Source organism: Bradyrhizobium sp. UNPF46 (assembly GCF_006658625.1).
Lineage (GTDB): Bacteria > Pseudomonadota > Alphaproteobacteria > Rhizobiales > Xanthobacteraceae > Bradyrhizobium > Bradyrhizobium nitroreducens.
Window position 1 is genome coordinate 1 of record NZ_LFJB01000106.1, and the last position, 48,359, is coordinate 48,359.

50 protein-coding genes, 1 tRNA gene and 2 pseudogenes are annotated in these 48,359 nt (G+C 65.2%); 31 read left to right on the forward strand and 22 right to left on the reverse strand.

Annotated features, from left to right (window positions below; all coding sequences use genetic code 11):
- Positions 1–1,134, forward strand: a 1,134-nt coding sequence (locus UNPF46_RS34220; protein WP_142253013.1) for a hypothetical protein, incomplete at its 5' end; no start/stop codon positions are given.
- A 131-nt stretch (positions 1,135–1,265) separates the two neighbouring features.
- Here UNPF46_RS34220 and UNPF46_RS34225 read toward each other — a convergent pair.
- From UNPF46_RS34225 to UNPF46_RS34235, 3 genes are all read right to left on the reverse strand, one after another.
- On the reverse strand, positions 1,266–1,559 hold the full coding sequence (locus UNPF46_RS34225; RefSeq protein WP_246668803.1) for a hypothetical protein: 294 nt from the start codon (positions 1,557–1,559) through the stop codon (positions 1,266–1,268).
- 260 nt (positions 1,560–1,819) lie between these two features.
- The gene (locus UNPF46_RS34230) at positions 1,820–2,050 is read right to left on the reverse strand and encodes a hypothetical protein (protein ID WP_100176440.1); all 231 of its coding nucleotides are present in this window, start codon (positions 2,048–2,050) and stop codon (positions 1,820–1,822) included.
- Between the two features lie 36 nt (positions 2,051–2,086).
- The gene (locus UNPF46_RS34235) at positions 2,087–2,329 is read right to left on the reverse strand and encodes a hypothetical protein (RefSeq protein ID WP_142253014.1); all 243 of its coding nucleotides are present in this window, start codon (positions 2,327–2,329) and stop codon (positions 2,087–2,089) included.
- A 145-nt stretch (positions 2,330–2,474) separates the two neighbouring features.
- On the opposite strand from UNPF46_RS34235, the gene UNPF46_RS34240 reads away from it, so the two are divergent.
- Together UNPF46_RS34240 and UNPF46_RS34245 are read left to right on the forward strand one after the other, a co-directional pair.
- Positions 2,475–2,903: a DUF5413 family protein gene (locus UNPF46_RS34240; protein ID WP_100176438.1), complete on the forward strand. Its 429-nt coding sequence runs from the start codon at positions 2,475–2,477 to the stop codon at positions 2,901–2,903.
- A gap of 61 nt (positions 2,904–2,964) precedes the next feature.
- Complete coding sequence (locus tag UNPF46_RS34245) at positions 2,965–3,507, forward strand: DUF4112 domain-containing protein (protein WP_142253015.1); 543 nt, start codon at positions 2,965–2,967, stop codon at positions 3,505–3,507.
- A gap of 267 nt (positions 3,508–3,774) precedes the next feature.
- On the opposite strand, the gene UNPF46_RS34250 is transcribed toward UNPF46_RS34245, so the two are convergent.
- The 4 genes from UNPF46_RS34250 to msrA all read right to left on the reverse strand — a co-directional run bounded on the left by UNPF46_RS34250 (position 3,775) and on the right by msrA (position 5,717).
- On the reverse strand, positions 3,775–4,068 hold the full coding sequence (locus tag UNPF46_RS34250) for a hypothetical protein (protein WP_027560969.1): 294 nt from the start codon (positions 4,066–4,068) through the stop codon (positions 3,775–3,777).
- 213 nt (positions 4,069–4,281) lie between these two features.
- A complete protein-coding gene (locus UNPF46_RS34255; RefSeq protein ID WP_100176436.1) occupies positions 4,282–4,446 on the reverse strand; it encodes a DUF3309 family protein in 165 nt (54 codons plus the stop codon).
- A gap of 107 nt (positions 4,447–4,553) precedes the next feature.
- Entirely contained in the window at positions 4,554–4,973 is a 420-nt protein-coding gene (msrB, locus tag UNPF46_RS34260; protein WP_142253016.1) for a peptide-methionine (R)-S-oxide reductase MsrB, read from the reverse strand.
- 39 nt (positions 4,974–5,012) lie between these two features.
- Positions 5,013–5,717, reverse strand: a complete 705-nt coding sequence (msrA, locus tag UNPF46_RS34265) for a peptide-methionine (S)-S-oxide reductase MsrA (protein ID WP_142253017.1) — start codon at positions 5,715–5,717, stop codon at positions 5,013–5,015.
- Between the two features lie 262 nt (positions 5,718–5,979).
- Between msrA and UNPF46_RS34270 the strand changes: the two genes are divergently transcribed.
- Positions 5,980–7,662: a tetratricopeptide repeat protein gene (locus UNPF46_RS34270; RefSeq protein WP_142253018.1), complete on the forward strand. Its 1,683-nt coding sequence runs from the start codon at positions 5,980–5,982 to the stop codon at positions 7,660–7,662.
- A 22-nt stretch (positions 7,663–7,684) separates the two neighbouring features.
- Here the strand turns inward: UNPF46_RS34270 and UNPF46_RS34275 are convergent, their stop codons facing one another.
- Positions 7,685–9,052 (reverse strand): alpha/beta hydrolase family protein, encoded by a 1,368-nt coding sequence (locus tag UNPF46_RS34275; protein WP_210248367.1) that lies wholly within the window; start codon positions 9,050–9,052, stop codon positions 7,685–7,687.
- An 81-nt stretch (positions 9,053–9,133) separates the two neighbouring features.
- Complete coding sequence (locus tag UNPF46_RS34280; protein WP_142253019.1) at positions 9,134–10,249, reverse strand: ATP-dependent DNA helicase; 1,116 nt, start codon at positions 10,247–10,249, stop codon at positions 9,134–9,136.
- Positions 10,250–10,709: 460 nt separating this feature from the next.
- Here UNPF46_RS34280 and UNPF46_RS34285 point away from each other — a divergent pair, with 460 nt between their 5' ends.
- The 10 genes from UNPF46_RS34285 (at position 10,710) to UNPF46_RS34330 (ending at position 19,990) form a co-directional block, all read left to right on the forward strand.
- Complete coding sequence (locus UNPF46_RS34285; protein WP_161497219.1) at positions 10,710–11,057, forward strand: 4Fe-4S dicluster domain-containing protein; 348 nt, start codon at positions 10,710–10,712, stop codon at positions 11,055–11,057.
- Positions 11,050–11,385, forward strand: a complete 336-nt coding sequence (locus UNPF46_RS34290; RefSeq protein WP_100176429.1) for a chaperone NapD — start codon at positions 11,050–11,052, stop codon at positions 11,383–11,385. The genes UNPF46_RS34285 and UNPF46_RS34290 overlap by 8 nt, the downstream gene beginning before the upstream one ends.
- Before the next feature lie 26 nt (positions 11,386–11,411).
- Entirely contained in the window at positions 11,412–13,961 is a 2,550-nt protein-coding gene (napA, locus tag UNPF46_RS34295) for a nitrate reductase catalytic subunit NapA (RefSeq protein ID WP_142253020.1), read from the forward strand.
- 19 nt (positions 13,962–13,980) lie between these two features.
- On the forward strand, positions 13,981–14,745 hold the full coding sequence (napG, locus tag UNPF46_RS34300) for a ferredoxin-type protein NapG (protein WP_100176427.1): 765 nt from the start codon (positions 13,981–13,983) through the stop codon (positions 14,743–14,745).
- Positions 14,742–15,686, forward strand: coding sequence for a quinol dehydrogenase ferredoxin subunit NapH (napH, locus tag UNPF46_RS34305; protein ID WP_142253021.1), 945 nt, complete (start codon positions 14,742–14,744; stop codon positions 15,684–15,686). The genes napG and napH overlap by 4 nt, the downstream gene beginning before the upstream one ends.
- Positions 15,683–16,150, forward strand: a complete 468-nt coding sequence (locus tag UNPF46_RS34310; protein WP_174718857.1) for a nitrate reductase cytochrome c-type subunit — start codon at positions 15,683–15,685, stop codon at positions 16,148–16,150. The genes napH and UNPF46_RS34310 overlap by 4 nt, the downstream gene beginning before the upstream one ends.
- Positions 16,151–16,157: 7 nt before the next feature.
- Positions 16,158–16,874: a NapC/NirT family cytochrome c gene (locus UNPF46_RS34315; RefSeq protein WP_100176425.1), complete on the forward strand. Its 717-nt coding sequence runs from the start codon at positions 16,158–16,160 to the stop codon at positions 16,872–16,874.
- Between the two features lie 5 nt (positions 16,875–16,879).
- Positions 16,880–17,476: a DUF2478 domain-containing protein gene (locus UNPF46_RS34320; protein WP_181770248.1), complete on the forward strand. Its 597-nt coding sequence runs from the start codon at positions 16,880–16,882 to the stop codon at positions 17,474–17,476.
- Between the two features lie 117 nt (positions 17,477–17,593).
- A complete protein-coding gene (locus tag UNPF46_RS34325; RefSeq protein WP_100176423.1) occupies positions 17,594–18,796 on the forward strand; it encodes an LLM class flavin-dependent oxidoreductase in 1,203 nt (400 codons plus the stop codon).
- A gap of 309 nt (positions 18,797–19,105) precedes the next feature.
- The gene (locus UNPF46_RS34330; protein WP_181770249.1) at positions 19,106–19,990 is read left to right on the forward strand and encodes a L,D-transpeptidase; all 885 of its coding nucleotides are present in this window, start codon (positions 19,106–19,108) and stop codon (positions 19,988–19,990) included.
- A gap of 56 nt (positions 19,991–20,046) precedes the next feature.
- On the opposite strand, the gene UNPF46_RS34335 is transcribed toward UNPF46_RS34330, so the two are convergent.
- Positions 20,047–21,132: a DUF2252 family protein gene (locus tag UNPF46_RS34335; RefSeq protein ID WP_142253024.1), complete on the reverse strand. Its 1,086-nt coding sequence runs from the start codon at positions 21,130–21,132 to the stop codon at positions 20,047–20,049.
- Positions 21,133–21,198: 66 nt separating this feature from the next.
- Entirely contained in the window at positions 21,199–23,442 is a 2,244-nt protein-coding gene (locus UNPF46_RS38460) for a phospholipase D-like domain-containing protein (RefSeq protein WP_246668804.1), read from the reverse strand.
- A 318-nt stretch (positions 23,443–23,760) separates the two neighbouring features.
- Between UNPF46_RS38460 and UNPF46_RS34345 the strand changes: the two genes are divergently transcribed.
- The 8 genes and pseudogenes from UNPF46_RS34345 to UNPF46_RS38045 all read left to right on the forward strand — a co-directional run bounded on the left by UNPF46_RS34345 (position 23,761) and on the right by UNPF46_RS38045 (position 30,209).
- The gene (locus UNPF46_RS34345) at positions 23,761–24,924 is read left to right on the forward strand and encodes a cytochrome P450 (protein WP_142253025.1); all 1,164 of its coding nucleotides are present in this window, start codon (positions 23,761–23,763) and stop codon (positions 24,922–24,924) included.
- A gap of 522 nt (positions 24,925–25,446) precedes the next feature.
- Positions 25,447–26,397: a sulfonate ABC transporter substrate-binding protein gene (locus UNPF46_RS34350; protein WP_142253026.1), complete on the forward strand. Its 951-nt coding sequence runs from the start codon at positions 25,447–25,449 to the stop codon at positions 26,395–26,397.
- A gap of 2 nt (positions 26,398–26,399) precedes the next feature.
- Positions 26,400–26,522 (forward strand): hypothetical protein, encoded by a 123-nt coding sequence (locus UNPF46_RS38585; protein ID WP_283811685.1) that lies wholly within the window; start codon positions 26,400–26,402, stop codon positions 26,520–26,522.
- A gap of 16 nt (positions 26,523–26,538) precedes the next feature.
- The gene (gene ssuD / locus UNPF46_RS34355; protein WP_142253027.1) at positions 26,539–27,705 is read left to right on the forward strand and encodes an FMNH2-dependent alkanesulfonate monooxygenase; all 1,167 of its coding nucleotides are present in this window, start codon (positions 26,539–26,541) and stop codon (positions 27,703–27,705) included.
- Positions 27,702–28,508 (forward strand): aliphatic sulfonate ABC transporter permease SsuC, encoded by an 807-nt coding sequence (gene ssuC, locus UNPF46_RS34360; RefSeq protein ID WP_100176415.1) that lies wholly within the window; start codon positions 27,702–27,704, stop codon positions 28,506–28,508. Before ssuD ends, ssuC begins: the two co-directional genes overlap by 4 nt.
- 205 nt (positions 28,509–28,713) lie before the next feature.
- A pseudogene (locus UNPF46_RS34365) lies at positions 28,714–29,349 on the forward strand (ABC transporter ATP-binding protein); the annotation flags it as partial.
- Between the two features lie 33 nt (positions 29,350–29,382).
- On the forward strand, positions 29,383–29,964 hold the full coding sequence (locus tag UNPF46_RS34370; RefSeq protein WP_142253029.1) for a flavin reductase family protein: 582 nt from the start codon (positions 29,383–29,385) through the stop codon (positions 29,962–29,964).
- Between the two features lie 86 nt (positions 29,965–30,050).
- A complete protein-coding gene (locus tag UNPF46_RS38045) occupies positions 30,051–30,209 on the forward strand; it encodes a hypothetical protein (protein WP_164718287.1) in 159 nt (52 codons plus the stop codon).
- A 94-nt stretch (positions 30,210–30,303) separates the two neighbouring features.
- Here the strand turns inward: UNPF46_RS38045 and UNPF46_RS34375 are convergent, their stop codons facing one another.
- Complete coding sequence (locus UNPF46_RS34375; RefSeq protein WP_142253030.1) at positions 30,304–31,452, reverse strand: M20 family metallopeptidase; 1,149 nt, start codon at positions 31,450–31,452, stop codon at positions 30,304–30,306.
- A 362-nt stretch (positions 31,453–31,814) separates the two neighbouring features.
- On the opposite strand from UNPF46_RS34375, the gene UNPF46_RS34380 reads away from it, so the two are divergent.
- The gene (locus tag UNPF46_RS34380) at positions 31,815–32,123 is read left to right on the forward strand and encodes a GIY-YIG nuclease family protein (protein WP_142253031.1); all 309 of its coding nucleotides are present in this window, start codon (positions 31,815–31,817) and stop codon (positions 32,121–32,123) included.
- Positions 32,124–32,294: 171 nt separating this feature from the next.
- Here the strand turns inward: UNPF46_RS34380 and flbD are convergent, their stop codons facing one another.
- From flbD to UNPF46_RS34420, 8 genes are all read right to left on the reverse strand, one after another.
- Entirely contained in the window at positions 32,295–33,680 is a 1,386-nt protein-coding gene (gene flbD / locus UNPF46_RS34385; RefSeq protein WP_142253032.1) for a sigma-54-dependent transcriptional regulator FlbD, read from the reverse strand.
- Positions 33,681–33,734: 54 nt separating this feature from the next.
- Positions 33,735–34,085 carry a flagellar motor switch protein FliN gene (gene fliN / locus UNPF46_RS34390; protein ID WP_100176409.1) on the reverse strand — a complete coding sequence of 117 codons (351 nt, stop codon included), beginning with the start codon at positions 34,083–34,085 and terminating at the stop codon, positions 33,735–33,737.
- Between the two features lie 3 nt (positions 34,086–34,088).
- The gene (locus tag UNPF46_RS34395; RefSeq protein ID WP_100176408.1) at positions 34,089–34,712 is read right to left on the reverse strand and encodes a FliH/SctL family protein; all 624 of its coding nucleotides are present in this window, start codon (positions 34,710–34,712) and stop codon (positions 34,089–34,091) included.
- Complete coding sequence (gene fliG / locus UNPF46_RS34400) at positions 34,712–35,809, reverse strand: flagellar motor switch protein FliG (protein ID WP_100176407.1); 1,098 nt, start codon at positions 35,807–35,809, stop codon at positions 34,712–34,714. The genes UNPF46_RS34395 and fliG overlap by 1 nt, the downstream gene beginning before the upstream one ends.
- An 18-nt stretch (positions 35,810–35,827) precedes the next feature.
- Positions 35,828–37,438: a flagellar basal-body MS-ring/collar protein FliF gene (fliF, locus tag UNPF46_RS34405; RefSeq protein WP_142253033.1), complete on the reverse strand. Its 1,611-nt coding sequence runs from the start codon at positions 37,436–37,438 to the stop codon at positions 35,828–35,830.
- Positions 37,439–37,620: 182 nt separating this feature from the next.
- Complete coding sequence (gene sciP, locus UNPF46_RS34410; RefSeq protein ID WP_002714638.1) at positions 37,621–37,896, reverse strand: CtrA inhibitor SciP; 276 nt, start codon at positions 37,894–37,896, stop codon at positions 37,621–37,623.
- 425 nt (positions 37,897–38,321) lie between these two features.
- Positions 38,322–39,029 carry a flagellar hook assembly protein FlgD gene (locus UNPF46_RS34415; RefSeq protein WP_142253034.1) on the reverse strand — a complete coding sequence of 236 codons (708 nt, stop codon included), beginning with the start codon at positions 39,027–39,029 and terminating at the stop codon, positions 38,322–38,324.
- 13 nt (positions 39,030–39,042) lie between these two features.
- Complete coding sequence (locus UNPF46_RS34420) at positions 39,043–40,671, reverse strand: flagellar hook-length control protein FliK (protein WP_142253035.1); 1,629 nt, start codon at positions 40,669–40,671, stop codon at positions 39,043–39,045.
- 350 nt (positions 40,672–41,021) lie between these two features.
- On the opposite strand from UNPF46_RS34420, the gene mnmA reads away from it, so the two are divergent.
- From mnmA to UNPF46_RS34450, 4 genes are all read left to right on the forward strand, one after another.
- A complete protein-coding gene (gene mnmA, locus UNPF46_RS34425; RefSeq protein ID WP_100176403.1) occupies positions 41,022–42,203 on the forward strand; it encodes a tRNA 2-thiouridine(34) synthase MnmA in 1,182 nt (393 codons plus the stop codon).
- 249 nt (positions 42,204–42,452) lie between these two features.
- Entirely contained in the window at positions 42,453–43,091 is a 639-nt protein-coding gene (locus UNPF46_RS34435) for a class I SAM-dependent methyltransferase (protein ID WP_142253036.1), read from the forward strand.
- 46 nt (positions 43,092–43,137) lie between these two features.
- The gene (locus UNPF46_RS34440; protein WP_100176401.1) at positions 43,138–43,491 is read left to right on the forward strand and encodes a hypothetical protein; all 354 of its coding nucleotides are present in this window, start codon (positions 43,138–43,140) and stop codon (positions 43,489–43,491) included.
- Between the two features lie 372 nt (positions 43,492–43,863).
- Positions 43,864–43,940: transfer RNA gene (locus tag UNPF46_RS34450), tRNA-Met, on the forward strand.
- A 66-nt stretch (positions 43,941–44,006) separates the two neighbouring features.
- Here the strand turns inward: UNPF46_RS34450 and UNPF46_RS34455 are convergent.
- Complete coding sequence (locus tag UNPF46_RS34455; protein ID WP_100176400.1) at positions 44,007–44,234, reverse strand: hypothetical protein; 228 nt, start codon at positions 44,232–44,234, stop codon at positions 44,007–44,009.
- 34 nt (positions 44,235–44,268) lie between these two features.
- Positions 44,269–44,454 (reverse strand): hypothetical protein, encoded by a 186-nt coding sequence (locus UNPF46_RS34460; RefSeq protein ID WP_100176399.1) that lies wholly within the window; start codon positions 44,452–44,454, stop codon positions 44,269–44,271.
- Between the two features lie 568 nt (positions 44,455–45,022).
- Between UNPF46_RS34460 and UNPF46_RS34470 the strand changes: the two genes are divergently transcribed.
- From UNPF46_RS34470 to UNPF46_RS34485, 4 genes and pseudogenes are all read left to right on the forward strand, one after another.
- A complete protein-coding gene (locus UNPF46_RS34470) occupies positions 45,023–45,202 on the forward strand; it encodes a hypothetical protein (protein ID WP_142253037.1) in 180 nt (59 codons plus the stop codon).
- Positions 45,203–45,902: 700 nt separating this feature from the next.
- On the forward strand, positions 45,903–46,184 hold the full coding sequence (locus tag UNPF46_RS34475; protein WP_142253038.1) for a DUF2934 domain-containing protein: 282 nt from the start codon (positions 45,903–45,905) through the stop codon (positions 46,182–46,184).
- A 920-nt stretch (positions 46,185–47,104) separates the two neighbouring features.
- A complete protein-coding gene (locus tag UNPF46_RS34480; protein ID WP_142253039.1) occupies positions 47,105–47,929 on the forward strand; it encodes an AfsR/SARP family transcriptional regulator in 825 nt (274 codons plus the stop codon).
- An 86-nt stretch (positions 47,930–48,015) separates the two neighbouring features.
- A pseudogene (locus UNPF46_RS34485) lies at positions 48,016–48,359 on the forward strand (hypothetical protein); the annotation flags it as partial.

Genomic DNA, 48,359 nt, shown 5'->3' on the forward strand with positions numbered 1-48,359 from the left:
GCGCCTCCACCGGCGGGGCGCGATCGCGCGGGTGGTCGCCGTCCGCCGGACATCGGACCGCCGCCGGCGCTGCCTCCCGCTCCGGGCGTGCGCGGCTTCCGCGACATCACGGCCGATGCCAACGATCTCGGCGGCGCCGCCGCGCAGGCGAGCCGCGCCGCACGCCGCACCTATGCCAACGTGCCCTCGCCCTCGCCGGAATTCGACCGGCTGGAGCCGAGCCTGGAAAACCGCGTCGCCGAAGGCGAGGCGCCTTATTCCTATGACGAGTCGATCGAGGAGGCCGAGCGCTATGCGCCGCGGCCGGCCTCGGCGCGCCCGCACATCCCGGTGCTCGAGCGCGACGCCAAGAAGGCCAAGCGCGGCCGCTCGGTCTTTCCGTTCAAGAGCGCGATCGCCGTCGGCATCGTGCTGATCCTGGTCGGTGCCGGCATCCTCTGGGGCAAGCCCCTGGTGCAGATCGCGACCAACCTGTTCAAGTCCTCGCCGACCCAGGTGGTCGAGGCGCCGAAGGATGCCTCGCAGCCGCAGACCAAGCCGAAGATCCCCGATCGCGTCGGCCAGCCCTCGGCGAGCGACCAGCCGGTCGCGCCGGTGGCGCAGAAGGTCGTGCTCTACGACGAGGATCCGTCCGATCCGAAGGGCAAGCAATATGTCGGCTCGGTGGTGTGGCGGCTGGAGCCGATCAAGGCCTCGGGCACCCAGAAGGCTGACGTCGCCGTGCGCGCCGACATCGAGATTCCCGACCGCAAGTTCAAGATGACGATGTCGTTCCGCCGCAATACCGACTCCTCGCTGCCGGCGAGCCACACCGCGGAATTGACCTTCATCCTGCCGCCGGATTTCCCGGGCGGCAGCGTCTCCAACGTGCCGGGCATCCTGATGAAGTCGAACGAGCAGGCGCGCGGCACGCCCCTCGCAGGCCTCGCGGTCAAGGTCACCGACGGCTTCTTCCTGGTCGGCCTCTCCAACGTCGACGCCGACCGCACCCGCAACGTCCAGCTCCTGAAGGAGCGCTCCTGGTTCGACGTGCCGCTGGTCTACGCCAACCAGCGCCGCGCCATCATCGCCATCGAGAAGGGCGCCCCGGGCGAGCGTGCCTTCAACGACGCCTTCGCGCAGTGGGGCGATTAGGGCGAGGCGAGCCGTTCTCCGTCATTCCGGGGCGCGCGTAGCGCGAGCCCGGAATCCATTTCACCGCGTCACATGCTGCCCAATGGATTCCGGGTTCGTGCTTCGCACGCCCCGGAATGACGCCGAGTAGCTTACTGCGCCGCTGCTTCCCGCTTGTGCGATGCTGATGCCGCGGCTTCGCGGTCCATCACGGCGCGGCAGCCGGGGCTGACCTGCGCCTTGTTCCGCACCATGCAGGCTCTGACCCGGGGGATGTCGGGGATCTCACTGGAGCACAGCCGCATCGCATCGCCCGTGCACATCTGCTGCGCTTCGGATGAGAAGGCGAGGCCGGGTGAGGTCTGGAGTGCGATGGCGGTGGTTGCGACGGCGAGCAGCGAAGCGGTGGTCTTCAAAGGCGAAGAGATGGTCTGAGTGCGTGTCATGCAGAATGGATCCCCGAGTTCCCGTAGGCTTGAGCCACTTGGTTATTGGGGCGCCGCACGCGACTTGATCTGCCGCATGTCACAGCCTTCACGTCGGGAGTTCAGTCCCGCATGTGGTCGCTCGATTTCTTGATTGTTCGAATCGAAAAGTGCTGCGCCGCCCGAGCGAAGTATGCGCCATTGTCGCGCAGCCGCAATGGTCGGCATGAAGGAAATTGCGGTTGTTGCGTGGACGTCACGCACAACGCCTGCGCACGCGATCAGATCAGTCGATCGGAGGACGCGCCGGCTTGTCCAATGTCGCTCGTGCCGAGCGCGGCGGCGTGTTCCTCGACGGCAGTGACGCCCTTGGCCGTGAGCTCGAACAGGTCGCCGTCCTTCATCACGTAGCCGTCGGCGATCAGTTGCCCCATCTTGCCCTGGCGGTCGTCGGCGAAGGCAACGGATTGACTGATGTCCCGCAGGATCGAGAGTTCTTCGTCGTGCAACATGGCGTCACTCTCCACCTGCGGAAATCGGTGCGGCCCTCACATGCCGTGGCTCTGAAACACCTTGCTGCAAGCGCGCGACAGCTTGGCCCGGTTGGCTTGCAGGCAGCCCTGCACCGCGCCGTCATTGCCGAGGTCCTTGCGACAGAAGCGCGATGCGTCCCGCGAGCAGGCCTGCTGCTCCTGCGGCGAGCCCATGTGGCCTTGTGCAGAAGCGGACGTTTGCGACAGGCCGGTCAGGGCCGCCAGCGTGATCGTCGCCAGAAGAAATTTGCGGGCCATCGGCGGCTCCAATCTGACAGGGGATGAATTCAGGTCCTGCATGAACTCGTCGCCCTGCCACTTGTTCCCCACGGCGGGGCTTGCCCCGCTGTTCAAGGTTCCCGCGGCGCTGCTATAACCTCCGGAGAAGTGTGAGGGTGTTGTGATGAAACGCTATCTGGTGTTTGCGCTGGTTGGCCCGTTCGTCGGCGGGTTCCTGCTGCTGCTGACGACGACCTATCAGTCCGGCTATTGGACCCAGACCAATCTCGGCGAGGTCGGCAAGCTGTTCGCAGTGTTCTTCAAGACCCTGCAATACAGCTATCTGTTCGGCTTGCTGCCCTCGCTGATGATCGGCGCGATCGACGACATCCTGGTCCACATCAGGCGGATCGGCCCCACCTTGCGGATGCTGCTGGTCGGCCTGTTCGCCTTCGTGCTGGCCTCGCTCACCTACAGCTCGCGCGGGCCGGATTCGGGCGCCGTGCAGTTCATCCTGTACGGCCTGGTCGGCTTCGTGCCCGCGGTGATTTCGTCCTGGCTCGTGCATAAATACATCAAGGAGCCGCAAGCGGCGGCGGCGACACCGACCTGAGCGCGCGACGTTCCGGCGCGGCGCAGCAACTTCCGCCGCCCAGGCGCGTTCCCTTGAGGCCATGACCATGTCCGACGACGAAATTATCGCTCCCCGCCGGCCCCGTTCGGGGAACGGTGCGCGCGCGACTGCTTCGGGCGCTGGAACCCGCGGGCCGATCATCGACCAGGACGGCCGCGAAATCCGCCCCGAGACGCTGGAGCAGGGCTTTCGCGAATTCCGGTTCGAGTTCGGCCAGGGCGGCCCGTTCGGCAATCTGACGCGCGAGCAGCGCATCGCGCGTCTCGAGGCGATCGCCAAGCTGCTCGACGTTGCCTTCATCCTGCCCGGGACCAACATCCGCTACGGCATCGACGGGCTGATCGGCCTGATCCCGGTCGTCGGCGACATCATCACCACCGCGATCTCGCTGTGGCTGGTGCGCGAGGCCCGCGCGCTGGGCGCGCCCTGGTACGTCACCGCGCGCATGCTCGGCAATGTCGCGCTCGACGGTGTGGTCGGCATGGTCCCGTTCGCGGGTGACGCCTTCGACGTCATGTTCCGCGCCAACATGCGCAACGTGCGTCTGCTCCGCCGCTGGCTCGACAAGCAGCCAAGGATTTAGCGACTTTTGTCCGACCTCGTTCGTGTCCCGGACAAGGCACGGCGCGCAAGCGCTGCGCCGCAGAGCCGGGACCCAGGAACCAAGGGGAACGTCGATGCGGGGGCCCCGGCTCTGCAGCGCATCGCCGAAGGAGCGCAAGCGCTGCGTCCGGGACACCGGAGCCTTCAGCATATTTCCGTAAGCGAGAGGATAGCCCCCTCAAACACAAAGAGCGCGACGACCTTTCGGCCATCGCGCCCTTTGCGCACATCGAAGGGTTTGCGAAACTTACGCCGCGTCGGCGTCGGTCTCGGCGGCCGGGGCCGGCTTGGGACGGCGGGGCAGCGGGAATGCTTCGCTCTCGTAGAGCGAGCGGATGCCGTTCTGGTCGAAACGCGCTTCCTCGACCTGGAGATAGGCGCCGTTCAGCGAGTCCGTCGGCAACTGCTCCATCGCGAACTGCACGGCCTCGGCCGCGGTGCCGAACCGGCGATAGGTGAAGCCGGCACGCTTCTTCTTGCGGATCGCAGCGGGGAAGAGCTCGGCGGAGGTGTTGAAGTTGAACGGACGCAGTGGACGCATGGTCAAAGACCTCGTGATCTTCTCTGGGGCTTTAAGCGCGTGGGGTTTGGGAGGCAGCTGCCGCAATCGAGCGGGCCCGCCGCACATGTCATTTTCGCCCCCTAATATAAGCTTATCTGACAAAAATGCGACCCCTGCGATGGGAGATGATGAATCCGCGCATGGCAGGTCCGCAGACGAGAAAATCTGAATTATTTCAATTGGTTATTTGGTTCATAATTTGCCAAGAAGCAGCAGGACGACCAGCACCACGAGCACGACGCCGCCGATCCCCATGCCGGAATGGCCCAGGCCATAGCCATAACCGCCTACGCGGCCGGACAGGCCCCCGAGCAGGTAGATGATCACCAGGATGATCAGGATGGTCCCGAGTGACATGGCTTCCTCCCTGGCGGTGCCCAGATGCGATGATCGGCCGCACCGCCAGAGTAGAAAAGCACATCACACGATCGGGTTCCATGCGGGAACCCGATCGTGCGGGGCGATTATTTCGGCTCCAGCTTCAAGGCGGCGGAGTTGATGCAGTAGCGCAGGCCGGTCGGCCCGGGGCCGTCGGGGAAGACATGGCCGAGATGGCCGCTGCATTTCGAGCAGAGCACCTCGGTGCGGATCATGCCGTGGCTGACGTCCCGCTCCTCGTCGATATGGCTCTCGACGGCGGGCTGGGTGAAGCTCGGCCAGCCGCAGCCGGAATCGAATTTGGCGTCCGACTCGAACAGCACATTGCCGCAGCCGGCGCAGACATAGGTGCCGGCGCGGTGGTCGTGCTCATATTCGCCCGAGAAGGGACGCTCGGTCGCCTTCTCGCGCAGCACCGCGTACTGCATCGGCGACAGCTCGCTGCGCCATTGCTCTTCGCTCTTGATGACCTTGTCGTCGGTGGTTTTCGTTTTGGTGTCGGGCATGGGTCTCCCGTTTTTTCAGCGATCTTGGTTTCGGTGGTCTCAGTTGGTGGCCTTGCTGGCACTCACCAGCGTCGGCTTCTCAATGTAGTTATCCGCGAACAGCTTTTTCAGGTTCTCGACCTTCGGCAGGTCGTTGTAGGCGATGTAGGGCTGGTTCGGGTGCAGCGTCAGATAGTCCTGGTGGTAGGCCTCCGCCGGGTAGAACGCCTCCAGCGCGCCGACCTTGGTCACGATCGGCTTGGAGAACACCTTGGCGCCGTTGAGCTGGGCGATATAGGCCTCCGCCACCTTCTTCTGCTCGTCCGAGGTGGTGAAGATCGCAGAGCGATATTGAGGGCCGGTGTCCGGGCCCTGGCGGTTGAGCTGGGTCGGATCGTGCACCACCGAGAAGTAGATCTGGAGGATCTTGCCGTAGGAGATCTTCTTCGGGTCGTACTTGATCTCGACCGACTCGGCGTGGCCGGTCCGGCCGCTCGAGACGGTCTGGTAGTCCGCGGTCGCCTTGGTGCCGCCGGCATAGCCGGAGACCGCGTTGACCACGCCTGCGGTGTGCTGGAAGACGCCCTGCACGCCCCAGAAGCAGCCGCCGGCGACCACGGCGGTCTGGATCCCGCTCGCGGGGGCCGTATCCATCGCGGGGGCGGGAATCACCACCGCCTCTTCCGCAGCTCGTGAAGGCATCGCGAAGGCGAGCCCGAGGGCGGTGGTTGCGGCGAGCAGGGACAACAGGACAGGTCGGCGCATGGCGATCCTCTTTCGAAAGGTCTGACAGTCTACGGCGGCGAGGGCCGGGCGAACAGCCTGCCCGGCCGCGTTTTCGCATCATCCGAGGTACGGACGCAGCCGCCGATTGTTACGACGGCGCGGACACGAGTCCGTGAAATGAGCCGCCCGGGACGGCCCGGCGAGCGCACGCCTTGGCGAGACCGGGAACTCCGCGCTAGATGAACCCGGGCGGTCGACGATCGACTCAAGAACAACTTGCTGGCTGGAGCAGGCTGAGACCATGCTGCGCGTCGTTTCCCTGACCCTCGTCATTCTGGCCGCCGGCATGTCGCGCGCGGCGGCCGATCCGCAGGCCGACGACCTCGCCATCTGCCGCGATCGCCAGGCGGACGCCCAGGCCCGCGCGACCGCCTGCGAAAATCTGCTGAAGGCCGACAAGGTCAGCGGCAAGGACAAGGCGATCGCGCTTTCCGCGCGCGGCAACACGCAGCTCAACAAGCGTGATTACGACCAGGCGATCGAGACCCTGTCCATCGCACTCGATCTCGATCCGGACTACGTCATCGCCCTCAACCTGCGCGGCCTCGCCTATGAGCGCAAGGGCCAGGACGATCTTGCCATGGCGGACTACAATCTCGCCCTCCAGAAGCGGCCGGCCTACGGCGTTCCCTACAACAACCGCGGCGTGATTTATGCGCGCCGCGGCGCGATGCAGAGCGCCATCGACGATTTCACCCAGTCGATCAAATACACGCCGAAATTCCTGCTCGCCTGGACCAATCGCGCCCGCGCGCGCACGCTGCTGAAGGATTTCGACGGCGCGATCGCCGACTTCGCGGAGGCCGAGAAGATCGACCCGTCCGCGCCGCAGATCGCGAGCAATCGCTGCATCACCTATGGCATGATGGGCAAGTTCGACCGGGCCTTTGCCGATTGTAACGGCCTGATCGAGCGGCAGCCGAAAAACGTCTACGCGATCAACAACCGCGCCGATGTCAGCATGATGAAGGGCGACCTCGATGCCGCACTGAAGGATTACAACACGGCGATCCAGATCAACCCGAACAACATCCGCGCGCATTCCGGTCGCGGCCAGATCTACGAGCGCCGGAAGGATCTGGCGCAAGCCCGCGCCGACTATCGTGCCGCGGCCTATTCGCTGACGAATTTCGATGACACCGAGGTCGCACGCGCCCGTGCCATCGCGCAGGAGCGGCTCGCCGCGCTGACGCAGCCGGCGCCGGCCGGGGCCACAGGACGCCGCGTGGCGCTGGCGATCGGCAATGGCGCCTACAGGAACGTCCATGCTCTGCCCAATCCGCCGCGCGATTCCAAGCTGATCGCGAGCGTGCTGCGCGACGTCGGCTTCCAGACCGTGATCTCCGTCAGCGACCTCACCCGCGACAAGTTCTTCGACGCGTTGAAGGCCTTCGCGGAGGAAGCTGAGAAGGCCGACTGGGCCGTGGTCTATTACGCCGGCCACGGCTTCGAGATCGGCGGGGTGAATTATCTCGTTCCCGTCGACGCCAAGCTCGCCGCCGACAAGGACGCCGAAACGCAGGCGGTCGCCCTCGAGCAGGTCATCGCCGCGGTCGGCGCCGCGCGAAAAATGCGTCTTGTGGTGCTCGATGCCTGCCGCGACAATCCGTTCGCGCCGGCCATGCAGCGCACCTTGTCGCTGAAGCTGGTAGACAAGGGCTTTTCCAACATCGAGCCCGGCGCCGGCTTCATGGTGGTCTACGCCGCCAAGCACGGCGAGACCGCGATGGACGGCGACGGCAGCGCCAACAGCCCGTTCGCCACGGCCCTCGCCCGCGAGATCAAGCAGCCTCGCGTCGAGATCCGGAAACTGTTCGACATCATCCGCGACGATGTCTGGGCCGCAACGAAGCACGAGCAGCAGCCGTTCACCTACGGCTCGCCGCCGGGGCGGGAAGACTTCTATTTTGTCGCCGGCAAATGAAGGCCGGCGTTGCGGGGCGCGTTCATATCAGCGAATTGAACCAGTCGAACACGGTCGAATGTCCGTTCAACGCGGAGCTGTCGCCATAGAGGCTCGCCAGGAACGTGACGCGATGGCTTGCGCCGCCAACCGGGACGCCCTCCGCGAAACGTCCGCCGGCTGCGATTGCCGGCTTGACCAGTCGCGGATGCAGCGCTTCGTCAGCCAATCCGTAGTAGAACCGGATCGGGCAATCGTAGTCCCAGAAGGTTGCGCCGTTACGACCGAGCTGGCGCAGCAGCTTGCTGTTGGTGTCATGGGTAAACCGGTCGAAGAACCCGTCGACCAGGAAGTCCGCCGCCGGCGGAACACTTTTTGCGGTGTCACCCTCCAGGCTGTAGTCGGCCCAGTATTTTTCCGCGAACGCCTGATATTGCGGCTTGATGGCTGTCTTGAACAGATCGTTGAGACCGTAATACCGGCGATAGCTTCCGAGCAACACGATCAGGCAGGGCGTGATCCAGGCCGGAGGCATCGGGTAGGACGTGTCCGATGACGGAATGAAGGCTGTCGGGCTGACCCAGTAGCGGAAGCTCTCGGCGAGGTTGTTGAACGGGCTCTGGGCCGCGGTGGCCGTCACCTTGATGCCGCGGCGTTGCATCTCCTGTTTGAGCCATTGCGTGTTCAGTGCGCCTTGCGACCAGCCGTTCAAGAACAGCGCGGATTGGCGGAGACCGAGCGCCTCGAGCTCGACGAGCCCGGCCTTGAGGACATCGAGGCAGCACTGCACGGTGGCGCCCTTCACCGCGTAGGCTTCGCCGCGGCCGTCGCGATAGGGGCCCTTGCCGATGTAGTCGGCGGCGATGACGGCATAGCCATTGCCGGCGAAGCGCTGGACGTTGAACAGCGTCTCCAGCGAGTCGACGTTGTCGCGGAGCTGGTAGGCTTCGTCGCCAAGTCGCAGCAGGTTCGAGGGAACCTGGTCGAACGACAGGATCGTGCCGTGCTGCCAGGACAGCACAGGCAACGCGCCGCGCACGCCCACGGGCACTGCGACGAGCGCGCTGACCTTCACGCGCTCCTTCGTCTCAGGGATCTGCGTCGTCGTGGTGATGCGCCGCAGCTCGACGTCGTAGCGTGCTTCATGCTTCCCGGAGAAGTCCTTGGGCAGGACGTTGTGCTCGTTGAACACGGCATAGAATTGCGCCGCCAGCGCGTTGAGCCGGTGCTTGGAGACCCGCACCGGCTTCTCCGGTCGCGCCTGCGCCGCGCGCAGCGGAGCAGAGCGCGCAAGTCTCGGCGCCGCGATCGATGCGGCGAGCGTGCCGGCCGCGATGCTCGCCGATCTCAGAAACCCGCGGCGGCTCGCACCGAAGGTATCATCGCGGTCATCGAATTCTGATTCAGCCATGGTGGTCCTCCTGACGACGGCGACGATACATCGCAAAGCCTAGCGCCTGGTGAACGCATCGGCGCGGTCCGGATGACGGCATCACACCACGATACTCAACCTTTTCGCCGCTCGCGTGATCCCTGTGTAGAGCCAACGCGCCCTGGATTCCTGAAACGCAAAACTCTCGTCGAACAGCACGACGTCGTCCCATTGCGAGCCCTGCGACTTGTGCACGGTCAGCACGTAGCCGTAGTCGAACTCGTCATAGGGCTTGCGCTGCTCCCAGGCGATCGCTTCGACGCCGCCTTCGAAGCAATCGGCGCGCACCGAAACCTTCGTCACCTTGTGTCCAAAATCCTCGTCCGGCGACAGCCGCATCGAGAGGATGCGCGATTTCGAGCGCGAGGTGTTGCGCGATTTCACGCGCCACAGGCCGCCGTTGAACAGACCCTTCTTGCGGTTGTTGCGCAGGCACACCAGCTTGTCGCCGGCGACCGGAAAGACGTCCTCGATGTTCTGGCGCTGCCGCACCCGCATGTTGTAGGCGCGTCTTGTGTTGTTGCGGCCGACCAGCACCTGGTCGGCGCCCATGACCCTGTCGGGGTCGAGCTCCTTTCGCGACACCACCTCGCTCTCGCCGTAGCGGCCGATGTCGAGCTCGCGGCCTTCGCGCACGTCCATCGACATCCGCACGATCGGATCGTCCTGGGCCTGGCGGTGCACCTCGGTCAGCATCGCGTCGGGTGTGGTGTTGGTGAAGAAGCCGCCGCCCTGGATCGGCGGCAGCTGGGCGGGATCGCCCAGCACCAGCAGCGGGCAGTCGAACGACATCAGGTCGCGGCCGAGCTCGGCGTCGACCATCGAGCATTCGTCGATCACGATCAGCTTCGCCTTGGATGCGGGCGCGTCGTCCCACAATTCGAAGCTCGGCTGCTCCTCGCCGGATTCGCGGGCGCGGTAGATCAGCGAGTGGATGGTGGAGGCCTCGTCGCAGCCCTTGTTGCGCATGACGAGGGCGGCCTTGCCGGTGAAGGCGGCGAACTTCACGTCGCCGTCGACGCCGTCGGCGATGTGCCGGGCCAGCGTCGTCTTGCCGGTCCCGGCGAAGCCGAACAGGCGGAACACCTGCGGTGTGCCGTTGCGGCCGGGTTTTGCTTTGAGCCAGTCGCCGACGGCCTTGAGCGCGGCGTCCTGATGCGGAGTGAATGTCGGCATGTCTGTCTTGAGGGAGGGGCGACGCCCGGCGATTCGCCTCCCTCCAAGGTAACCATTCGACCCCCGCTTTCAAGCCGGATGCAGCAGCGAAGATCAATGCGGCGACGGCCGTCCTGGCCGCCTTGAACCGCTGCCGCGGATCCGTCCCTTGCAAGCGGCCGTCGGCTGGCCGTGGCCCGCTCCTCGGCTTGCGAATCCGCCTGATCACACCGGAGGTGAAGGCGAGGTAAACGCCTGGCCCGGCTCGCGCAATTTCATGCGGCGAACGGCACGCAGGTTAAACGTTGCCTGCGCCTGTTCGGATCGCCGCTTGATCTAGCGCAATGCGATCTGGACAGCACGAACCTATGGTCCGCAGCGGTGACAACGGCGTCGACCGAGGTGTGCCCGATGGGGCGCATTCTTCTGGAAAATTCCTGAACACGGGTCTGCCCGTGGGGATTCGGATATGCCGAGACCAATGTCACGACGCTCACTGTTTTCTGCCGTTCTGCCTTTCGCATCCGGCCGCGACGCGCTTGCGCCGCGCGGGGACGCGCCGCGCCCCGAGCAGGTGGCGACCGTCTCCAGTGCGAGCGCCTGCGTCGAACGACATGGCGTGGTCTGCCGCCGTTGCGTCGAAGCCTGTGAGCATTCCGCCATTCGCATTCTGTCGCGCGAGAAGCTCGGCGCGGTGATCGACGCTGCGGCCTGCACCGGCTGCGGCGACTGCATTCCGGTCTGCCCGGTCGAGGCCATCGCGCTCGCGCCGCGGGACCGGATCGCGCTGGTATCCGAACTTGCAAACCTGGTCGTGCACAATGGCTGATACCACCAACATCTGCGGCGTTGCCGTCTATCTCGCGCCGGGCGCGGCGGGCGATCTGACGAGCCGGATCCTGGCGATGCCCGGCGTCGAGCTGGAGGCCGCAGCCGGCGAGAACCGGCTCGCGCTGACCGTGATCGACACGCCGGCCTCGCTGGCGATCGACCAGATCGCCGCCATGCATCGCCTGCCCGGCGTCGTCAGCGCCTCGCTGATCTTTCACGCGTTCGATACGTCCGACGACGAGAGCGCCGTCGAGACGGGGCCGGCCGCGTGCTGCGGCGGCGACTGCGAGAATTCCGGCGCGCACGCGCGCGCCTCCACAAACTGAGATTCGTTGAGCCGGAGAGACCGACGATGGTTACGAAATCGACAAATGGGACTGAAGCCACGGCGACCCGCCGCGATGCGTTGAAGGCGGCCGCAGCGGTTGCTGCTGCCTCGACCATCGGCGTGACGCTGCCGCAAGCGGCGAGCGCGCAGCCGGGCAAGACGGACGGCATCCGCTGGGACAAGGGCGTCTGCCGCTTCTGCGGCACCGGCTGCGGCGTGATCGTCGGCACCAAGAGCGGCAGGGTCGTGGCGACGCAGGGCGACCCCGATGCCCCCGTCAATCGCGGCCTCAACTGCATCAAGGGCTATTTCCTGTCGAAGATCATGTACGGCGAGGACCGGCTGACGCAGCCGTTGCTGCGCATGAAGAACGGCAAATTCGACAAGAACGGTGACTTCACGCCGATCTCCTGGGACGACGCCTTCAAGATCATGGCCGAGAAATGGAAGGCGGCGCTGAAGGCGGGCGGGCCGTCGACCGTCGGCATGTTCGGCTCGGGCCAGTGGACCATATGGGAAGGCTATGCTGCCGCAAAGCTCTACAAGGCCGGCTTCCGCTCCAACAACCTCGACCCGAACGCGCGCCACTGCATGGCCTCGGCCGTCACCGGCTTCATGCGCACCTTCGGCATCGACGAGCCGATGGGCTGCTACGACGACATCGAGCACGCCGATGCGTTCGTGCTGTGGGGCTCGAACATGGCGGAGATGCACCCGATCCTGTGGTCGCGTCTCACCGATCGCCGCCTGACGCATGAAGGCTGCGAGGTCCACGTGCTCTCCACCTTCGAGCACCGCTCGTTCGAGCTTGCCGACAATCCGCTGGTGTTCACGCCCCAGAGCGACATGGCGATCCTCAACTACATCCAGAACTACATCGTCAACTCCGGCGCGACGAACAAGGACTTCGTCGAGAAGCACGTCGAGTTCGCCTCCACCGTGACCGACATCGGCTACGGACTGCGCCCGACCCACGCCCTCGAAATCAAGGCGGTCAACGCCTCGCACAAGGCCGGCAAGGACGGCGCGCTCGATCCGGCCGGGTTCAAGGACAAGATCGGCTTCGAGGAATACAAGAAGCTGCTCGAGCCCTACACGCTCGACTACGCCCACAAGATGTCGGGCGTGCCGAAGGAGAATCTCGAGCGGCTCGCAAAGCTCTACGCCGATCCCAAGAAGAAGATCGTCTCCTACTGGACAATGGGCTTCAACCAGCATGCGCGCGGCACGTGGGTCAACAACATGATCTACAACGTGCACCTGCTGATGGGGAAAATCTCGGAGCCGGGCAACGGTCCGTTCTCGCTGACCGGCCAGCCCTCGGCCTGCGGCACCGCGCGCGAGGTCGGCACCTTCGCGCATCGCCTGCCGGCCGACCTGCTCGTCACCAACCCGAAGCATCGCGAGACGGCCGAAAAGGTGTGGCAGCTGCCCGAAGGCACCATTCCGGGCAACATCGGCTACCACGCCGTGCTGCAGAACCGGATGCTGAAGGACGGCAAGCTCAACGCCTATTGGGTCCAGTGCAACAACAACATGCAGACGGCCCCGAACATGAACGAGGAGGGCTATCCCGGCTATCGCAATCCGGCGGCCTTCGTCGTGGTCTCCGATCCCTATCCGACCGTGACCACGCTGGCCGCGGACCTCATCCTGCCGACGGCGATGTGGATGGAGAAGGAAGGCGCCTACGGCAATGCCGAGCGGCGCACCCAGTTCTGGCGTCAGCAGGTGAAGGCGCCGGGCGAGGCGCGCTCGGATCTCTGGCAGCTGATGGAGTTCTCCAAGCACTTCAAGATCGAGGAGGTCTGGCCGGAGGAGCTGATCGCCAAGAAGCCCGAAGTGCGCGGCAAGACCCTGTTCGACGTGCTCTATGGCAACGGCGAGGTCAACAAGTTCGCGGTCACCGAATGCCAGAAGGGTTTCGACAATTCGGAGAGCGCGGCGTTCGGCTTCTACGTGCAGAAGGGCCTGTTCGAAGAATACGCCAAGTTCGGCCGCGGCCACGGCCATGACCTCGCGGATTTCGAGCAATATCACCAGGCGCGCGGCCTGCGCTGGCCGGTGGTCAGCAACAAGGAGACGCTCTGGCGCTTCCGCGAGGGCTACGATCCCTACGTCCAGCCGGGCGAGGGAGTGTCGTTCTACGGCAAGCCGGACAAGAAGGCGCGCATCATCTTCTGTCCGTTCGAGCCGGCGGCCGAAACGCCCGACAAGGAGTTCGATCTGTGGCTGTGCACCGGCCGCGTGCTGGAGCACTGGCATTCCGGCTCGATGACGCGCCGCGTGCCCGAGCTGCACCGTGCCGTGCCGGCCGCGACGCTGTTCATGCATCCGGACGACGCGGCCGAGCGCAAGCTGCTGCGCGGACAGCCGGTCAAGATCCAGACGCGCCGCGGCGAAGTGGTCACGCGGGTCGAGACCAAGGGCCGCAACAAGCCGCCGCGCGGCCTCGTCTACTTCCCCTTCTTCGACGAGAGCCAGCTCGCCAATCAGCTCACGCTGGATGCGACCTGTCCGATCTCGAAGGAGACCGACTTCAAGAAGTGCGCCTGCCGCGTGACGTCGGCCTAAACCCGTCGATGGACGAGCCATGTCGGATTCGAGCTCAGGCATCCCGCGCGATCCGCGCCGCCGCAAGGCGCTGCAGGATATGACGCGTTTCGGCGGCGGCGCAGCCGTCGCCGCGACGATGCTGACTGCGTTCGGCGTGTCCTCGCGGGCGAGGCCCGCGCAGACGCTGCGGCCTCCGGGCGCTTTGCCCGAGAAGGACTTCCTGGCGGCCTGCGTCCGCTGCGGTCTCTGCGTGCGCGACTGCCCTTACGACACATTGAGGCTTGCGGACTGGGCGGACGGGCCCGCCGTGGGAACGCCGTTCTACGTCGCTCGCAACGTTCCTTGCGAGATGTGCGACACCATTCCCTGCGTCAAGGCCTGCCCGACCGGCGCGCTCGAGCATGCGCTGACCGACATCGCGAAGGCCAAGATGGGTGTCGCGGTGATCACCAGTCGCGAAACCTGCCTCAACCTGCAGGGCTTGCGCTGCGACGTCTGCTATCGGGTATGTCCGGCCATCGACAAGGCCATCACGCTCGAGGTCTCGCATAACGCGCGCACGACCAAGCACGCGATCTTCGAGCCCGTCGTTCACGCCGAGTATTGCACCGGCTGCGGCAAGTGCGAGAAGTCCTGCGTGCTGACCGATTCGGCGATCAAGGTGCTGCCGATCGAGGTCGCCGCGCTGAAGCAGGACGAGCACTACAAGCGCGGCTGGGAAGAGAAGACCAAGGCAGGCGGAGCCCTCGTCGATGCGCCGCTGAAGCTGCCGGTGCGCAGGCCCGAGGGAGGCACGCCATGACGGCGAATGTCAGACCCTATGTCGAGGCGCGTGCGCAGAAGGGGCTTTGGGCCGCCTCGCGGTTTCTCGTGCTGCGCCGGGCCAGCCAGCTGTTTTTCCTCGCGCTGTTCCTGTCGGGACCGCTTCTGGGCGTCTGGATCGCCAAGGGCACGCTGGCCTCGTCCATGACGCTCGGCACGCTGCCGCTGACCGATCCCTTCGTCTTCCTGCAGTCGCTCGCGGCGCGCCATTGGCCCGAGGGCCTCTCGGCGATCGGCGCGGCCATCGTGCTCGCCGCCTACCTCCTGGTCGGCGGCCGGACCTATTGCTCCTGGGTTTGCCCGATCAATCCGGCGACCGATCTCGCAGCCTGGTTGAGGCGGCGGCTGGGCATCACCTTCACGGCCAAGATCCGCACCGATCTCAGGCTCTATTTCGTCGGTGCGGTGCTCGCGGCATCAGTGCTGTCGGGGTCGATCGCCTGGGAGCTGATCAACCCGGTGACGGCGCTGCATCGCGCGCTGGTATTCGGCCTCTGGTTCGGCGCCGGCGGCACCGCGGCGATCTTCGTGTTCGACCTCCTGGTCGCCAGGCACGGCTGGTGCGGCCATCTCTGTCCCGTCGGTGCGTTCTACGGCCAGGTCGGCAAGGTCGCGCTGCTGCGCGTCACCGCCGACAACCGGGCGGCCTGCAACGACTGCATGGATTGCTTCGCCGTCTGCCCCGAGCCGCACGTCATCAGCCCCGCGCTCAGGGGCGAGCGGAGCGGCGCCACGCCGGTCATCACCGCGGGCGACTGCACGGTCTGCGGAGCCTGTATCGACGTTTGCTCCAAGCAGGTCTTCCATCTCGGTCTGCGCGGCCGCAATGCGGCGCGTCCTGACCCCTCCATGACCGCGCCATCGCCAGCGGCGCGTGTCGTCTCTTCCCAGCCGGCCGTCCTTGAAAGGGACCTCCCATGACGTTTGTTCGACTGATTCCGTTGATTGCGGCGGCGGCCGTGACCGTCGCGCTTGTCATTCCGTTCGCGGTGTCGGGGCCGCTCGCGCAGGAAGCCAGGCAGCCCAAGGCGCTGCGCGAGGCTCCGCTCACCGAAATGTCGGCGCCGCCCGACGTGACCAAGCAGTCGGTGCCGGCCAGCGGATTCGAACGCGCCTATCGTCAGCAGCCGCCGCTGATCCCTCACAAGGTCGATGGCTACCAGATCACCACGGAGAACAACGCGTGCATGGGCTGCCACGACTGGCCCGGCAACACGCGGGTGAACGCGCCGAAGATCTCGGAGACGCATTACGTCGACCGCCAGGGCGTGCGGCTCGATAAGGTCGCCGGCACCCGCTATTTCTGCCAGCAATGCCACGTGCCGCAGGCCGACGCGAAGCCGCTGGTCGGCAACATCTTCCAGAACGCGACGCAGGCGAAGTGAGGTTGACATGCAGGACACCAGCACTTCTGCCGCCGTCGCGGCCGCGCGGCCGGGCCTCCTGAAGCGGCTGTGGCGGTGGTTCTTCTCGCCGACCGCGCGCTATGCCTGGGGACTGATCGTCGTCGTCGGATTCGTCGCCGGCGTCCTGTTCTGGGGCGGCTTCAACTGGGCGATGGAGATGACGAACAACGAGCAGTTCTGCATCTCCTGTCACGAGATGAAGGAAAACGTCTATCTCGAATACCGCAACACGGTGCACTATTCGAACCGCACCGGTGTCCGCGCCAGTTGCCCGGATTGCCACGTGCCGAAGGAGTGGAGCCACAAGGTCGTCCGCAAGATCCAGGCCTCGAACGAGGTGCTGCACAAGATCCTCGGCACCATCGGCACGCCCGAGAAGTTCAACGCGCACCGCATCGAGCTCGCCAAGAGCGTGTGGCGCGGCATGAAGACGACGGATTCGCGCGAGTGCCGTAACTGCCACAAGTTCGACCACATGGAATATGCGGTGCAGGAGCCGCGCGCATCCAAGCTGCACCAGACCGCGTTCGCGCAAGGCAAGACCTGCATCGATTGCCATCAGGGCATCGCACACAAGCTGCCGCCCAAGGCGCAGGAGGGCTATCGCGACATGCTCGACCATATCGACGAAGCCAGCCCCGTGCAGCGCATGATCGACTTCCTGCAGGATGCCGACATCGCCAAGGCGAAGGCGGCGAGGTGATGGACATGCTTCAGCAATCCCGCGATACGGCCGACAGCGCCGCCCGGCCTTCCGCCGCCGTCAGCGTTGCCCTGGTCTATGATTCGGGTCCCGCGGTGAACCGGTGGTTCTCAGGTCTCGTCGCCGAGCTTCGCCGCTCGGGCAAGAGCCTCGCCGGCCTGATCCAGGAGGACGTACCCCAGCCGGGTCGCACGCGCTGCGACATGGTTCTGCACGAGCTTGCCACCGGCCGGGCGATGTCGATCTCCGAGGATCTCGGCGCGGGGGCGACCTCGTGCCGTCTCTCCACGCCGCGCCTGCTCGAGGCCGCGCAATTGGTCGAGGCCCAGCTCGCCGACGCCGAGATCGTCTTTCTCAACAAGTTCGGCAAGGCCGAGGCCGAAGGCGGGGGCTTGCGCGACCTGATTGCCCATTGCATCGAGTCCGGCAAGAGCCTCGTGATCGGTGTTCCCGCGGGCAACCTCAAGGCCTGGACCGAGTTCTGCGGCGAATATTTCAGGACGGTCGCGGCGACGCCCGAGCCGCGCCAGGATGCGATCGCAGCTCTTGCGGCCCTGCTCGGTGAGCCCAAGACCGTCAGCGAGCATCTGCACGTGGTCTGAGGCGCGCCGGCTCGCGATCCAGCTTCTTCCATGCCGCGGAATTGACGGCGGGTGGACAGGATCGCCTCGCTCAATAGAATACCCGCAACAACAAGAAAGTAGCGGGAGAGCGAGGCCATGAAGTTCGGCATCTTCTACGAGCTGCAACTGCCGCGGCCCTGGGTGGCGGGCGACGAGCTCGCCCTCTATCAGAACGCGCTGACGCAGATGGAGCTCGCCGACAAGCTCGGCTACGACCACGCCTGGGTGGTCGAGCATCATTTCCTCGAGGAATATTCGCACTCGCCCTCGCCGGAATCCTTCCTCGCCGCCGCCAGCCAGCGGACGAAGAACATCCGCCTCGGCCACGGCATCCTGCAGCTCACCACCAATCATCCGGCGCGCGTCGCCGAGCGTGTTGCGGTGCTCGACCTGCTCTCGAACGGCCGTTGCGAGTTCGGCATGGGCGAGAGCGCCTCCATCACCGAGCTCACCCCGTTCGGCCGCGACATGGAGACCAAGAAGGAGGTCTTCGAGGAGGCCGTGCAGGCGATCTTCCCGATGTTCAAGGACGCCGGCAGCGAGCATCACGGCAAGTACTTCGACATCCCCTTGCGCAACGTGGTGCCGAAGCCGGTGCAGAAGCCGCATCCGCCGCTGTGGCTCGCCTGCTCGCAGCTGCCGACCATCGAGCGTGCCGGCCGCTATGGTTTCGGCGCGCTCGGCTTCCAGTTCGTGAGTGCCGATGCCGCGCATGCCTGGGTGCACGCCTATTACAACGCCATGACCAAGCGGCTCACCAAGCTCGCGGACTATCGGATCAATCCGAACATGGCGCTGGTGTCGTTCTTCATGTGCGCCAAGACCGACGAGGAGGCGCGTGCCCGCGCCGACGGCGCCACCTTCTTCCAGTTCGCGCTGCGCTTCTACGGCGCCTCGCAGAACCGCCAGCGTCCCGCGCCCTACACGGTCAACATGTGGGACGAGTACAACAAGTGGAAGCGCGACAATCCCGAGGCGCAGGAGGCGGCCTTGCGCGGCGGCCTGATCGGCTCGCCCGAGACGATCCGCAGGAAGCTGAAGCGTTTCCAGTCCTCGCACATCGACCAGGTCATCCTGCTGAATCAAGCGGGCAAGAACAGTCACGAGCACATCTGCGAATCGCTCGAGCTGTTCGGCCGCGAGGTGATGCCGGAATTCCAGAACGACCCGGCGCAGGCCGAATGGAAGCAGGGCGTCATGAGCGGCGAGATCGAGCTGGAAGAGATCGACACCGAGGCCTTCACGGACCGCTACGGCAAGCTCGCGATCAATGTCGCGCCGGCCAAGGCGGCGGGGTAACGCTCGCATCCGGCATGGGCCCCGGTTCAGCAGCGCACCACCGAAGGGGTGCTGCGCTGCGTCCGGGGCACGAGGCTGTCGACCGACCCCACTCTCGTGTCCCGGACAAGCCGCAACGCGCCAGCGTTGCGGCGCAGAGCCGGGACCCAGAAAGCGGCAGATGCCGGCCCCGCTGTCGAACGCATTGCGAAGCACCAGGAGCAAAGCGTTAACCATCGCTGGCGGTTCCGGTCCGGCCGGCATCGCTTCGAAGTTTCTTAAATTTTGCTGGGTACCTCTTCAGGCACAGTGACCCCCTTGGAGAAAGATATGGCTAAGCGCGCCAAGGCCAAACGTGGGAAGGCGGAGACGCTCGCAATCCCAGTGGCCGCGAGGGTTGCAATCTGCGCCGTGGCCGTCGCCGCCCTGGGGTACGGGGTGCTGTCTGGCCCGGCGAACGTGCAACCGGCACGCAAGCCCTCCGCGCAGGAAGTCCGGGCATCGTCGTCTCCGGTCTACGTGGCACCTCCAGTTCATGCCGCAGCGGCGGCTCCGGCCCCGGCTGCAGCTCCGATTCCGACACCGGCTCCGGCGCCACTGGCCGAACCGCCAAAAGCCGACGCTGATGCTCCCGGAGCCCTCGTTCGGCAGGTGGTCGACTATGCCAGCCGCCAGGCGCCGGGTACTGTCATCATCGACACCGGAAACACATTCCTCTACCTCGTCCTGAACGACAGGCAGGCGATGCGTTACGGCATAGGCGTCGGCCGCGAAGGTTTCACGTGGTCCGGTGAGCAGACCGTCGCCCGCAAGGCCGAATGGCCGGATTGGCATCCGCCGACGGAGATGATCGGGCGCCAGCCTTATCTTCCGCGCTTCATGGCGGGCGGCCCCGGCAATCCGCTCGGCGCGCGCGCGATGTATCTCGGCGAAACCGAATATCGTATTCACGGCACCAACAACCCCAATACGATCGGCAAGCGGGTGTCGTCCGGCTGCATCCGGCTCACCAATGACGACGTCACGGACCTCTATGAGCGGGTGAAGGTCGGCGCGAAGGTGATCGTGCTTCCGGCATCTGCCCGTAGGCCAACCCAGGGCACGCCGGCCGACGCCGCCTTCCGCCTGCCGGATCCGGGATCGCCGTCGAAGCGGTTCTCCGCGGCCAACGCACAGCTGTTGTCGCCCGGGCCGAGGATCGCCGAGGCGCAATAGTCCGTTCCGTCCGGCAGCCCCGATGGCCTGGACGAAACGCGCTGTGTCCGACGCTGCTATGCCGACGGCTTACGCGAGATCCGACGCCAGACCTCGAAATCTCCCTCGGTAGCCTCGCGGGCGGCGCGGGCGTTCTTGTACAACCAGTCGCTGCGTCTTGCCTTCAAGTCCTTTGTAATCGCCGCGGCGACGTCGCCGGTCCCCGTGTGGACGGCGGCGAGGTCGGCGCCCATGGCGCGCAACTGCTCGTAACGGAGGCCGGCGGCGTCATCGTCGAGATTGATCTTGCGCGAGTCCGCCGTGAGCCGGCGAAACACGAAATGCGTGCCTTTGGCATCCGGCTCGACGTCGAGATAAGGGTCTGGCGCACGATAAGCCCCGGTCGAGAGCTCGAGGAATCTGTGCCGCCGCGACGACTTGCGGTGCGACCAGTCCCAGGCGGAGGGAACGAGTGCCTTGGCCTCGCGCACCACGCGGCCGCCGCGCCAGGTCGCGACGACGACAAAACGAGGACGCCCCAGGCTTCCGCCACCGGCCCTCCGCCGGAAGAAGGCCGCATCCTTCGCGCCGTCAGGGAGGTTGGCTACCAGCAGCTTCCGGATCGAGGGCGAGGGAGTGGCAGCCTTGAAACCGTCGACGTCCTTCCAGAACTTGCGTCGGCAACGATCCGAGCATCTGACGTAGTGCCGGATCCAGATTTCCTGCTCGTCGAGCAGCGCGGGTCGCGGTTGCCTCAGGCCAGCCCGGTAACCCTCGAGAATGGCGTTGACGGCATCGCGGCCGACAATCTTCAGCTTCGGCGCGAGTTCGGCGCTTGCGACGAGGCGGACGAGATCGAAGGCGTACGGCATGACGGCCGCTTCGTCGAAATCGTTCACGCCCCACACCCATCGCCCGTCGGCATCGCGCCACGTTCCGAAATTCTCGAGATGGATGTCGCCGACGCAAAGGGTAGATGGCGCGTCGGCCAGATCCGGGCAGATCGTCTCGATCCGTCGCGCCCAGTGATAGTAGGTCGCCCGCAGGAATGCGAACGCATTCTCGCGCATCCGCTCGTGCTTGTGTGCGAGGTCGTTTTCGACGACCTCGCACTGGCGACGAAGCCAGGTCTCGTATTCCTCGGTGTCCTCGAGAATGGACATGCGGCTCCAGGCCAAATGTTGTCCAGCGAAGCTTTATCCAGCGAAATCCAGCGAAGTGCTATTCAGCTAAGTGTTGTCCAGGAAGTAGGACGTGGTCGACAGACCCTTGCTCTCCAATTTGCTCTTCTGCCAGGTGTCGGTCAGCGAAAGCAATCCGTGCGGAACGACGTGTGCGGCGGCTTCCGCATAGGACGTGAGCTTCCCGTCGGCAATGTCCTTGCGGATCTGCTCCTCCAACCGCGCGCGCATCAGATAGTGTTCGTAGAGATCCAGCACATGCACGGCATAGGAGGTTGCCAAGTCCATGTTTCCTTGGATGATCAGAAAGTTCTCGTCGTTGCAGTAGGACGCCTTGTAACCGAGGTTGTGACTGCCGGTAATGACCGTGCAGTTCTTCTTGTCCAAGGGATCGATGACAATGATCTTGTCATGGATGATGGCGTGGCCGGCCGTGAGGAGTTCGGGCCGAAGATTGCCGAAAGGGATGCGTACCGCGGCGGCGCGCACCATCGCAACTTGAGTTCCCGGTCCGCCTGGCCACCATATCGCTGGCGGCGGCATCTTGATGGCGCCCTTTTTCGCGGGTGGCTTTTTCTCGCCTTTCTTGGGCGCCACGTAGTTCGGAAGGGCGCTGGGGTCACTGATCGCGCCGAGCACGAAACGGCCCTTGGCGGCGATCGAGGTCAGCTTATTGGCAAACCGTGTGCTCTCGCCATCATTTCCGGCCTCGGCGCCGGCGTTGGCGATCGCCTCGGTAGCGGCGTCGTTCTTGCCGGCGCCTTGGATGGCCGCGGCTTTGCCGATGATGTTGTTCACGCCGGAACGGCCCGGCATGAACACCAGGAAATAGATCGCCTTCTTGGCGTCATCCATCCGCTGATAGATTTCCTTGAGGTCGGCCGGCCGGGCGGGGCTCTTCTTCGGCACCGTCGGCTTGCTCGTATTGGGGGAGAACCAGGCCATGGCGGTGCCTGAAGAGAGCTTTTGCACCTTCCGTGGCTTCTGGTTGGCGGCCCGGATTTTGGCGCCTTGCTTGTTGGAGTCGGGCTTGGCGCCGCTCACCTTCTGGCCCTTGACGGTGATGGAAACCGGTGTGCGCGGGCTGGCGAGCTTGTCGTCCTTCAACGCGTTCCAGTAGGCGAAATAGTCGGTGGCGACGGCCGCATCGTCGATGATGATGCAATTGTTGGACTGAGCGCAGAGGCCGGTTTCCGTCCAGTTGGTGCTGCCGGTCATGACGGCCGCCGGTTTGCCATTCTTCACATAGACGGCGAGCTTGTTGTGTCCGATCCTCGCGGACGAATTGAACATCCGGTCGATCACGCGATCCTTGTCCCTGCCGGCGGCCTTGTGCAGCTTCGCCCGGGGACCGTCGTTCTCGGTATCCCAGATCACGGGCTTGCGGTTCTCCTTGTCCGTTCCCTTCGGGTTGGGATCGAGGTTGCCCGCCGTCGTCAGAATGATGTGGATGAGCTTGGACTTCATTGCGTCGACGAGGAGTTCGATCAGCTCCGGGTCGTGCAGTTCATAGAGCGCCAAATAAACCTGTCCGCCGTCTCTTCTGGCGCGGTCGATCAAGTCGCTGAGGAAGTCGTAGACGTCTCCCATCAGGAATTTTCGGATATCGGATTTGGGGTTCTTGATCTCCGCCTTCAGGGTCGCGAGGAGATGCGTCTCCTTTTGCTCGGCGGCTTTGGTGCGCTTGGCCGACGTGCCCGTGACCGCGTTTTTCAACACGGTCTTGGGCGGCGCCTTGTGGACGCTCTCCAATTGCCGGACAAGGGATTGCGTCGAGAGGATACCGTTGGTGAAGGTCGCCTTGATGCCCTTGCCGTAGGTGTGCGTCACATCGATTGCGTTCGTCCTGACAGGATCACCAATTGCCACCAGCGGATGATGCGGGCCGAGATAGCTCGGCTGCCCCTGGGCGTCCTTTGCCGACGCGGTCGGGGAAGCCGGAAGCTCCTTCTGGCTATGGTCGGCGAGCGCCACGGGGACGATTTCATAGTGGACCTTGAAATCGATCGGCCGGACCTTCGTCTTGTCACGCGACTTCCGAAGCGTCAGGTCGCGCCAGTGATAGTTCTGGATCGGCCAAACCGAGGAGTCCTGCGCATTCCAGTTCGGGTTGTTCTGATCGGTGAAGGCGATCCACGTCGGCAGAATCCGGCGCTTGCCCTTGTCTGCGCCGGTCTCGTGAACCCGCGTCACCATGAAGCCGACGCAGCCCTTGATTGCCTTTTCGACGTCCCAGGCGATGTAGGCGACTTCGCCATTGCACCACGCGCCGGCGCGCTTGATCAATTTCATGAGAATGACTCTTTAAAATGGAAAATTCAAAAACGCGGAACGCAGGCTAATCCAATGTTGAAAATAGTCAATCTGAAGTTGCGTGTTCTCATCCTGAGAACCGGGGCCGCGCCGCACGTTCCTGGCGCGTGCACGAACCTGAACCCCGGTTAGTTTCGGTCGGCGAGTGGCGCCGCGCCAACGACGTATGTCCCCAGTATTCCCGCCAACCCGCCGCATCATACGCGTGGATTCATCTACATCTCCCGCCGTCGCAAGCGACAGGCGGCGGCGGATTGCGCTAATGTGGGCCAAACAACAAACCCGGGGGAATCCGTCTTGAGCACCGCGCCGCGCGTCGACATCGACCCTGCAGCCTTCTGGGCCGATCCCTATCCGATGCTCGCCAAAATGCGCAGGGAGGCGCCGATCGCCTTCGTGCCGCAGCTCGGCTCGACGCTGCTGACCAGCCGCGACGACATCTCGATCTCCGAGAAGCAGATCGACGTGTTCTCCTCGCACCAGCCCGCGGGCCTGATGAACCGGCTGATGGGCCACAACATGATGCGCAAGGACGGCGAGGCGCATCAGGTCGAGCGCCGCGCGATGTTTCCGACGGTGTCGCCGAGGACGGTGAAGGTGCACTGGACCGCGCAGTTCCAGGCCCATGCCGACCGTATCCTCGATGCGATCGCGCCGGGACGGGTCGATTTCATGCGCGACTTTGCGCTGCCGTTCTCCGGCGAGTGCCTGAAGTCGATCACCGGCCTCACCAATATCGGCTTTGAGGACATGGACGCGTGGTCGCAAGGCATGATCGAGGGCATCGCCAATTATGCCGGCGATCCCGCAGTCGAGGCGCGCTGCCATGCAGCGACGTCGGGCATCGATGCGGCGATCGACGACATCCTGCCGGTGATGCGCAGGAATCCCGACCAGAGCATTTTGGGCGTGCTGCTCGCCTCCGGCATGCCGATGGAGAGCGTGCGTGCCAATGTCAAGCTTGCGATCTCCGGCGGTCAGAACGAGCCGCGCAAGGCGATCGCCGGCACGATATGGGCGCTGCTGACCCATCCCGACCAGCTCGACCTGGTTCTGCGCGGTGAGGTGACCTGGCTGCAGGCCTTCGAGGAATATGCCCGCTGGATTTCGCCGATCGGCATGTCGCCGCGGCGGATCGCCAAGCCGTGGAGCATCCGCGAGGTCGCCTTCGAGTCCGATGAGCGTGTGTTCCTGATGTTCGGTTCCGCCAACCGTGACGAGAAACACTTCGAGCGCGCCGACGCATTCGATGTCCGTCGCGACACCTCCAAGAGCGTCGCGTTCGGCGCCGGCCCGCATTTCTGCGCCGGCGCCTTCGCCTCCCGCGCCATGATCGCCGACGTCGCGCTGCCGACCGTGTTCGCCCGCGCCAAGAAGCTCGAGATCGCCGACGACGAGCCGGTGCGGATCGGCGGCTGGGCGTTTCGCGGCCTGCAGAACCTGCCGGTGCGATGGCAGTAGGCGCCTGCCACAACGGCGGTGTCATCGCCCGCCTTGTGCGCCCTTGCGCACTGGGGCGGGCGATCCAGTATTCCAGAGGCAGCGCGAGGGTACGAAGAGGCCGCGGCGTACTGGATTCCCCGCTTTCGCGGGGAATGACAGCGAGGTGGTGGAGGAACCTCGCGTCACACCACCTCCCGATCGTGACATTACGCTCCTGTTTCGCCCGACGGGTCAAGGTAAATTTCGGATAAAACGTAAGTCATTGTTTTCTCAGGCCCCGGCTACTGTGCATGGGGTTGTTTTCGACATTTTGAGGTCCGGTGTCTTGCTTTGCCGCGGCCGACCAGTGCGGCTCTCACATTCGCGTGCGAAAAAATTCTCTCTGCATGGTCGCCCGCGCTTGAAAGAATAATCATGCGCGCCGCCGCAGACGCAGTGCTCGCATCGCTATTTTTCCGCATGGCTCGACAGCTTCAGCAACCCGCACCATCATTCTCCGCACGTGAATGAGCAACGGCCGCACGCGGCCGGGAGTGTGGAATGCAACGTCGTGACTTTCTCAAGCTGTCGATCGGAACCGCGGCCGCTGCAGCGATTGCTTCGCCTGCGGTCGCGCAAGGCGCTGTGAAGGAAATTCGTATCGGCTACCAGAAGACGGGCGTGCTGGTGATCGCGCGCCAGCAGGCCGCCCTGGAAAAACATTTCACAGCCTTGAGCATCAATGTGAAATGGATCGAGTTCTCCTCGGGTCCGCCGATGATGGAAGCGATGAACGTCGGCAGCGTCGATTTCGGCGCGGTCGGCGATTCCCCGCCGGTGTTCGCGCAAGCCGCGGGCGCTGCGATCGTCTACGCCGCCGGTCAGCCCATCACCAACGGCCAGGGCATCCTGGTGCCCAAGGATTCGCCGATCCGCGACATTGCCGGCCTCAAGGGCAAGCGCGTCGGCTTCACCAAGGGTTCCAGCGCCCACAACATCGTGGTGCAGACGCTGGAGAAGGCCGGCCTCACCTATGCCGACATCACCCCGGTCTATCTGACGCCGCCGGATGCGGGCCCGGCCTTTGCCAATGGCAGCATCGAGGCCTGGGCGATCTGGGATCCCTATTTCGCGATCGGCGAGACCAGGCAGAACGGCCGCATCCTGATCAATGCGCGCGAGGTCACCAAGACCAATTCCTTCTACATCGCCAATCGCGAGTTCGCGAAGAACCATGGGTCGATTCTTCGGCAGATCGTCGACGTCACGACTTCGGCCGGCAGATGGGCCGAGCAGCACCGCGATGAGGTCGCCAGATCGCTCGCCGCGATCACCGGCGTCCCGCTGGACATCCAGACCGTCGCGGCCGACCGCGCCAACTTCGTCGTCGGCCCCGTCACCGATGAGATCGTCGCGACCCAGCAGGGCGTCGCCGATCGCTTTTACAAGCTCGGCCTGATCCCGAAGCCGATTCAGATCCGCGACATCGTCTGGCGCAACCCGGCAGCCTGACCGTGCCGACCAATCTCCCCATTTCAAAAGGTCTAGACATGAGACGCATCATTCATCGGCTGATCGCAGCGATCATGCTGTCGGTCGGCATCGTCGCCGCCGCCGTCGGCACCTCCTATGGCTAGTCGCCCGAGTGCATCCATGAGCAAGCAACCCAACGCCAACATCCTCTGGTTCCTGCCGACCCACGGCGACGGCCGCTATCTCGGCAGCGGCATCGGCGGCCGCGAGGTCAACTTCAACTATCTGCGCCAGATCGCGCAGGCCGCCGATCAGCTTGGCTATTACGGCGTGCTGTTGCCGACCGGGCGCTCCTGCGAGGATTCGTGGATCGTCGCCTCCAGCGTCGCGCCCTTCACCGAGCGTCTGCGCTATCTCGTCGCCGTTCGCCCCGGCCTGCAATCGCCGAGCGTAGCTGCGCGCATGGCCGCGACGCTCGATCGCGTCACGGGCGGGCGGCTGCTCGTCAACGTCGTCACCGGCGGCGATCCCGTCGAAAACAAGGGCGACGGCATCTTCCTCGGCCATGACGAGCGCTACGAGGTCACCCGCGAATTCCTCGACGTCTACAGCGACCTGCTCGCCGGCAAGACCGTCAATGTCGAGGGCAGGCACATCCATATCGAGGACGGCAAGCTGCTGTTTCCGCCGGTGCAGTCGCCGCGCCCGCCGCTCTATTTCGGCGGCTCGTCGGACGCCGGCATCGATGTCGCCGTCGACACCGTCGACAAGTACCTGACCTGGGGCGAGCCGCCGGCGCTGGTCGCCGAGAAGATCGCGAAGGTGAGGGAGGTCGCCAGCGCCCGAGGCCGCAAGCTCTCCTTCGGCATCCGCCTCCATGTCATCGTCCGTGAGACCAACGAGGAGGCCTGGCGCGCCGCCAACGATCTGATCAAGCATGTCGACGATGACACCATCGCCAAGGCGCAGAAGAACTTCGCGCGCATGGATTCCGTCGGCCAGCAGCGCATGGCGCAGCTCCACGGCGGCAAGCGCGACAAGCTCGAGATCGCCCCGAATCTGTGGGCCGGTGTCGGCCTCGTGCGCGGCGGTGCCGGCACGGCGCTGGTCGGGGACGCCCAGACGGTGGCGGCCCGCATCAGGGAGTATCAGGACATCGGCATCGATACCTTCATCATGTCGGGCTACCCGCATCTGGAGGAGGCCTATCGCTTCGCCGAGCTGGTCTTCCCGCTGCTCTCGCTGGAGCAGCCGAGCAACGTGACCCAGCTGCACTTCAACGGCGGTCCCTTCGGCGAGACGGTCGGCAACGATTTTCGTCCGCAGCACCGGGTGTCGCAGTCATGAGCCTGATCGACAGCATCTCACGTCCGCGCGCCGTCCGCCTGCCGCGCATTGACGGCCTGATCCAGTGGATCGTGCCGCTCGCCATCATCGCGATCTGGCAGCTTGCCAGCGTCACCGGCTTCGTGCCGACGCGGGTGCTGCCGGCGCCGAGCGACGTCGTGCTCTCGGGCTGGAAGCTGTTGCTGTCCGGCGAGCTGGTCCGCAACATCTGGGTCTCGTTCTGGCGCGCCTCGATCGGCTTTCTGATCGGCGGCAGCATCGGCTTCGCGTTCGGCCTCGCCAACGGCCTGTCGCAACTCTCGGCGAAGCTGACCGACACCACGTTGCAGATGGTGCGGAACGTGCCGCATTTGGCGCTGATCCCGCTGGTCATCCTCTGGTTCGGCATCGACGAGAGCGCAAAGCTGTTTCTGGTTGCGCTCGGCGTGTTCTTTCCGATCTACCTCAACACGCTGCACGGCATCCGCACCGTCGATCCGCAGCTGATCGAGATGGGCCGCATCTACGGCATGACCGACGGCGAGCTGTTTCGCCGCGTGATCTTTCCGGGCGCGCTGCCGTCGATCTTCGTCGGCATCCGCTTCGCGCTCGGCATCATGTGGCTGACCCTGATCGTCGCCGAGACCATCGCGGCGTCCTCCGGCCTCGGCTACATGGCGATGCAGGCGCGCGAGTTCATGCTGATCGACGTCGTCGTGCTCTCGATCCTGATCTACGCCCTGCTCGGCAAGCTCGCCGACAGCGCCTCCCGTGTGCTGGAGCGCTTGACGCTCTCCTGGCACCCCGCCTTCCAGAAACGTTGAGAATCACATGCAGACAGCCCTTCGGACGGCCCTTCCCGAAACCGAGCTCGCCGGCCGCGCCAATTTCGCGCCTCACGCCCGGGTGGTGCGCGAGCAGCGGCCGGTCGAGACGGGCCTGCCGCTCAGCATCCGCGGCTTGCGCAAATCCTTCGGCGACAACGAGGTGCTGCGCGGCATCGATCTGCACATCCCCGCCGGCCAGTTCGTCGCCATCGTGGGAAAAAGCGGCTGCGGCAAGAGCACGCTGCTGCGCCTGATCGCGGGCCTCGACAAGATCGACGCCGGCAGCATCAGCTTCGGCCAGGATGTTAAGCCCGAGGACATCCGCGTGATGTTCCAGGAGCCCCGGCTGCTGCCCTGGGCCCGCGTGCTCGCCAATGTCGAGGTCGGCCTCGGCCGGGACCGCGCATCACAGGACGCGGATGCGCGCGCCGAAAGGGCGTTGACCGAGGTCGGTCTCGCCGACAAGCGCCACCAATGGCCGTCGGTGCTGTCGGGCGGCCAGAAGCAGCGCGTCGCGCTCGCCCGCGCGCTGGTCTCCCGTCCGCGCGTGCTCGCCTTGGACGAGCCGCTCGGCGCGCTGGATGCGCTGACCCGCATCTCGATGCAGCGCCTCCTGGAGCGCGTCTGGCGCGACCAGGGCTTTACCGCGATCCTGGTCACCCATGACGTCGCCGAGGCGGTCGCGCTGGCGGACCGGGTGCTGGTGATCGAGGAAGGCCGCATCGCCCATGACGTCGTGGTTCATGCCGGCAGGCCGCGCGCGCGCGGCTCGGTCGAGCTCGCGGGCCTCGAAAGCTCGATCCTGAGCCACCTGTTGTCGGCGGACGATCGTACCTAAATACAGGGAACTCCCGCTCCGGGGAGCAATGCCATGAATGTAGTGCCCCGCGATCTCATGACTGAAATCCCCGTCTCGTCCGCCGATTTCCGCGGCGCCATGCGCCACCTCACCGGCGGCGTCAGCGTCATCACCGCCGGGCGGGGCAAGGACATCACCGGCATGACGGTGACCTCCGTGACCTCGCTGTCGGTCGAGCCGCCGACCCTGCTGGTCAGCATCAACCGCGATGCCTCGTCCTTCCCCCTGATCCGCCGCCACGGCGCCTTCGGCGTGAACATCCTCAATGCCGACCAGCTCGATGTCGCCGAACGTTTTGCCGGCAAGGGCGGCTTGAAGGGCCCCGATCGTTTCAAGGGTGCCGAATGGGTGACGGCGGTCTCGGGCGTTCCGCTTCTGGTCGGTGCGCTGTCTTCTTTCGATTGCGAAGTCGAGGAGATCATGGAGCGCCACTCGCACGGCATCGTCATCGGCCGTGTCAGGGACATCAGGGGGTCGACCCGCAATGCGGCGCTGGCCTATTGGCACGGCCAGTATGTGGCGGTCGACCAGGACGAGGACGCCGCCACGCTGGCCGATGTCAGCGTTCCCGCCCGCAGCCGGCGCAGCGTCTGATCGGCGCGCACAGGCTGGCCTTTTCCGCCTCGTCGCTCTAGAAGCCGGGAAGCCGTCCCGTTCGGGATGCGCCATGGAGCGGAACGATGAAGCGCATCGCGACCTTCGCCTTCTACGCCGTCGGTGCGCTCGCGATCGCCTATCTCGCGCTCTACGCCTATGCGATGTTCTCGGGCCAGCCCGTGATCATCCCCGGCGATCCCATCCACATCTTCCGCAAGCCGGATGCACCGAGTTATTCGTGACCTCTCCGTCATTCCGGGGCGCGCGTCAGCGCGAACCCGGAATCTCGAGAGTCCGGGTTCGATGCTTCGCATCGCCCCGGAATGACGCTCGACGTCACCCCCGCAAAATCGCCAGCGCGAGCGCCTGCGCGCGCGGCACGATGCTGTCGATCTCGAGATATTCCTCCGGCGTGTGCGCGAGGCCGCCGACCGGGCCGAGGCCGCAGATGGTCGGGGTGCCGACCGCGGCGGTGAAGCCGGAATCGGCGCAGCCGCCGGAGAACTCGCCCTGCAGCGTGGTGAGGCCGACCTGCCGTGCGGCCGCCTGATAGCCTTCGAATAGCGCCTTGGATTCCGCGCTCTGCACCACCGGCACGAACTCGCCCTTGATCGTCAGCGTCGCGCTCGTGCCCGGCACGTAAGACGTTGCGACGATCGTCTCGATCGCGTCCATCACCCGCGCTCGATCCGCCGGATCGACATAGCGCAGGTCGATCTGACCCTCGGCGTAGGGCGCCGTGGTGTTGACGGACTGGCCGCCCGAGACCAGGCCGACATTGAGCGTGATGCCCTTGTCGAGATCGGTCAGCGCGTGGATATGCACGATCTTGTGCGCGAGCTCACCGATCGCGCTGACGCCTGCGGCGAAATTCGCGCCGGAATGCGCGGCCTTGCCGGTGATGGTCATGTGCATGAAGATGCCGCCCTTGCGCCCCGTGACGACGTTGCCGGTGGGGCGGCCCGGCTCGGAGTTGAACACGGCGCGGGCGGAGCGGCCTTCGCGCTCGATCACGGGCCGGGAGGAGGGCGAGCCGATCTCCTCGTCCGAGGTGATCAGGAGCTTGATCGGGTGCGGGTTGCCGCCGAATTTGTGGAAGGCGGTCGCGACGAAGATGTTCATCACGACGCCGGACTTCATGTCGGCGACACCAGGTCCGTAGGCGCGGCCGTCCTTGATGGTGAAGGGACGGCGCCCGGCCTCGCCCTTGCCGAACACGGTGTCGCGATGCCCCATCAACAGCACCGGTTTTTCGTTGCTGCCGGGTTTTGCCACGTCGGCATGGATTGCATCGCCGAAGGTGGCGTTGGCCTCGCGGCGGCACGGAATGCCGTGCTCGGCAAAATGCCGCTCGAACCGCGCACCGACCGCATCGACGCCTTCCTTGTCGTAGGAGCCGGAATCGATGTTCACGACGTCGCGGAGCAGATCGATCATCGCCTGCTTCTGCGCCGCCAGCCAGTCCGTGATTTGAGCTTCAGACATGTGGTTCTCCGCGTGGTTTTCGCGGGTGGTTATAGGGCCTGGTGCAGGTGCGACCTAGTCGCCGGATGCGGCCCCCCTTTGCATTCGAAGCAGCCAAAGCCCTTTCATCGTCACCCCTGAGGTGCCCGCGAAGCGGGCCTCGAAGGGCGACGGCCCGGCTCCTTCCGCCGGGGTGCAGCTCGGCCGTGCATCCTTCGAGGCTCCCGGCGCGATGCGATTGCATCGCGCCGCTCGCGCCTCAGGATGACGGGATATATCTTGAGGTTGTTTCATTAAACTTGACAACCCAAGCGCTGCCGTCATCCTGAGGTGCGAGCCGTGCGGGGCGAAGCGCCGCGCGGAGAGCCTCGAAGGATGTTGTGATGGGCATCTACGTCTATATGCTGAGATGCGCCGACGGCTCATTCTACATCGGAAGCGCGACAGGCGAAGACACGTCAAAACGCGTCGATGAGCACAATGCGGGAGCTTATCCGGGATATATTTATTCGAGGCGCCCTGTCGTCCTCGTCTGGGCGGAGCATTTCGATCGGATCACCGACGGCGTTGCGGCCGAGCGCCAGCTCAAAGGATGGAGCCGCGCCAAGAAGGAAGCGCTCATTCGATCGGATTGGAGATTGGTGAGCCAACTTGCACAGCGGCGTGCGGGAGCACCTCGATCGAAGAAGTGAGTGTTTATACCGCGCCGGCTCGGCCGTGCATCCTTCGAGGCTCCCGGCGCGATGCGATTGCATCGCGCCGCTCGCACCTCAGGATGACGGGGCGAGCGCTGGTGCGCATGGTCAAGGAAATGCCCGGGACCAGCCCGGGCATTCGCATTTTCAACCGGCGTGGCGTCCCGCTTACGCGCCCATCATCGGCATCCGCGGATATTCGCCGGGTGCGCCCGCCGGCGGGATCGGGATGCCGCCGTCGGAATATTCGTTGAGTTTGTTGCGCAGCGTGCGGATCGAGATGCCCAGGATGTTGGCGGCATGGGTCCGGTTGCCGAGGCAGTGCTTGAGCGTCTCCAGGATCAGGTCGCGTTCGACGTCGGCGACGGTGCGGCCGACGAGAGCGCGCGTCACCTGCTCGGCGGCCATGGTGGCGTGCGCCACGGCCGGCGGGGTCTTGGCGAGGTCGAGGCGGTCGCCGTCCGGGGTCAGGATCGCGTCGGGTCCGATCTCGTCGCCCTGCGCCATCAGCACGGAGCGGTGCATGGTGTTTTCGAGCTCGCGGACGTTGCCCTGCCAGCGGTTGGTGGAGAGCACGCGGCGCGCTTCCGCCGAGATCGGGCGCACCGGCACACCGTTGGCTTCGGCGTACTTCTTCACGAAATGCTGGGCGAGCTCGAGGATGTCGAGGGGACGCTCGCGCAGCGGCGGGATCTTCAGGTTGACCACGTTGAGGCGGAACAGCAGGTCCTCGCGGAACGTGCCTTCGCGCACGGCGTCTGCCAGGTTGCGGTTCGAGGTTGCGATGATGCGGATATCGACCGGCACCGGCTTGGTGCCGCCGACGCGATCGATCACGCGCTCCTGGATGGCGCGCAGCAATTTCGACTGCAGGCGGACGTCCATCTCCGAGATTTCGTCGAGCAGCAGCGTGCCGCCGGTGGCCTCCTCGAACTTGCCGATGCGGCGCGCGATCGCGCCGGTGAAGGCGCCCTTCTCGTGGCCGAACAGCTCGGACTCCAGGAGATGCTCGGGGATCGCGGCGCAGTTGATCGAGATGAAGGGACGCTTGGCGCGCGCCGAGCGGGTGTGGACGTAGCGGGCCAGCACTTCCTTGCCGGTGCCGGATTCGCCTGTGATCATCACCGAGGCGTCGGAGCCCGCGATCTGCTGCGCCAGCTTGACGACCTTTGCCATCGCCTCGTCGCGATAGATCAGCTCGCGGGAATCGTTGGCGACGGCCGCAAGCACGGCGGCGATCAGCTCGGGATCGGGCGGCAGCGGGATGTATTCCTTGGCGCCGGCATGGATCGCCGCGACCGCGGCGCGGGCGTCGTTGGTGATGCCGCAGGCGACGATCGGGGCGTGGATGTGCTCGGCTTCGAGCCGCATCACGAGGTCGCGGATGTCGAGGGCGACGTCGACCAGCAGGAGGTCGGCGCCCTTGCCGCCGCGCAGCACGCGCATCGCCTGCTCGTGGTCCTCGGCGTGGGTCACGGTGGCGCCGTTGTCCATCGCGATCTTGGTGGCGGTGGTGAGCTGGCCCTTCAATGTGCCAACGATGAGAAGCCGCATGTCAGTCTCCTGTCCGTCTGGTCGCGCTGCCGCGCGCTATTCCCTGCAATGTCGCTAGCTGCGTTCGGCCTTGATGATTTCGGTCATGGTCACGCCGAGCTTGTCCTCGACCAGGACGACTTCGCCGCGGGCGACCAGCTTGTTGTTGACGTAGATGTCGATGGCCTCGCCGACGCGCCGGTCGAGCTCGAGCACCGTGCCGGGCCCGAGCTTCAGGAGCTCGCTGACGTCCATCTTGGAGCGGCCGAGCACGGCCGAGACCTGCACCGGAACGTCGAACACCGCCTCGAGGTCGGCGGCGGCGCGCGCCGCATATTCGTCCTCGTTGTAGCCGACGTCCGTGCCGGTCGGCGGCATCGGGCCGTTGAGATCGGGCAGCGGGACCTGTCCGTCGGTGTCGCTCATGGCTTAGCTCCCCCTGCGGGACGCGATATAGCGTCCGACCATTTCGTCGATCTTGGCTGCGATGGCGCCGCGCTCCAGCACGACGCCGCCATCGGCCCATTCGATCCGGCAATCGCCGGTGGCAATCTCCGGCTCGGCCAGGATCACCAGCCGGCCCTCGAAGCCGCTCTGCTTGGCGAGCCGCTCGATCTTGTCGCGGGCGGCGTCGTAGAGCGCATCGTTGATGCGAACGACCAGATGCGGCGTGGCGACCAGATGCGAGAAGCAGTCTTTGACCAGCGCGACGATCTCGCCGAGCGGCTCGGCGGCGACCAGATCGGCGCACAGCTTGCGCGCGACCGCGACCGCGACGTCGACCGCCTCGGTTTCCATCTTGGATTCGATGTTGCCGATGCCGGCGGCGATGCCGCGGATGCCGATGTTGATCTCTTCCATCGCGAGGGCGACGCGGCGGTCGCTCTCGGCTTTGGCTTCGCGCTGGCCGGCGGCAAAGCCTTCCTGATAGGCGCGCGCCTCGGCTTCCGCGACCCTCGCGGCGATCTCGGCGGCGGTTGCGGCCTTCTCGCGCGTCGTCCGCTCCGGCGCCGCGAAGTCGGTATCGAACAGGAATTTGGCGGGAGCTGCCATCAATACACCAGTTCGTCGTCGGCGCGGTTCTTGGTCAGCATGATCTCACCCTTGGCGGCGAGATCCTTGGCGAGGTTGACCAGCAGCGCCTGGGCCTCGTCGACGTCGCGCAGGCGGACCGGGCCCATCGCCGCCATGTCGTCCTGGAGCATCTTGGCCGCGCGCGAGGACATGTTGCCGAAGAAGAAGTTGCGGACGTCCTCGTTGGCGCTCTTGAGCGCGACGCCGAGCTTGTCCTTGTCGACGTTGCGCATCAGCGTCTGGGCCGAGCCGGAATCGAGCTTCACGAGGTCGTCGAAGGTGAACATCAGCGCCTTGATGCGCTCGGCCGATTCGCGGTTGTCCTCTTCCAGCGAGGTGATGAAGCGGGTTTCGGTCTGGCGGTCGAAATTGTTGAAGATCTCCGCCATCACCTCGTGGGCGTCGCGGCGGCGGGTCTGCGACAGATTGGACATGAATTCGGTGCGCAGCGTCTTCTCCACGCTCTCGATCACCTCCTTCTGCACCGCCTCCATCTTCAGCATGCGGTTGACGACGTCGAGCGCGAGGTCTTCGGGGAAGATGCCGAGCACGCGAGCGGCGTGTTCCGGCTTCAGCTTCGACAGCACCACCGCGATGGTCTGCGGGTATTCGTTCTTGAGATAGTTCGCGAGCACCTCTTCCTGCACGTTGGAGAGCTTTTCCCACATGTTGCGGCCCGCGGGGCCGCGGATCTCGTCCATGATGCCGTTGACGCGCTCCGGCGGCAGGTACTGCTGCAGCAGGCGTTCGGTGGCGTCGAAATTGCCCATCAGTGCGCCGGATGCCGACATGCGCGAGACGAATTCGAGCAGCATATCCTCGACCGTGTCGACCTCGACGGTGCCGAGCGTCGACATCTCCAGCGAGAGCTGGCGCACCTCGTCGTCGTCGAGCAACGACCAGATCTTGCCGCCATACTGCTCGCCCAGCGCCAGCATCAGGATCGCGGCGCGCTTCGGTCCGGCCAATTGCTCGGTCGTCTTGCCGTCCTTGGCGCGGGTGTTGGCACGCTGGCCGAGCGTGGAGATCACGCTGGTGATGTCGTTGCTGTTGGCGTTTTGCAGTGTGGCGGCCATGTCAGATCACTTCTCGTATCACTTTGCGGATTCGCTCAGCCATTGGCGGACGATGGCGACGGTTTCGTTGGGATTGCGCTCGGCGAGTTCGCCGACGCGGTGCACGGACTGGGCGTGGACCTGGCCCTGGATGGTGGCGACGTCGATCGCGCTGGCGGCGCCGCTCGGCAGCAGCGGCTGGGTGGCCGGCGCGGCCTCTTCGGAAGCCGCGGGGCCGGAGAGCACGCCGGAGATGGCGGCGGCGACCTCGTCGGAGGCGAGGATGCGCTTGACCAGCGGGCGGATCACCAGGAACAGCACGACGAGGCCGAGCAGCATCATCACGCCGAGCTCGACGAAGTACATGACGTCGTCCTTGGTGAACTGCAGCATGCCGAGGAAGCCGGAGGGCTCCGCGATCGGCGCGGTGGAGGGGGCGTCGGCAAAGCGGAGGTTGACGACCTCGACCTGGTCGCCGCGCTTCTGGTCGAAGCCGATCGCCGAGCGCACCAGGGTCGCGATGCGGTCGAGCTGCTCCTTGGTGCGGTCGGTGTAGGCGAGCTCGCCCTTGTCGTTCTTGGTGTAGATGCCGTCGACCAGCACCGCGACCGAGATGCGGTTGACCCGGCCCGCCTCGGTCACTTCGGTCTTGGTGGTGCGGGAGATCTCGTAATTGTTGGTCTCTTCGGTCTTCTTGCTCTGGTCCTTGGCCGCGACGCCGTTGTTCTGCTGGTTGCCGGGCAGCTCGTTGTTGACCGTGACCTGGCCGTTGTTGTCGGCGGTCATGCTCTGCTCTTCGCGGGTCTGGCTCGAGCGCAGCACGCGGCCCTCGGGATCGTACTTGTCCGAGGTCTGGGTGACCTTGTTGAAGTCGAAATCGGCGGAGAGCTGGACGCGGGCGCGGCCCGAGCCGACCACGGAGGAGACGATGTCCTCGACCTGCTTGCGCATCCGCTTCTCGAAGGCGGTGCGGCGCTCGTCGCCGATCTGCTGGTCCGGATCGCTCTGGGCGCCGTCGGCGAGCAGCTGGCCGGCCTCGTCGACGATCGAGACGCGCTGGGGCTTCAGGCCGTTGACGGCGGAGGCGACGAGGTGGCGGATGGCGCGGATCTGCTGGGCTTCCAGCGAGCCGCGGACGCGGACCACGATCGAGGCCGAGGGCTCGGGCGCCTCGCGCGCAAACAGCGGGCGCTCGGGCAGAACCAGATGGACGCGGGCGGCCTGGATGCGGTCGATGGCGCGGATGGTGCGGGCGAGCTCGCCTTCGAGGGCGCGCAGGTGATTGATGTTCTGGACGAAGGAGGTGGTGCCGAGCGCGTCCGATTTGTCGAACACCTCGTAGCCGACGCCGCCGCCCTTGGGCAGGCCACCCTCGGCGAGCTTCATTCTGAGGCGCGTGACCTTGTCCTTGGGCACCATGATGATGGAGCCCTCATTGCGGATCTCGAACTGGATGCCTTGGCGCTCCAGGTCCTTGATAATGCTCGAGGAATCCTCGACGCTGAGGTCCGTGAACAGCGTCGTCATCTGCGGCGTGGTGACGCGCATGATGACGAACGCGAAAAAGCCGATGAGCGCGGCGGTGACCGCGAGCATCGCCCCGAACCGGGCGGCTCCGATACTTTTCAAAAAGTCCGCAAGACCTTGCAAGCAACCGCCCCAACAGATTCGGCCGCTTTCACCGGAAAGGCCGACTGGGCAATTATTGCCTAGGTGATGGTTTCGATATGGTTAACGAAGGTTAAGAGGTCGTACAAAATCGCGAACATGAAAAAAATCGGCCTCGCGGGGCGAGGCCGATTTTCGTCAAAAGCCGCAGATTTCCGGATCGCTTACTGGCGATATTGCTGAATGCGGGTGGTGCGAAGACCCGCCAGACCATGCTGGTCGATGGAAAACTGCCAGGAGAGGAATTCGTCGACCGTCAGGGTATAACGGCTGCAGGCCTCCTCGAGCGAGAGAAGTCCACCACGCACGGCGGCGACGACTTCGGCCTTGCGGCGGATGACCCAGCGTTTGGTGCCGGGTGCTGGCAGATCCGCGATCGTCAACGGACTGCCGTCCGGCCCGATGACGTATTTTACCCTCGGGCGATGGGGTTCTGTCATGGCGTACTCACAAACTCTCAACCACTGAACTCACGCCGTAACCGTAACCCCCGCGGCTTAAAAATCCGCTAAGCCTAAGGCTTCAATACAATTCTCGTTGAAAATGGCCGAAGCGGCGCCGTCTCGGCCGGCGGGACGGGGGCGTCCGGGCCGGTCGAGGGGGTCTTTGTAAATACTTTACTAACGAATGGAGCCTGCGCGCGGTGGCGCGAGGCCCTCAGCTGTCATCCCGGGGCGCGCGGAGCGCGAGCCCGGGATCCATGCCGCATGATCTCTCGATGAGGCGCGGTCGCAGTACCAAGAAAAACTTCCTAACTACGAGTCTTCGCCAAATGTTGTCCTGGGGTTATGGATCCCCGCCCCCGTGCGCAATTGCGCAACTAGGCGGGGATGACAGCGAGTGTGTGGCGAGCCCTCGCGCCCCTTTAATTGCTGCCGGTCGCGATGATGCTCTTGACCTGGCTGAGCGTGTAGCTGGCGCCATCGATGGTCAGCAGCGGCGGCGACTGGGTCAGGTCGACGGACGACACGGTGCCCTGCACCTGCGCTGCGATGCCGACATTGTTGTTCGCCACGTCCTTGCCGGTTGCCGAGATCGTGTACTTGCCGTCGGGCCATTGCGTGCCGTCATTGCCCTGGCCGTTCCAGGTGAAGGGAACGTCGGTGCCGGCGGCGGCGGTGTATTTGCCGGTGAACACGGTCTGGCCGCTGGCATTGGCGACGGTGATCTCGACGGTCGAATCCGTGGGCACGTTGAGATGCCAGGTGGCCGAGGAGTTCTTCATGGTCGCGGTCGAGCCGTCGACCAGGGCGGTCTTGCCGACGAAGCCCAGCGCCTGGGTCGCCTGCGTGGTCTGCTGCAGGGTGACGAGCTGGGACAGCGCATCGTTGGTCTTGAGCTGCTGCTCGACGCCCGCGAACTGCACCAGCTGCTGGGTGAACTGGTTGGTGTCGAGCGGATCCAGCGGGTTCTGGTTCTGCAACTGCGTGGTCAGCAGCGTCAGGAAGGTCTGGAAGTTGCCGGCGAGCGTCGATCCCGTGGTCGAGCTCAGCGAGTTCGACGAGGAGGATTTTGGCAGCTCGGTCGTCCCGGAGACGACGGAGGGGGCGGTGGCGGCATTCGTGGTGGTCATGATCGAATACTCCTCACACTCTGATGTCGACGCCGCTGCTCGAACCGAGCATGCGGCCGTAGCTGCGTCCCACGGGCGCGGCGGAAACGCCGTCGTCCTCGCTGATGATCAGCCGGCGGGCATTGCCGCCATTGTCGTTGCTCTGGCCGGAATTCTGGCCCGATGAATTCTGGTCGCGCAGGCTGAACGACAATCCGTTGCTGCCGGTCTTGAGGCCGGCATCGTCGAGCGCGCGCTGCAATTGCGGCGCGTCCTGGCGCAGCATCTGCAGCGTCTCCGGCTTCTCCACGGTGAGATGCGAGGTGACGTTGCCGGCGCGGTCGACGTTGATGCGCACATCGATGCGGCCGAGCTCGGCCGGATCGAGGCTGATGTCGAAGCGGGATTTGCCGGAGCGGATCGCGGCCGCGATCTCGACCGGCACGCCGTTGATCGGCACGGCCGTGTTGGTGGCGGCGGTCGCGGTCAGCGTCGCGGTCGATGCGGACGCGGTCGAGGTGGTGTTCGTCAGCGGCGCCTGCACGGCCGAAGCGGCCTGGGCGTTGGTGTCGGTCGGGGTGACCAGACCTTGCGTGCCTGCATGAGCGGGCGTGGTCGGCGCGCCCTGGGTCGCGTCGGCGGTGCGGTCGGCCGCACCCGGCTTGGTCTCGGTCGCTGCGCCGTCTGCCTGCGGCTTGGCGACTTGCGGATGCGCGGCGGCATTGGCGGTCGCGGCGCCCGGCGCCTGCGCGGTGGCAGCGTTCGCCTTGCCGGTGTCCTGCCCGATATTGGAGACGTCGGACTGTCCTTGCGCAGTGGCGACGGCGGCCTGGAACGAGGTCTTCGGCGTGCCCTGATTGGCGGGGACCAGTCCGGCACTCGGCTTGGTGTCGGTCGCGGCCGCATCGGTTGCGCCGGTGGCGGCATCGCCCAGCGCCGCCGAGGTGTCGGCGTCGACCTTGGCGCCGGCGGTCTTGGCGCTCTTGTCGCCCGGCGTGGCGGTGTCGGTCTTGCCGCCCGCGATCTGCGCCGCGGTCGAGGCGCTGGCGGCGATGCCGGCGGCGGCAATCGTCAGCGGTGAGGAGGTGGCGGCCTGGTTCGTCGCGGCGTTCGCATCGGTCGGGACGCTAGGTGCGGCAACCACGATCGCGTTCGGATCAGGCACGGCGGCCTGCGCCGCGTCGGCTGGCGCGGTTGCCGCGGCATCGACGGCGGCGGCGAGCCCATTGGTGGCCTCGGCCTTGTCGCCCTTGGTCTCGTCGGCCGATTTGGCGTCCGACGTCTCGGACTTGTCCTTGGCCTTATCCTTGGCCTGGAGCTTGTCTTTGTTGGCGTCCTTGGCCGGATCGGTGGTTGTGTCGCTCGCCTTGTCGTCCCTGGCGGGGGCGGACGTGTCGGTGTCGTCGCTCGCCTTGCTCTGCGCGGGTTGATCCGTCGACGAGGTGTCGCGCGGGCCCTTGTCGGCAGAGGACGAATCGCTCCGCCGCGGCGCGCTGTCCTGCGCGGCGTCCTTGGTGCTGATCGCCTGGGTGTTGCTGTCGACCAGCGACCCGAAGGAGTCGGGCGCCTGCTGCGTGTCCTTGGTGCTCTGCGACCGGGCAGGCTTTTGCTGCGTGCTCGAGACTTGCACGCTGGCCACGACATCTGACGTACGACTGACCACAGGCGACCCCTTGGAAACAAACTTCGGCATCAAGGGGAGCAAGGAGCGGGCCAGTGCCGCATAATGTAATTTTATATAGTAAAATCAATGGTTTGAAGATTCGTGATCGAGCCTGCGGGGCCCGCCGCAACCCCGCCATTTCTGCCTCCCCGGCAAGAATTGCCCTAAGCTGGCCGCCGTGCGTGATTGCTTCACCGGAATGCCGCCTATATTAAAGAGGTTACTCTCAGCCGCTTTCGACCGGGCAGCCGTGCCTTTCGGGAACCGAAGTTCCCGGGGATCGCCGATGTCCCGCGAGAGGCAAGAAATCGCGGATCGCCGCACGCCGCCGTCACAACCCCTTAAGGCCCATGCTCAACAGTCTGGATCTCGAAGGCCGTCCTGAGGACACCAGGGTCGTCGTCGCCATGTCGGGCGGCGTCGATTCCTCGACGACGGCTGCGCTTCTGAAGGCGGAAGGCTACGACGTCGTCGGCATCACGCTGCAGCTCTACGACCACGGCGCTGCGACCCACCGCAAGGGCGCCTGCTGCGCCGGCCAGGACATCCACGACGCACGCGACGTCGCCGCCAAGCTCGGCATTCCCCATTACGTGCTCGACTACGAGGATCGCTTTCGCGAATCCGTCATCGACAATTTCGCCGACAGCTACGCGCTCGGCGAGACGCCGGTGCCGTGCATCGAGTGCAACCGCTCGGTAAAATTCCGCGATCTGCTGAAGACCGCGCGCGAGCTCGGGGCGCAGGCGCTTGCCACCGGCCATTACGTCGCCTCGCGCCGCCGCGAGGACGGCTCGCGCGCGCTGGTCTGCGCGGCCGACGCCGACCGCGACCAGAGCTATTTCCTGTTCGCGACGACGCAAGAGCAGCTCGACTTCCTGCGCTTCCCGCTCGGCGACATGACCAAGCCCGAGACGCGCGAGCTCGCGCGCCGCTTTGGCCTTAGCGTCGCCGACAAGCACGACAGCCAGGACATCTGCTTTGTGCCGACCGGCCGCTACACCGACATCATCACCCGCCTGCGGCCGAACGCGATGGACCCCGGCGAGATCGTCGATCTCGAGGGCCGCGTGCTCGGCCGGCACAACGGCATCGCCAATTTCACCGTCGGCCAGCGCCGCGGCCTCGGCATCGCCGCCCACGCGCCGCTGTTCGTGGTGCGGCTGGAGGCAGCTCACCGCCGTGTCGTCGTCGGCCCGCGCGATGCCCTGAAGATGCATCGCATCGCGCTTCGCGACGTCAACTGGATCGGCGGCGGCGACATCGACCGCGCCATCGGCGGCGGCCTCGAGCTGTTCGTGCGCGTGCGTTCGACACGCGCGCCGCAGCCGGCGTGGCTGCGCGGCAGCGATGGCCATTACGAGGTCGAGCTCGTCGCCGGCGAAGAGGGCGTCTCGCCCGGCCAGGCCTGCGTGTTCTACGATGCCCCTTCTGGGCAGGCGCGCGTGCTCGGCGGCGGCTTCATTCAAAGCGCCGCCGCGAAGGTCGGAGCCGCGCCATCGCGCCCGCTCGCGGAAGCCGTGCGCGGCTAATCATCATGAGATCGGACCGCATTCTCGCGACACCGGAGGTGCGCCCCCTCTCCCGCCTGCGGGAGAGGGTTGGGGAGAGGGCTCTCTCAACACGCGATATATTGCGAGCGGAAAGAACCCTCACCCGCCACGCTCTTGCGAGCGTGGCGACCTCTCCCGCACGCGGGAGAGGCGCTCGACCGCGCGCGGGGCTGACTTCGATCTCACCACTAGACAATTCTCTCTAGAGTTTCGTGTAAGGGCAGGGGCATGGCAGCAGACATCTCGCGGGCCGGGGTCGAGAAGGCCTATGGCCGCTGGGCACCGGTCTACGATCTCGTGTTCGGCAAGGTGTTCGACGCCGGCCGGCAATCGACCATCGCGGAGGCCGACCGCATCGGCGGGCGCATCCTCGACGTCGGCGTCGGCACCGGCCTGTCGCTCTCGGATTATTCGCGCACCACCAAGATCTGCGGCGTCGACATCTCCGAGCCGATGCTGCGCAAGGCGCAACAGCGCGTGCGCACGCTGCGCCTCTCCAATGTCGAGGTGCTCTCGGTGATGGATGCGAAGAACCTCGCCTTCCCCGAGAACTTCTTCGACGCGGTGGTGGCGCAATACGTCATCACCGCCGTGCCCGATCCGGAAGGCACGCTCGACGAGTTCGTGCGCGTGCTCAAGCCCGGCGGCGAGCTGATCCTGGTCAACCACATCGGCGCCGAGAGCGGCCCGCGCAAACTGTTCGAGCTCGCCTTCGCCCCCATCGCGCGCCGCCTCGGCTGGCGCCCGGAATTCCCCTGGGCCCGCCTCGTCAACTGGGCCGCCAAGCACGGCGGCATCACGCTCAACGAGCGCAGGCCGATGCCGCCGATGGGGCACTTCTCGCTGATCCGCTACCGCAAATCGTGATGATGTGACGCGGGAACAGGGGGCGCCGCGCGCGCGTTCCCCTTCCATGCGCACGACAAACCTCATTCTTGCGGGCCTCCTGATCGCCGCTTCAGGCAGCGCGATCGCGCAGGCCCCGCCCGCCCCGGCGACGCCGCCGCAAGCGACCGCGCCGCCATCCCCGCAACATGCCGCCAACTGCATGCCGCAGGACCGGCCCAACCGCTCATCGGACGGCACCACCACCGGCCAGTCCCGGGAACCGCTCGGTGACAAGCTGGCCAAATCCGACGGCGTGCTCTGCCCGCCGGCCGGCGTCGACCCCGAGATGCACGCCCCGGCCCCCGACAGCGGCGGCAACACCCCGGTCATTCCGCCCCCCGGCAGCCCCGGCGGCGACCAGACCGTGCGGCCGAAATAAGAGATCTTCGCGCGTCCGCGATGCTTCGCCTCTCCCCGCGTGCGGGGAGAGGTCGAAATCCGCGCAACAGCGCGGATTTCGGGTGAGGGGGACTCTCCGGGAGTCCTGGAGCGTTTTCGAGCGGAGTGGATACCGGTTCGCGTCAAGAAAACGCGTCTAAACAAGAATCTAGAGCTCCGTTCCGATTCCATCGGAACGGGAAAGGCTCTGGTGCTCGAAAACGGGCAAATCCGCCGCCAAAATCGGCCGCTTTTCCACCGAAACGCCTTGTCCCGCCGAAGCTTTAGCAAACGCGGATTGACTTCCCGGCTCCCCCTTTATTATATGCCGCGCGTTCGCGAGATCGGCCTTCACCGCCGTTCGCGACCCTGTGGCGGGGTAGCTCAGCTGGTTAGAGCACGGGAATCATAATCCTGGGGTCGGGGGTTCGAGTCCCTCTCCCGCTACCAATTCCCCGAGCTTCGGATGGCCGGCCTTCACGAGGTGTTGCACGACCTGCTTCGCGTCGCGCGGGTTCACTTGCTCTTCGTCTTGGGCTTCTTTTTTGGCGCCGGGCCCGCTGCGGCTTCCCGCGCCAGCCGCTCTGCCTTCAGCCGCTCTCGATTTCGAGCAAAGGCCTCCTCGGCGAGCGCGTGCTCGGACATTGCCTTCACTGCATCGACCTGGCGGAAGGCCTTGCGCGCTTCGCGCTCCGCTTTGCTGATCGGCTTCCGCGGTTGGTATTCATCCGTTGGTTTTGTCATCTCGTCTCGATCCAAACGCTGCTCGACAGTCGGGTCAATTCTTGCTTGCCGGCCCGGCTTCTCGCGCCAGGCGCTCCGCTCTGAGACGCTTGTGGTTTTCCTGAAACTCCGGATCGGCGTGGCTGTCCGCTATCACTTGCCGCGCCCCGATAGGATTTTGCGCCTTGCGGTCCGCTTCATCCGCGACCTGTTGTTCGGCGGAGCGCTTCTGTTTGGCCATTGCGCGATCCTTGCATCTGCGATTTGTCCAGAACTATTCAAGTGATTCCCGGGAACAATAGACGCTTGTCGCGCAGGCGGCGACCTCAAAGACGCAGGGTGCCCAGCCCGGCGGTTCCAGCGCACCGGTGAAACAGCCGCACGAACGGTTCTGGTGGGGAGATCGCAAAAGGGCGACGAACCCGCCCCCAGCCTTGGGGACAAGGCTGGACAGGGCCGGACCGCGCGGCGCTGCGCCTGCTTTTGTGAGCCTGAACGGGAAGCAATGGTTACATTGCGTCACAGCATGCTCTACGCTAGGGCGACCGTAGACGATTTGAGAGGTGAGCCCATGTCATATGCCTATAAGCCGAATGAAGACGTACGCCACCAGCCCCAAGGTCCACAAGGACGTGCAGCAAGCGATCCGGCAATGATCTACACCGTCGTTCAATGCATGCCCATCGAGGCAGATGGACGTCTTCGATATCGCATCAAGAGCAAGTCGGGGAATGTCGAGCGAGTCGTAACGGAAGAGCAGCTGTCGGACTTGCAGTGATCTGGCGCGTGCTGGCAGGAGGAGTGTCGTCGTGCTGAATGATCGAGAAAAGATCCTGATGGCGCTTCGGGAGAAGCCGCTCAAAGTCTACGAGGTCATGAGACGCGCCAATGTCGCGAACGAGGAAGCCTGCCAGTCCCTCCTGTTGAAGATGCGAGACGAAGGCTCGGTGAAGTTCGATATCCACAAAGGGCGATGGCACGTCGGATGAGCCCCGTGCCTGCGTCGCCCCTTCCACGAGGTGTCGCACGACCTGCTTCGTGTCCTCACCGTCGCGACGTGGGGATGCGGCGTTGTGATCCTGGCGATGGCGGGACGACTGGCCCTGGCGAGAGCCGGCGCGATGCCCGGGTGGCGGGGTCTGCTGACGCTCAGGCGTCCCTTGGCAGGCGAGCTCTCGGACGAAGTCCACGCGTCCAACCGTCGGTTTACTCGCCTCATGCCCGCGCCCGTCGCGGTTCTGGGCATCGGCGCTCTCCTGTTCTGGCTGGACACCGTGTTCTTTCCAGTCTCCATCAATTGATGAGGTCTTGGTCGCCGGTTACGCGCGGCGAGGAACTCGCGCGCCCGATCGACGCTTGAATCCGCGGGCCAGAGTCGCCGCCGATTGCTGGCCTGCACGGCCCGCCTCCAAGCCCCCCATGCCCCCCAGGGTGGGCCGTGCTTTTCAGGAGGAGACGAGGATCCGGAAGTCAGAGCGGTGGTCGTCGAGGCTGACACGACGTGGCAGCAGCGCGATGCGATGGTTCCTGGGATGGGGTGAGCGAAGCGTAACCCATCATGCCCCTTCCTGCTCAGACCTGAATGCGCTTCGCTCGGTCCATTCCGTGCCCGCCGCCGAAGGAACGGACCATCCCGGCAAGGCATTCACTGTCTGACCAAGACGGGCTCTGACGACAGCAGCATCCGCGGTGGACGAGCAGAAGAGGATAGAGCACCAGATCGAACTCGCCACGCGAGCGGCCGCGCTCGTCAAGGACGAACCCACCGGCCATCGCTTCCGCGGCTTTGCCGAGGAGCTGAAACGAAAGCTCCGCCGCATGATGCGCCGCGGCCAGGTGCGCGCCCGCGCCTACGAACTCTGGGAGCGGGCGGGACGGCCGGCAGATCGCGAGCTGGAGTTCTGGCTCGAAGCGGAGCGGCAACTGGAGGACGAGTGGGAGGAGCGGAAGGGTGTAGGCGATTGTTCTTAGGCGACAGCTGCCGGGCTCGATCGAACGAGCGCCCCGGCCAGCGTCGTCATGCCCGTGCTGTCCCGCCCGCCTGCGGGCCGAAGCCCTTTGGCGCGGCGAACGCCCGGCATCCACGTTCTCGTGCCGGAGCGCAACAAAGAAGAAAGCCGCCGGGCTCATCACCCAGGCGGCCTCGAAAAGTCCGGAGCTGTCGATCGTCGCCGCAGCCTCACGCGTACCGCCGTTACCTTGTTTGCGGCCATGCCTGATCCTTGTACGCCAAGGCGTGTGATTCCGCTGTGATCTGAAGCACACATTGCACAGTTGATGCGAGGCCGGGTGCCGCGTGAGGACTCGAGACGGTGGAGCGGGTGGAGCCCTTGCGGAAGCCCATCATGTCTCGGCAGCGGAAACCTTCGTCCAGGTTTCCATCCAGAAGAAATCGGTGACTGTGACTGACATTACGCGCAGCGGCTTTCTGACGCACGCCCTCGGTGCACGGTTCCGTTTCCGCCGTTCGAGCCCCGGCACGGCAAGTGCGCTTTGCTCGCGTGCGTCGAACGGCTCACGCAACCACCTGAGCGATGTAACGAGATTTGCCTAGCGTTCAGCGCGACATATCAAGCAAGCTCGCGCGCTGTTCCATCGTCGTCGTCGTCGAATGCATCAAATGCGAGCGGTCGCCGCGACCGCAATTCGCATTCTGCCTATGGGCTATCTCACACTTTGAAGATTAGCGGCTCACAATTTGCTGACGCGATGCCGGGCGACATGCGTTGCTTTGTCTAATTCAGGTTGTATGGTGGCCGCGAGCATTTCGACTTGGTCGACGACGTGTGGGCGATGGGTGCTGTCCACATCGTTGGTGGTCTTGATCAGAAGAAGAGTGTTCGCCAGCGGGTGAAATGAGGGACGGAAGACAATGACCGAGGATAAGGACAATGTCGCTGCTCCACATCAATCTCTTCGGCGGTGTCGAGGTTATTTCTGCTTCCGGTGAGTCGGTATCGATCCCCAGCCGCAAGGCTGCAACTCTTCTGGGCTATGTCGCGCTCAGTTCCCCACGGGCCATTTCACGCGGCAAGCTCGCCACCCTGCTATGGGACGGTCACTTCAGCGATCGCGCGCGCGCCAGCCTTCGACAAGCCCTGCTCACGTTGCGGCGCGCGCTGCCGCAATGTCCCGACGTGATCTCGGCCGATCGCGACGACATCCGTATCTGCCCGACCAAGATAAGTACCGATGTCGGGGAGTTCGAGCGCCTGCTGAGGGAGGGCCATCCCGAACGGCTGGCCCGTGCGGCGGTGCTTTATCGAGGCGATCTTCTCGAGGGCACCAGCTCGACGTCATGCCAATTCGAGTCCTGGCTGTCTGCCGAGCGCCAGCGGCTGAGGACACTGGCGATGCAGGCGCTTGCGGGCCTGCTGGATGCCGACAAGCGCGAACACATGGATATCGCGATCGCGCTCGCGCTGCGCATTCTCGCCATCGACCCGCTACAGGAGGGGGTCCATCGCATATTGATGCGCTGTTATGCGCAGCACGGTCGCCGAGCCGACGCCTTGCGTCAGTATGATCTTTGCCGCGCCGTGCTGTGGCGCGACGTTCGCGCGGTGCCGGACCAGGAGACCGAACAATTGCATCGCGAGATTCGCCGCATGTTCCATGCGTCCCAGCGATCCGCCTCGCTCAAATTGCCGCTCGCCAAAAACTTTGACGCAACTTTCACGCTCGACGTGACGCCTGCATCACGATCCCTGTCGTAGCTCTAGCTGCCCGCACAGTGATCGCGACTCCCTTCGGGAAGCGCGTGTCGCTCGCGGATCAGGCACTTCATCAGGAGACTTTGATCATGAGTGGAACACAGCAGCAGTACGAGGATTACGGCCAACTGGACCCGCAGGGGATTTTCGGCTCCATCCTCGGCGGTGCGGCCGGACGCGTTATCGGTAATCTGCTCGGCGGCAAGAAGGGAAAGACCATCGGCGGTGTCGTCGGAAACATCGGCGGAGGTTTCCTGCCGTTTTCGGCAGGTCCGGACACGCAAGGTTCGGCGCAGGTCTCCGAGATGGAGCTGCAGAGCTTCTGGAGCGTCTTGAAGAAGATCGGGCAGGGCGTGCAGACCGGCGTGAACATCGGTCACCAGCTCGGCGTGTTCAGTGCCCAGCCCGGTCTGCAGCCGGCAGCAAGCGCGCC

What these genes read in the sequence shown, in the direction of transcription:
- UNPF46_RS34235 (WP_142253014.1), bottom strand. Translation starts at nt 2,329, where the DNA reads ATGGCCCGCAAATTTCTTCTGGCGACGATCACGCTGGCGGCCCTGACC.
- UNPF46_RS34370 (WP_142253029.1), top strand. Translation starts at nt 29,383, where the DNA reads ATGAATGTAGTGCCCCGCGATCTCATGACTGAAATCCCCGTCTCGTCC.
- flbD (WP_142253032.1), bottom strand. Translation starts at nt 33,680, where the DNA reads ATGCGGCTTCTCATCGTTGGCACATTGAAGGGCCAGCTCACCACCGCC.
- UNPF46_RS34435 (WP_142253036.1), top strand. Translation starts at nt 42,453, where the DNA reads ATGGCAGCAGACATCTCGCGGGCCGGGGTCGAGAAGGCCTATGGCCGC.
- UNPF46_RS34275 (WP_210248367.1), bottom strand. Translation starts at nt 9,052, where the DNA reads ATGGCTGAATCAGAATTCGATGACCGCGATGATACCTTCGGTGCGAGC.
- UNPF46_RS34440 (WP_100176401.1), top strand. Translation starts at nt 43,138, where the DNA reads ATGCGCACGACAAACCTCATTCTTGCGGGCCTCCTGATCGCCGCTTCA.
- UNPF46_RS34250 (WP_027560969.1), bottom strand. Translation starts at nt 4,068, where the DNA reads ATGCGTCCACTGCGTCCGTTCAACTTCAACACCTCCGCCGAGCTCTTC.
- UNPF46_RS34255 (WP_100176436.1), bottom strand. Translation starts at nt 4,446, where the DNA reads ATGTCACTCGGGACCATCCTGATCATCCTGGTGATCATCTACCTGCTC.
- UNPF46_RS34330 (WP_181770249.1), top strand. Translation starts at nt 19,106, where the DNA reads ATGGCTAAGCGCGCCAAGGCCAAACGTGGGAAGGCGGAGACGCTCGCA.
- UNPF46_RS34325 (WP_100176423.1), top strand. Translation starts at nt 17,594, where the DNA reads ATGAAGTTCGGCATCTTCTACGAGCTGCAACTGCCGCGGCCCTGGGTG.
- UNPF46_RS34460 (WP_100176399.1), bottom strand. Translation starts at nt 44,454, where the DNA reads ATGGCCAAACAGAAGCGCTCCGCCGAACAACAGGTCGCGGATGAAGCG.
- ssuD (WP_142253027.1), top strand. Translation starts at nt 26,539, where the DNA reads ATGAGCAAGCAACCCAACGCCAACATCCTCTGGTTCCTGCCGACCCAC.
- msrB (WP_142253016.1), bottom strand. Translation starts at nt 4,973, where the DNA reads ATGCCCGACACCAAAACGAAAACCACCGACGACAAGGTCATCAAGAGC.
- UNPF46_RS34285 (WP_161497219.1), top strand. Translation starts at nt 10,710, where the DNA reads ATGTCACGACGCTCACTGTTTTCTGCCGTTCTGCCTTTCGCATCCGGC.
- UNPF46_RS34230 (WP_100176440.1), bottom strand. Translation starts at nt 2,050, where the DNA reads ATGTTGCACGACGAAGAACTCTCGATCCTGCGGGACATCAGTCAATCC.
- napG (WP_100176427.1), top strand. Translation starts at nt 13,981, where the DNA reads ATGTCGGATTCGAGCTCAGGCATCCCGCGCGATCCGCGCCGCCGCAAG.
- UNPF46_RS34380 (WP_142253031.1), top strand. Translation starts at nt 31,815, where the DNA reads ATGGGCATCTACGTCTATATGCTGAGATGCGCCGACGGCTCATTCTAC.
- UNPF46_RS34335 (WP_142253024.1), bottom strand. Translation starts at nt 21,132, where the DNA reads ATGTCCATTCTCGAGGACACCGAGGAATACGAGACCTGGCTTCGTCGC.
- UNPF46_RS34315 (WP_100176425.1), top strand. Translation starts at nt 16,158, where the DNA reads ATGCAGGACACCAGCACTTCTGCCGCCGTCGCGGCCGCGCGGCCGGGC.
- napA (WP_142253020.1), top strand. Translation starts at nt 11,412, where the DNA reads ATGGTTACGAAATCGACAAATGGGACTGAAGCCACGGCGACCCGCCGC.
- UNPF46_RS34375 (WP_142253030.1), bottom strand. Translation starts at nt 31,452, where the DNA reads ATGTCTGAAGCTCAAATCACGGACTGGCTGGCGGCGCAGAAGCAGGCG.
- UNPF46_RS34245 (WP_142253015.1), top strand. Translation starts at nt 2,965, where the DNA reads ATGACCATGTCCGACGACGAAATTATCGCTCCCCGCCGGCCCCGTTCG.
- UNPF46_RS34240 (WP_100176438.1), top strand. Translation starts at nt 2,475, where the DNA reads ATGAAACGCTATCTGGTGTTTGCGCTGGTTGGCCCGTTCGTCGGCGGG.
- ssuC (WP_100176415.1), top strand. Translation starts at nt 27,702, where the DNA reads ATGAGCCTGATCGACAGCATCTCACGTCCGCGCGCCGTCCGCCTGCCG.
- UNPF46_RS34280 (WP_142253019.1), bottom strand. Translation starts at nt 10,249, where the DNA reads ATGCCGACATTCACTCCGCATCAGGACGCCGCGCTCAAGGCCGTCGGC.
- UNPF46_RS34225 (WP_246668803.1), bottom strand. Translation starts at nt 1,559, where the DNA reads ATGACACGCACTCAGACCATCTCTTCGCCTTTGAAGACCACCGCTTCG.
- UNPF46_RS38460 (WP_246668804.1), bottom strand. Translation starts at nt 23,442, where the DNA reads ATGAAATTGATCAAGCGCGCCGGCGCGTGGTGCAATGGCGAAGTCGCC.
- UNPF46_RS34350 (WP_142253026.1), top strand. Translation starts at nt 25,447, where the DNA reads ATGCAACGTCGTGACTTTCTCAAGCTGTCGATCGGAACCGCGGCCGCT.
- sciP (WP_002714638.1), bottom strand. Translation starts at nt 37,896, where the DNA reads ATGACAGAACCCCATCGCCCGAGGGTAAAATACGTCATCGGGCCGGAC.
- fliN (WP_100176409.1), bottom strand. Translation starts at nt 34,085, where the DNA reads ATGAGCGACACCGACGGACAGGTCCCGCTGCCCGATCTCAACGGCCCG.
- UNPF46_RS34310 (WP_174718857.1), top strand. Translation starts at nt 15,683, where the DNA reads ATGACGTTTGTTCGACTGATTCCGTTGATTGCGGCGGCGGCCGTGACC.
- fliG (WP_100176407.1), bottom strand. Translation starts at nt 35,809, where the DNA reads ATGGCCGCCACACTGCAAAACGCCAACAGCAACGACATCACCAGCGTG.
- mnmA (WP_100176403.1), top strand. Translation starts at nt 41,022, where the DNA reads ATGCTCAACAGTCTGGATCTCGAAGGCCGTCCTGAGGACACCAGGGTC.
- UNPF46_RS34395 (WP_100176408.1), bottom strand. Translation starts at nt 34,712, where the DNA reads ATGGCAGCTCCCGCCAAATTCCTGTTCGATACCGACTTCGCGGCGCCG.
- UNPF46_RS34415 (WP_142253034.1), bottom strand. Translation starts at nt 39,029, where the DNA reads ATGACCACCACGAATGCCGCCACCGCCCCCTCCGTCGTCTCCGGGACG.
- napH (WP_142253021.1), top strand. Translation starts at nt 14,742, where the DNA reads ATGACGGCGAATGTCAGACCCTATGTCGAGGCGCGTGCGCAGAAGGGG.
- UNPF46_RS34290 (WP_100176429.1), top strand. Translation starts at nt 11,050, where the DNA reads ATGGCTGATACCACCAACATCTGCGGCGTTGCCGTCTATCTCGCGCCG.
- UNPF46_RS34270 (WP_142253018.1), top strand. Translation starts at nt 5,980, where the DNA reads ATGCTGCGCGTCGTTTCCCTGACCCTCGTCATTCTGGCCGCCGGCATG.
- UNPF46_RS34455 (WP_100176400.1), bottom strand. Translation starts at nt 44,234, where the DNA reads ATGACAAAACCAACGGATGAATACCAACCGCGGAAGCCGATCAGCAAA.
- UNPF46_RS34480 (WP_142253039.1), top strand. Translation starts at nt 47,105, where the DNA reads ATGTCGCTGCTCCACATCAATCTCTTCGGCGGTGTCGAGGTTATTTCT.
- UNPF46_RS34320 (WP_181770248.1), top strand. Translation starts at nt 16,880, where the DNA reads ATGCTTCAGCAATCCCGCGATACGGCCGACAGCGCCGCCCGGCCTTCC.
- UNPF46_RS38045 (WP_164718287.1), top strand. Translation starts at nt 30,051, where the DNA reads ATGAAGCGCATCGCGACCTTCGCCTTCTACGCCGTCGGTGCGCTCGCG.
- msrA (WP_142253017.1), bottom strand. Translation starts at nt 5,717, where the DNA reads ATGCGCCGACCTGTCCTGTTGTCCCTGCTCGCCGCAACCACCGCCCTC.